Origin of the sequence: Amphritea atlantica, assembly GCF_900111095.1 — a bacterium.
GTDB classification, from domain to species: Bacteria; Pseudomonadota; Gammaproteobacteria; order Pseudomonadales; family Balneatricaceae; genus Amphritea; species Amphritea atlantica.
The window spans coordinates 251,645-307,834 of the sequence record NZ_FOGB01000003.1 but is presented as its reverse complement, the minus strand read 5'-3'; the positions used below and the strand labels follow the sequence as shown (position 1 = coordinate 307,834).

60 protein-coding genes, 1 tRNA gene and 1 pseudogene (1 of these 62 running past the window's edge) are annotated in these 56,190 nt (G+C 50.3%); 29 read left to right on the top strand and 33 right to left on the bottom strand.

All coding sequences use genetic code 11. The annotated features are described in order from the left end of the window. From BMY09_RS07395 to BMY09_RS07370, 6 genes are all read right to left on the bottom strand, one after another. Positions 1-391 carry the 5' portion of a hypothetical protein gene (locus BMY09_RS07395; RefSeq protein ID WP_245756522.1) on the bottom strand. Its footprint begins 176 nt before the window's first position, so only the first 391 of its 567 coding nucleotides appear in the window; its start codon is at positions 389-391; its stop codon lies off the left edge, out of view. Positions 392-471: 80 nt separating this feature from the next. Further along, positions 472-1,419 carry a tripartite tricarboxylate transporter substrate binding protein gene (locus BMY09_RS07390; protein ID WP_091356028.1) on the bottom strand — a complete coding sequence of 316 codons (948 nt, stop codon included), beginning with the start codon at positions 1,417-1,419 and terminating at the stop codon, positions 472-474. A gap of 22 nt (positions 1,420-1,441) precedes the next feature. Continuing rightward, a complete protein-coding gene (locus BMY09_RS07385) occupies positions 1,442-1,930 on the bottom strand; it encodes a universal stress protein (protein ID WP_091356026.1) in 489 nt (162 codons plus the stop codon). 511 nt (positions 1,931-2,441) lie between these two features. Further along, a complete protein-coding gene (tyrS, locus tag BMY09_RS07380; protein ID WP_091356023.1) occupies positions 2,442-3,722 on the bottom strand; it encodes a tyrosine--tRNA ligase in 1,281 nt (426 codons plus the stop codon). Positions 3,723-3,789: 67 nt separating this feature from the next. After that, on the bottom strand, positions 3,790-5,202 hold the full coding sequence (locus tag BMY09_RS07375; protein ID WP_091356020.1) for an aldehyde dehydrogenase family protein: 1,413 nt from the start codon (positions 5,200-5,202) through the stop codon (positions 3,790-3,792). A gap of 74 nt (positions 5,203-5,276) precedes the next feature. Next, positions 5,277-6,545: an alginate export family protein gene (locus BMY09_RS07370; RefSeq protein ID WP_091356259.1), complete on the bottom strand. Its 1,269-nt coding sequence runs from the start codon at positions 6,543-6,545 to the stop codon at positions 5,277-5,279. A gap of 395 nt (positions 6,546-6,940) precedes the next feature. On the opposite strand from BMY09_RS07370, the gene BMY09_RS07365 reads away from it, so the two are divergent. Then, entirely contained in the window at positions 6,941-8,404 is a 1,464-nt protein-coding gene (locus BMY09_RS07365; RefSeq protein WP_091356017.1) for a succinate-semialdehyde dehydrogenase, read from the top strand. A gap of 93 nt (positions 8,405-8,497) precedes the next feature. On the opposite strand, the gene hpaR is transcribed toward BMY09_RS07365, so the two are convergent. Both hpaR and BMY09_RS07355 read right to left on the bottom strand, forming a co-directional pair. Further along, positions 8,498-8,929 (bottom strand): homoprotocatechuate degradation operon regulator HpaR, encoded by a 432-nt coding sequence (gene hpaR, locus BMY09_RS07360; protein WP_091356014.1) that lies wholly within the window; start codon positions 8,927-8,929, stop codon positions 8,498-8,500. An 88-nt stretch (positions 8,930-9,017) separates the two neighbouring features. Next, positions 9,018-9,860, bottom strand: a complete 843-nt coding sequence (locus BMY09_RS07355; RefSeq protein WP_091356011.1) for a DMT family transporter — start codon at positions 9,858-9,860, stop codon at positions 9,018-9,020. Between the two features lie 177 nt (positions 9,861-10,037). Here BMY09_RS07355 and BMY09_RS07350 point away from each other — a divergent pair, with 177 nt between their 5' ends. After that, positions 10,038-10,601 (top strand): hypothetical protein, encoded by a 564-nt coding sequence (locus BMY09_RS07350; RefSeq protein ID WP_091356007.1) that lies wholly within the window; start codon positions 10,038-10,040, stop codon positions 10,599-10,601. A gap of 65 nt (positions 10,602-10,666) precedes the next feature. Beyond that, positions 10,667-11,635, top strand: coding sequence for a 23S rRNA (adenine(1618)-N(6))-methyltransferase RlmF (gene rlmF, locus BMY09_RS07345; RefSeq protein ID WP_091356004.1), 969 nt, complete (start codon positions 10,667-10,669; stop codon positions 11,633-11,635). 451 nt (positions 11,636-12,086) lie between these two features. On the opposite strand, the gene BMY09_RS07335 is transcribed toward rlmF, so the two are convergent. After that, on the bottom strand, positions 12,087-13,520 hold the full coding sequence (locus BMY09_RS07335) for an aminotransferase-like domain-containing protein (RefSeq protein WP_091355998.1): 1,434 nt from the start codon (positions 13,518-13,520) through the stop codon (positions 12,087-12,089). Between the two features lie 164 nt (positions 13,521-13,684). Here BMY09_RS07335 and BMY09_RS07330 point away from each other — a divergent pair, with 164 nt between their 5' ends. The 4 genes from BMY09_RS07330 (at position 13,685) to BMY09_RS07315 (ending at position 16,983) form a co-directional block, all read left to right on the top strand. Then, the gene (locus BMY09_RS07330) at positions 13,685-13,942 is read left to right on the top strand and encodes a DUF1127 domain-containing protein (protein ID WP_245756521.1); all 258 of its coding nucleotides are present in this window, start codon (positions 13,685-13,687) and stop codon (positions 13,940-13,942) included. Positions 13,943-14,027: 85 nt separating this feature from the next. Beyond that, positions 14,028-14,636 (top strand): CBS domain-containing protein, encoded by a 609-nt coding sequence (locus BMY09_RS07325; protein WP_091355993.1) that lies wholly within the window; start codon positions 14,028-14,030, stop codon positions 14,634-14,636. Positions 14,637-14,778: 142 nt separating this feature from the next. After that, entirely contained in the window at positions 14,779-15,936 is a 1,158-nt protein-coding gene (locus BMY09_RS07320; RefSeq protein WP_205210285.1) for a type III PLP-dependent enzyme, read from the top strand. A 141-nt stretch (positions 15,937-16,077) separates the two neighbouring features. Next, complete coding sequence (locus tag BMY09_RS07315) at positions 16,078-16,983, top strand: sensor domain-containing diguanylate cyclase (protein ID WP_175483464.1); 906 nt, start codon at positions 16,078-16,080, stop codon at positions 16,981-16,983. Between the two features lie 184 nt (positions 16,984-17,167). Here the strand turns inward: BMY09_RS07315 and BMY09_RS07310 are convergent, their stop codons facing one another. From BMY09_RS07310 to BMY09_RS07285, 6 genes are all read right to left on the bottom strand, one after another. Then, on the bottom strand, positions 17,168-18,607 hold the full coding sequence (locus BMY09_RS07310; protein WP_091355984.1) for an amidase: 1,440 nt from the start codon (positions 18,605-18,607) through the stop codon (positions 17,168-17,170). 178 nt (positions 18,608-18,785) lie between these two features. Then, positions 18,786-20,009 (bottom strand): MFS transporter, encoded by a 1,224-nt coding sequence (locus BMY09_RS07305; protein ID WP_091355982.1) that lies wholly within the window; start codon positions 20,007-20,009, stop codon positions 18,786-18,788. 11 nt (positions 20,010-20,020) lie between these two features. Beyond that, positions 20,021-20,956 (bottom strand): SphA family protein, encoded by a 936-nt coding sequence (locus tag BMY09_RS07300; protein ID WP_091355979.1) that lies wholly within the window; start codon positions 20,954-20,956, stop codon positions 20,021-20,023. Positions 20,957-21,049: 93 nt separating this feature from the next. Further along, positions 21,050-22,018: a helix-turn-helix domain-containing protein gene (locus BMY09_RS07295; RefSeq protein WP_091355976.1), complete on the bottom strand. Its 969-nt coding sequence runs from the start codon at positions 22,016-22,018 to the stop codon at positions 21,050-21,052. Positions 22,019-22,305: 287 nt separating this feature from the next. Then, positions 22,306-23,367 (bottom strand): histidinol-phosphate transaminase, encoded by a 1,062-nt coding sequence (gene hisC, locus BMY09_RS07290; protein ID WP_091355974.1) that lies wholly within the window; start codon positions 23,365-23,367, stop codon positions 22,306-22,308. Positions 23,368-23,937: 570 nt separating this feature from the next. After that, entirely contained in the window at positions 23,938-24,372 is a 435-nt protein-coding gene (locus BMY09_RS07285) for a bacteriohemerythrin (RefSeq protein ID WP_091355972.1), read from the bottom strand. 370 nt (positions 24,373-24,742) lie between these two features. Between BMY09_RS07285 and BMY09_RS07280 the strand changes: the two genes are divergently transcribed. The 14 genes from BMY09_RS07280 (at position 24,743) to BMY09_RS07215 (ending at position 36,158) form a co-directional block, all read left to right on the top strand. After that, positions 24,743-25,822 (top strand): hydrogenase small subunit, encoded by a 1,080-nt coding sequence (locus BMY09_RS07280; RefSeq protein ID WP_139203147.1) that lies wholly within the window; start codon positions 24,743-24,745, stop codon positions 25,820-25,822. Next, entirely contained in the window at positions 25,822-27,630 is a 1,809-nt protein-coding gene (locus tag BMY09_RS07275; protein ID WP_091355969.1) for a nickel-dependent hydrogenase large subunit, read from the top strand. Before BMY09_RS07280 ends, BMY09_RS07275 begins: the two co-directional genes overlap by 1 nt. Before the next feature lie 47 nt (positions 27,631-27,677). Then, positions 27,678-28,370 (top strand): Ni/Fe-hydrogenase, b-type cytochrome subunit, encoded by a 693-nt coding sequence (cybH, locus tag BMY09_RS07270; RefSeq protein ID WP_091355966.1) that lies wholly within the window; start codon positions 27,678-27,680, stop codon positions 28,368-28,370. Positions 28,371-28,452: 82 nt separating this feature from the next. Then, entirely contained in the window at positions 28,453-28,725 is a 273-nt protein-coding gene (locus tag BMY09_RS07265; RefSeq protein WP_091355964.1) for a HigA family addiction module antitoxin, read from the top strand. A 267-nt stretch (positions 28,726-28,992) separates the two neighbouring features. After that, positions 28,993-29,655 carry a HyaD/HybD family hydrogenase maturation endopeptidase gene (locus tag BMY09_RS07260; protein ID WP_091355961.1) on the top strand — a complete coding sequence of 221 codons (663 nt, stop codon included), beginning with the start codon at positions 28,993-28,995 and terminating at the stop codon, positions 29,653-29,655. Next, positions 29,655-29,981, top strand: coding sequence for a HypC/HybG/HupF family hydrogenase formation chaperone (locus tag BMY09_RS07255; protein ID WP_091355958.1), 327 nt, complete (start codon positions 29,655-29,657; stop codon positions 29,979-29,981). Before BMY09_RS07260 ends, BMY09_RS07255 begins: the two co-directional genes overlap by 1 nt. After that, entirely contained in the window at positions 29,974-30,402 is a 429-nt protein-coding gene (locus BMY09_RS07250) for a thioredoxin domain-containing protein (protein WP_091355956.1), read from the top strand. The genes BMY09_RS07255 and BMY09_RS07250 overlap by 8 nt, the downstream gene beginning before the upstream one ends. A gap of 31 nt (positions 30,403-30,433) precedes the next feature. After that, positions 30,434-31,309 carry a hydrogenase expression/formation protein gene (locus BMY09_RS07245; protein ID WP_091355953.1) on the top strand — a complete coding sequence of 292 codons (876 nt, stop codon included), beginning with the start codon at positions 30,434-30,436 and terminating at the stop codon, positions 31,307-31,309. Next, a complete protein-coding gene (locus BMY09_RS07240) occupies positions 31,309-31,539 on the top strand; it encodes a rubredoxin (protein WP_091355952.1) in 231 nt (76 codons plus the stop codon). Before BMY09_RS07245 ends, BMY09_RS07240 begins: the two co-directional genes overlap by 1 nt. Positions 31,540-31,551: 12 nt before the next feature. Then, positions 31,552-32,202, top strand: coding sequence for a [NiFe]-hydrogenase assembly chaperone HybE (gene hybE, locus BMY09_RS07235; protein ID WP_091355950.1), 651 nt, complete (start codon positions 31,552-31,554; stop codon positions 32,200-32,202). Beyond that, a complete protein-coding gene (locus tag BMY09_RS07230; protein WP_091355947.1) occupies positions 32,195-33,397 on the top strand; it encodes a nickel-dependent hydrogenase large subunit in 1,203 nt (400 codons plus the stop codon). The genes hybE and BMY09_RS07230 overlap by 8 nt, the downstream gene beginning before the upstream one ends. Then, positions 33,398-33,739, top strand: coding sequence for a hydrogenase maturation nickel metallochaperone HypA (gene hypA / locus BMY09_RS07225; protein ID WP_175483463.1), 342 nt, complete (start codon positions 33,398-33,400; stop codon positions 33,737-33,739). 2 nt (positions 33,740-33,741) lie between these two features. Continuing rightward, positions 33,742-34,677 (top strand): hydrogenase nickel incorporation protein HypB, encoded by a 936-nt coding sequence (hypB, locus tag BMY09_RS07220; protein WP_091355946.1) that lies wholly within the window; start codon positions 33,742-33,744, stop codon positions 34,675-34,677. Positions 34,678-34,679: 2 nt separating this feature from the next. Continuing rightward, a complete protein-coding gene (locus tag BMY09_RS07215) occupies positions 34,680-36,158 on the top strand; it encodes a sigma-54-dependent transcriptional regulator (RefSeq protein ID WP_091355944.1) in 1,479 nt (492 codons plus the stop codon). A 93-nt stretch (positions 36,159-36,251) separates the two neighbouring features. Here the strand turns inward: BMY09_RS07215 and rimK are convergent, their stop codons facing one another. The 6 genes and pseudogenes from rimK to BMY09_RS07190 all read right to left on the bottom strand — a co-directional run bounded on the left by rimK (position 36,252) and on the right by BMY09_RS07190 (position 40,262). Then, a complete protein-coding gene (rimK, locus tag BMY09_RS07210) occupies positions 36,252-37,157 on the bottom strand; it encodes a 30S ribosomal protein S6--L-glutamate ligase (RefSeq protein WP_217647406.1) in 906 nt (301 codons plus the stop codon). A 75-nt stretch (positions 37,158-37,232) separates the two neighbouring features. Then, a pseudogene (locus BMY09_RS22275) lies at positions 37,233-37,628 on the bottom strand (ATP-dependent zinc protease family protein); the annotation flags it as partial. 169 nt (positions 37,629-37,797) lie between these two features. Then, positions 37,798-38,103 (bottom strand): hypothetical protein, encoded by a 306-nt coding sequence (locus BMY09_RS07205; RefSeq protein ID WP_091355940.1) that lies wholly within the window; start codon positions 38,101-38,103, stop codon positions 37,798-37,800. A gap of 182 nt (positions 38,104-38,285) precedes the next feature. Further along, positions 38,286-38,594 (bottom strand): hypothetical protein, encoded by a 309-nt coding sequence (locus tag BMY09_RS07200; RefSeq protein WP_091355938.1) that lies wholly within the window; start codon positions 38,592-38,594, stop codon positions 38,286-38,288. A 242-nt stretch (positions 38,595-38,836) separates the two neighbouring features. Further along, positions 38,837-39,904 (bottom strand): nucleoid-associated protein, encoded by a 1,068-nt coding sequence (locus BMY09_RS07195; RefSeq protein WP_091355935.1) that lies wholly within the window; start codon positions 39,902-39,904, stop codon positions 38,837-38,839. A gap of 97 nt (positions 39,905-40,001) precedes the next feature. Beyond that, positions 40,002-40,262, bottom strand: a complete 261-nt coding sequence (locus BMY09_RS07190; protein ID WP_091355932.1) for a YkgJ family cysteine cluster protein — start codon at positions 40,260-40,262, stop codon at positions 40,002-40,004. A gap of 79 nt (positions 40,263-40,341) precedes the next feature. On the opposite strand from BMY09_RS07190, the gene BMY09_RS07185 reads away from it, so the two are divergent. Continuing rightward, positions 40,342-40,875 carry a YaeQ family protein gene (locus tag BMY09_RS07185; protein WP_091355929.1) on the top strand — a complete coding sequence of 178 codons (534 nt, stop codon included), beginning with the start codon at positions 40,342-40,344 and terminating at the stop codon, positions 40,873-40,875. A gap of 294 nt (positions 40,876-41,169) precedes the next feature. Here BMY09_RS07185 and BMY09_RS07180 read toward each other — a convergent pair whose 3' ends face one another. Further along, entirely contained in the window at positions 41,170-41,976 is an 807-nt protein-coding gene (locus tag BMY09_RS07180; RefSeq protein WP_091355927.1) for a ferritin-like domain-containing protein, read from the bottom strand. Between the two features lie 389 nt (positions 41,977-42,365). On the opposite strand from BMY09_RS07180, the gene BMY09_RS22125 reads away from it, so the two are divergent. Continuing rightward, positions 42,366-42,536, top strand: a complete 171-nt coding sequence (locus tag BMY09_RS22125) for a hypothetical protein (RefSeq protein ID WP_175483462.1) — start codon at positions 42,366-42,368, stop codon at positions 42,534-42,536. 245 nt (positions 42,537-42,781) lie between these two features. On the opposite strand, the gene BMY09_RS07170 is transcribed toward BMY09_RS22125, so the two are convergent. The 3 genes from BMY09_RS07170 to BMY09_RS07160 all read right to left on the bottom strand — a co-directional run bounded on the left by BMY09_RS07170 (position 42,782) and on the right by BMY09_RS07160 (position 44,552). Next, entirely contained in the window at positions 42,782-43,753 is a 972-nt protein-coding gene (locus tag BMY09_RS07170; protein WP_091355921.1) for a hypothetical protein, read from the bottom strand. A gap of 89 nt (positions 43,754-43,842) precedes the next feature. Then, on the bottom strand, positions 43,843-44,331 hold the full coding sequence (locus tag BMY09_RS07165; protein ID WP_091355918.1) for a thioesterase family protein: 489 nt from the start codon (positions 44,329-44,331) through the stop codon (positions 43,843-43,845). Between the two features lie 17 nt (positions 44,332-44,348). Then, complete coding sequence (locus tag BMY09_RS07160; protein ID WP_091355916.1) at positions 44,349-44,552, bottom strand: oxidoreductase-like domain-containing protein; 204 nt, start codon at positions 44,550-44,552, stop codon at positions 44,349-44,351. 179 nt (positions 44,553-44,731) lie between these two features. Between BMY09_RS07160 and BMY09_RS07155 the strand changes: the two genes are divergently transcribed. Next, entirely contained in the window at positions 44,732-46,987 is a 2,256-nt protein-coding gene (locus tag BMY09_RS07155) for a YgiQ family radical SAM protein (RefSeq protein WP_091355913.1), read from the top strand. A gap of 29 nt (positions 46,988-47,016) precedes the next feature. Here the strand turns inward: BMY09_RS07155 and BMY09_RS07150 are convergent, their stop codons facing one another. The 3 genes from BMY09_RS07150 to htpX all read right to left on the bottom strand — a co-directional run bounded on the left by BMY09_RS07150 (position 47,017) and on the right by htpX (position 48,820). Continuing rightward, a complete protein-coding gene (locus tag BMY09_RS07150; protein WP_091355911.1) occupies positions 47,017-47,211 on the bottom strand; it encodes a PA3496 family putative envelope integrity protein in 195 nt (64 codons plus the stop codon). A gap of 198 nt (positions 47,212-47,409) precedes the next feature. Further along, positions 47,410-47,595, bottom strand: coding sequence for a PA3496 family putative envelope integrity protein (locus tag BMY09_RS07145; RefSeq protein WP_091355909.1), 186 nt, complete (start codon positions 47,593-47,595; stop codon positions 47,410-47,412). Positions 47,596-47,935: 340 nt separating this feature from the next. Next, positions 47,936-48,820 (bottom strand): protease HtpX, encoded by an 885-nt coding sequence (gene htpX, locus BMY09_RS07140; protein ID WP_091355906.1) that lies wholly within the window; start codon positions 48,818-48,820, stop codon positions 47,936-47,938. Positions 48,821-48,982: 162 nt separating this feature from the next. Here htpX and BMY09_RS07135 point away from each other — a divergent pair, with 162 nt between their 5' ends. Both BMY09_RS07135 and BMY09_RS07130 read left to right on the top strand, forming a co-directional pair. After that, positions 48,983-49,903, top strand: a complete 921-nt coding sequence (locus BMY09_RS07135; RefSeq protein WP_091355903.1) for a class I SAM-dependent methyltransferase — start codon at positions 48,983-48,985, stop codon at positions 49,901-49,903. Between the two features lie 42 nt (positions 49,904-49,945). Beyond that, entirely contained in the window at positions 49,946-50,422 is a 477-nt protein-coding gene (locus tag BMY09_RS07130) for a 3'-5' exonuclease family protein (RefSeq protein ID WP_091355900.1), read from the top strand. A gap of 96 nt (positions 50,423-50,518) precedes the next feature. Here the strand turns inward: BMY09_RS07130 and BMY09_RS07125 are convergent, their stop codons facing one another. The 3 genes from BMY09_RS07125 to BMY09_RS07115 all read right to left on the bottom strand — a co-directional run bounded on the left by BMY09_RS07125 (position 50,519) and on the right by BMY09_RS07115 (position 53,323). Then, a complete protein-coding gene (locus BMY09_RS07125) occupies positions 50,519-51,343 on the bottom strand; it encodes an HDOD domain-containing protein (protein WP_091355898.1) in 825 nt (274 codons plus the stop codon). Between the two features lie 168 nt (positions 51,344-51,511). Next, positions 51,512-51,880, bottom strand: coding sequence for a hypothetical protein (locus BMY09_RS07120; protein ID WP_091355896.1), 369 nt, complete (start codon positions 51,878-51,880; stop codon positions 51,512-51,514). 225 nt (positions 51,881-52,105) lie between these two features. Next, a complete protein-coding gene (locus BMY09_RS07115; RefSeq protein WP_091355893.1) occupies positions 52,106-53,323 on the bottom strand; it encodes a pyridoxal phosphate-dependent aminotransferase in 1,218 nt (405 codons plus the stop codon). A gap of 163 nt (positions 53,324-53,486) precedes the next feature. Here BMY09_RS07115 and msrB point away from each other — a divergent pair, with 163 nt between their 5' ends. Both msrB and BMY09_RS07105 read left to right on the top strand, forming a co-directional pair. Further along, positions 53,487-53,897: a peptide-methionine (R)-S-oxide reductase MsrB gene (gene msrB / locus BMY09_RS07110; protein WP_091355891.1), complete on the top strand. Its 411-nt coding sequence runs from the start codon at positions 53,487-53,489 to the stop codon at positions 53,895-53,897. A gap of 3 nt (positions 53,898-53,900) precedes the next feature. Then, positions 53,901-54,569 (top strand): DNA-3-methyladenine glycosylase I, encoded by a 669-nt coding sequence (locus BMY09_RS07105; RefSeq protein ID WP_091355888.1) that lies wholly within the window; start codon positions 53,901-53,903, stop codon positions 54,567-54,569. 6 nt (positions 54,570-54,575) lie between these two features. Here the strand turns inward: BMY09_RS07105 and BMY09_RS07100 are convergent, their stop codons facing one another. Together BMY09_RS07100 and syd are read right to left on the bottom strand one after the other, a co-directional pair. After that, positions 54,576-55,148, bottom strand: coding sequence for a YajG family lipoprotein (locus BMY09_RS07100; protein WP_091355886.1), 573 nt, complete (start codon positions 55,146-55,148; stop codon positions 54,576-54,578). Positions 55,149-55,150: 2 nt separating this feature from the next. Then, entirely contained in the window at positions 55,151-55,738 is a 588-nt protein-coding gene (gene syd, locus BMY09_RS07095; protein ID WP_091355883.1) for a SecY-interacting protein, read from the bottom strand. Between the two features lie 211 nt (positions 55,739-55,949). Between syd and BMY09_RS07090 the strand changes: the two genes are divergently transcribed. Next, positions 55,950-56,025, top strand: a tRNA-Val gene (locus tag BMY09_RS07090). Positions 56,026-56,190 lie beyond the last annotated feature (165 nt).

Genomic DNA, 56,190 nt, shown 5'->3' with positions numbered 1-56,190 from the left:
TGGTGAATAAAAGAGTTGAGAGTACAAAGCCAAGCACTGACAGAGTGTTGATATAGAGAAAAAACAGAGCCGCCGAGATCAGCGCTGTACGGTAACTGCTCAGGGTGTCAAACAGTGATTCAGTAATATTCCACCGCTTGAGAAAACCGCTTTTTAATGACTCGATCACCCTGACGCTGGTGAATATCGCTAATAGCAAAAGCCCTACAGATGAACCGAACATCGGCTGTAAAAACCAGCCGCGACTTGTATGAATCAAGGGTGCCTGAAAAGGCAGTAAACCCAGCAATATCAGGGACAGAGCAAGGATACACCAGTAAATACCGTAGTGTTTTTCCGGAGTCAGCTCATCTGTGTCAATCTCTGTGGTATTTTTAACCTGACTGCTCATGAGTTTTACCATTATTATTATGGGTTAACAGGGAGAAATACGGCAGCAGGAAAACCTGCCTGCTGCCGTGACTGGTGGGATTACTCTTTCATGTAATCCAGCAAGGACTTAGACGCTTCGTAGTCTTTAGTAACAACCTCTTCTGCGAATTTACCGCCGATCCAGTAGATACCTGCACCGGTCGTCGCACTCAGCTCTTTAACCCGATCGCTGGAAAGAGCTTTCTCAGCAATCTCCGCGATACGCTGTTTAACCGCTTCAGGGGTGCCTTTCTTAACAAACAGACCGTTCCAGGTTGTCTGGCTGATACCGGTTTGTTCGTTTAGTGTTGGGACGTCAGGCGCAATGCTCAGTCGATTACGGGTCAGCGATGCCAGTAATTTAACGTCGCCTGATTTCAGACACGCCAGAATCTGCTGCGTCGTGGTGTTAATGACATCCGCATCGCCATTTGAAAGGGTAGAGCAGTCATTCGAATCAAACGCCGCATTAGAGGAGAATTTTATACCCTCCTGGGCCGCAACTTTAAAGGTGATCGCTGTTGGCAGTGCCTGATAGCCAAAGTGGCCCAGAGATACATCGTGAGTCTGGGAGTATTCGGCCAGCTCCTCAATGTTGTTGTACTTAGAGTCCGCCTTCGTGGCCAGCACAAATGGATAATCCAGGAAGATACCGACAGGCTCAAAGGTATCTTTGTCGTAGGGGGCATTACCTGACAGCAGATGAGTTGTCAGAATATCAATGACAAAAGAACCGATGGTGAGACCATCTGCACGGGCACGGGCGACGTCAGAAGCCCCCACAATACCAGCCCCCCCTGGCTTGTTAACGACGGTGGTTGGCTTGCCGGTTTCTTTTGCCATATCTTCCGCAATGATGCGGGTCAGGATGTCTTCAAGATCACCTGGAGGCCATGGCACTACGAACTTTACCGGACGGTTAGGATAGTCGGAGGCCTCTGCAACTGACCCCATAAATGGAGCGGTTGCAAGCGCAGCCAGAGCACATACCTTTATTATTTTCTTCATGGATATTCCTCGGGAGTTAATCTTAGTTTTGTTTAGTGTGTTTTTTTAATGGAACAATCAATACAGGTATTTCACTGTGATGAATGACTTTCTGAGCGGTTGAGCCCAGAAAAACTCTTGAGACTGAAGAGACTTCCCGATCACCCATGACGATCATGCTGGCATTCAGCCGTGCGGCCGCTTTCAGAATAACCTGGTCAGGTTTTCCGGGGGATACCTGAATCGTGGGCGGATAGGGGAGTTCGAAATCCTCTTCGAGCTCGCTTTTAAGAAACTCTTTAATACGCATGCCGATGCGTATTTTGAAACTCTCGATAAGTTGGTTCTTATGCTTGAGCGAGGCGTTTACCGGCAAGAAATCATCGATAAAATCATCCATTGGCTCAATGGCGTGTAGAAAGACTATCTGCGCGTTGTTATTGATCGCTTGTTTGACTGCCATGCGAAACGCAGGTCGGCTGCCCTCACTGATATCACTGGCGTACAGAATTGTGTTGATCTCAGGTAGCATGATTAATCTTCCCGCTGAATTCCTCTTCTGTCTCATTACAGAGGAAAACTCTGCGACTGAGTATCAACCATAAGGTTGACCGGTTTATTGAGGTGCTGTTTAAAAAAAAGCCTGCAGAGCAGGCTTGTAAAATGTGCTTCATGACGAAGCACTACCGCATTAACTCTGTAAACAGGAGGTTTCTCTGCCCGCCTGTATTCATCGAACTGTTGATAGATCTATTTAATCAGTATTCTGACCCGCACGGCCATCGACCAAAGGGTTGATCTCAGTGTTTGGATATGAGAAGCAAAAAAAAAGAGCTTACCGGGGTAAGCTCTGAAAAATCTTCAAGAAAGAAGAGGTGCTGCCAATACTGTTGACAAGGCTGGAGCCGCGAGCATCCGCCAGTATTGGCAAGCGTCTGCTAAGCCAGTACAACAGACACCGATATTAGGCCAGCATTACTCTCCGATCGATATCGACCAAAGGGTTGAGCCGGGCAGTGCTTCAGTGGTGAACAGAACGCTTTTTAGCTTTGCCTGAGACAGCCCATTGAGAACTGTTTTTTCCCCCGGCGCAGCAGCAGAAAACGGCCATGTAGCGCCAGCCTGGCAGTCATCGCCTGGTCCGCCTCATTGACCACTGAACCGTTCAGTTGAACTGCGCCGGATGAGACAAACTCCCGTGCCTGACGGCGAGATGTCGCCAGCCCTGAACTGACCAGCAGGTCGGTCAGGGTCATCGCCTCAGTGACTTCGCAGGTGGGCAGACCATCTTGTTCCAGCTGTTGCAGCTCTTCCCGCGTAAGTGTATCGACTGAACCGCTGAACAGTGCTTCAGAGATTCGCCGGGCCTGCTCAAGTGAGCGCTCGCCGTGCACCAGACGGGTCATCTGTTCTGCAAGAATGCGCTGAGCCTGCGGTTTTGATTCACTCAACTGGTCGGTTTGCTCTATCTGTTCAATCTCTGTGAGGGGTAAAAAGGTGTAATACCGCAGGAACCGATAGACATCCGCATCTGCGGTGTTGATCCAGAATTGGTAAAAACTGTAGGGTGAGGTTTTTTCCGGGGCCAGCCAGATAGCACCGGATTCTGTTTTACCAAATTTGGTACCATCGGCTTTGGTGATCAGTGGCAGGGTCATCCCGAACACCTGAGCACCATTGAGTCGCCGGGTCAGGTCAATACCGGCAGTGATGTTACCCCACTGATCATTACCGCCGATCTGCAGCGAGCACTCATAGCTGCGGTTAAGCTCGGCAAAATCGTAAGACTGCAGCAAACTGTAGGAAAACTCGGTAAAAGAGATCCCCTGATCCGGGCGTTCAATACGCTGACGCACCGATTCCTTGTTGATCATGGCATTCACCGAGAAATGTTTGCCGATATCACGCAGAAAACTCATGATATCCATGCTGCCCATCCAGTCACGATTATTTGCGATCATGGCTGATTCAGCGCCGCAGTCGAAGTCGATAAAGCGGGCGAGCTGATTACTGATGCTCTGAATCCACTGATCAACCGTTTCAACCGTATTCAGACTTCGTTCTGTGGCTTTAAAACTGGGATCGCCAATCATTCCGGTTGCCCCGCCAATCAGTGCGATAGGCCGGTGTCCTGCCTGTTGAAAACGTTTAAGCATTAACAACGGTACCAGGTGACCAATATGCAGGCTGTCTGCGGTTGGATCAAACCCACAATACAGGGTTCGTGTTTGTTGCAGATGTTCAGTCAGTTTTTCGGCATCGCCGCTTTGCTGGGCGATCAGTCCACGACCTTTAAGGTCGTCAATAAGGTTTATATCGGTCATCGTTTTTGTGTCATAGATATAGGAAAAAGCGGGGGAATCTGCCCCCGCAGAACCACTGGCTGAGGGACTATTTATTGATATTGAGTACCTGCATCTGGGTATATTCCAACATCCCCTCTTCACCAAACTCGACACCAAAGCCGGACATCTTACAGCCGCCAAAGGGCGCGTGGGGCAGTACTTCAGCGTGTCCGTTGATCCACGCGGTGCCACACTCAAGCTGACTGGCGATCTGCGTAGCTTTCTCAATATCTGCGGACCATACTGATCCACCCAGGCCAACAGTGGCAGAGTTCGCCCGGGCCAGAGCATCTTCCACGTCGGTAAAACGAATAACAGGCAGTACCGGGCCAAACTGCTCTTTATCAACGAGAGGGACACCATCGGTAATGTCCGCAACAATGGTTGGCGGATAGAAATAGCCATTGCCTTCCAGTGGTTCGCCGCCGCAGATAATGCGCGCACCGTTGGCTTTTGCATCGTCTACCAGCTCGCTGACGATTCTGAACTGGTTGGCGTTTTGTATCGGGCCGAATGTGGTTCCAGCTTCAAGACCGTTACCAACAATCTGTGCCTGAGCAATCTCAGCCAGCTTGTTACATAGTGCATCATAGATGTCGTCATGCACGTAAAGACGCTTGAGCGCCGCACAGGTCTGTCCCATATTCAGGAATGCGGTCTGGAAGATCCCCTCGGCAATCGCATCAACATCGACATCCGGCAGGACGATGGCGGCATCGTTGCCACCCAGCTCCAGCGTCAGACGTTTAAGGTTGGCTGCGGCACTGCTCATAATCCGCTGTCCGGTAGGGGTTGATCCGGTAAAGACGATTTTACTGATACCCGGATGGCTACTGATCGCGCCGCCAATTTCAGCCTGACCAGTTACCACGTTTACCACGCCTGCAGGCAGGACTTCGTTGATCAGCTCAACCAGTCGCAGGGTGTTCAGTGGCGTATATTCTGATGGTTTGCAGATGACGGTATTACCGGTGCGCAGTGCAGGCATGATGTGCCAGATAGCGATCATCAGTGGCCAGTTCCACGGCGTGATAGAGGCAACAACCCCCAGCGGCTTGTGGTGTGCTTCAATCCGTTTGTGCTCGCTGTCCTCGATAATTTTTACCGGAATAGTCAGGTCTGCATTGTAGCGGGTCCAGGCGACCGCTCCCCCGACTTCTGCCTGAGCCAGAAACATCGGCTTACCCTGCTCCAGAACAATGATCTCCGCCAGCTCATCAGCATTGGCTTCAATCAGATCAGCAATCTTATGCATCAGAGACTGGCGTTCTGCATCGGATGTGTGCTGCCAGGTTTTAAAGGCATGGGTGGCTGCGGCAACGGCCTGATCCAGTTGTTCGACCGACGCGAGAGGGGCAGACACAATAACCTCTTCGGTCGCCGGGTTGATTACGTCAAAGGTGCCTGCTGCGCCAGCAAGTTGTTTACCGTTAATGGTTAATGAAAAAGAGGTCAGCATCTCGGTTCTCCTGGAGATAAGTGAGCCCTGCAAGTGCAGGGCTCTGTTATAGTTATATAGAAATAGCCCGATATTTAGAAAGGAACGATAGCGATAACCTGAGCATAGAGGTTATCGTCGTTGGTGTTCTGAGTAGCATTATCGCTATCAGGGGTATAAACACCGATCAATGGGCTGATGATCAGATGATCATTCACTACCCACTCAGCGTACAGATCCACTTCCTGTCCATCGGAGTTCGCGCCAAAGGAGGTTGAGTTGCTGAAATCAAAGAACAGTGCGCCAACAGACAGCATCTCTGTAGGAGAGGCTTTCAGTGCAACATGCTGGATCTCGGCAGAAGTACCGAATGGACCGGCGTAGTTGGCCGCAACCTCACCCTGGAACCAGGTGCCGTAGCCGCGATTAAATCCGTAAAACAGAGAGTCGAAGTTATCCTCATACTTGGTATAACGGTAGGTCAGTTGTGGAGACCAGGCGACATCAGCAAAGGTCCAGCCAGCTTCGGCATACCAGGCGTTTGCATCGGCAGAGTTGTCGCCCTGAGACTGATCGGCGTATTCAGCTGACAAAAACAGGTTGTCAACGCCAGCATTACCCTGATAACGAACGCTCACTGTTTTCTGGCCGTCGCGTGCACTGTTGCCAACCGCTCCAAGCCCTTCTATGTAAGTCGCACCAAAAGTACCTTTCCCGGTGATGTACTCGACATTCGCGCCTGCCAGTTCCATCTCTGCCTGTGCGGTATTATCAGAGTGCAGATAGAACAGATCGCCACGCAGACCCTCTTCACCACCAATGCGTGCAATCGCAGTTTGATCAAACGCTTTCCGGGCTGCCAGCCAGTATGCGCCCCCACGGTTAGAGTCTGGGAAGACTCCTTCACCCAGGTTCAGGGCGTCGCCGTTGATCAGGAAACCATCACCGATTGAGAAGTTCTGGCGGCCGATTGAAAGGTCAACCATGCCTGCCCGAAACCCGATGTAAGCATCTTCAAGTGCCGTACGGCGTTCGCTACCATCGGTATTACCGCCAGCATCACCGTCACCCCATGTACCGGATGACACAAAGTTGATGCCGCCATAAAGAGAGTTCACATCATCGATAGTCTTGCTGCCGCTAAAGCCTGCTTTGAGGTAACCTTCCTGCCAGTCAGAGCCGTCACCCATTTTACCGAAATAGTTTTCCTGACTGCTAAACGTGCCCACAACTGCTTCGATATCCAGGTTCAGTTCAGAACCGTTGTCACTATACAGGTTATAAGCAGAGGCTGAGCCTGACGCCAGGGCAATCGCTGAGCCCAGGGCTACGGCAGAGAGCTTTTGTTTAAAGTGTTGTGTCATCGACATGATCCTCCGGGGGATTCCTGGTATTTTTTTTATGGCAGCGGAGGTTGCTGAAGGGGGTAGACAACCACATATGCTGCAGCTTTATTCGACCCCTTATTCGATTTAAAAGTAATCAACCGTATGGTTGATATCCCCTGTGGGATGTTATTCCTGTCTTCTGAGCAGGTTGTCTATATTTCAGGTCAGACACTCATGGTGAGTGATGGCTCAACATAAACGGTAAGCCCCATTCTTATGGCACCGCTTTATCGGGTAAAAGCATAGCCATAAAGGGCCTGATGGAATCAGCTATTATAAAACTTAACATGTTAAGTAATTATGTGTATTATGACAGACTAAATTGATTCTAACGGGACACAGCAGCCCGACAACGTTAAAAAGAGATAGCTATGAAATTAGATCTGAAAGATTCCTCGTTGCTGAAGACTCAGGCGTTTATTGGCGGGCAGTGGCTTGATGGCGATGCGGGTGAAACCTTCTCGGTTTTGAATCCGGCCACCGGTGATGTTGTTGCCGATGTGGCCAGTGTCGGGCAAGCTGAGACTGCCCGGGCGATTGCGCTGGCTGATGCTGCCATGCTGGAGTGGAAAGCCCGCCCGGCAGGGCAGCGCTCTGAGATACTGGAACGCTGGCATGCTCTGATTATCGACAATATCGATGATCTGGCCGCGATTATGACCATCGAGCAGGGCAAGCCGGTTTTCGAATCTAAAGGCGAGGTACTTTACGGAGCGTCCTACCTGAAATGGTTTGCCGAAGAGGGCAAGCGTGTTTATGGTGACGTTCTGCCTTCTGCCAGTGATCGTCGTAGCATCGTTATCAAGCAGCCTGTCGGTGTTGTGGCGGCGATTACGCCATGGAACTTTCCCAATGCGATGATCACCCGTAAAGCGGCTCCTGCACTGGCTGCTGGTTGTGCCATCGTCCTGAAACCGGCAGCAGAAACACCTCTGTCTGCACTGGCGCTGGCGGAACTGGCGAAGCGCGCGGGCCTGCCTGCGGGTCTGTTCAGCGTTCTGCCAAGCTCACGTTCTTCATCCGTGGGTGGTGAGATGACCTCTAACCCGACGGTTAAAAAGCTGACCTTTACCGGTTCTACTCCGGTGGGCAAACTGCTGATGAAGCAGTGTGCCGATACCGTTAAGCGCACCTCTATGGAGCTGGGTGGCAATGCACCGGTCATTATCTTCGATGATGCGGATCTGGATCTGGCGGTCCAGGGTGCTCTGGCATCCAAATACCGTAATTCCGGACAGACCTGTATCTGTGCCAACCGGCTGCTGGTGCAGGAGGGGATCTATGATGCCTTCGTGGAAAAGTTTGCCGCGGCGGTGAAAGAGTTCCGTCTGGGTTATGGTTTTGATGCGGATACAACTCACGGACCTGTTGTGTCTAAGAAAGCGTTGGGTGATATCGATGCGATTGTCAGGAATGCGGTGGAGCAGGGGGCTAATGTCGTTACCGGTGGTCAGCCTTCAGAACTGGGTAACTGCTTCTACGAGCCAACCGTACTGACCAACGTAAATGACGCGATGAGTATCTTCTCTGAAGAGATCTTTGGCCCGGTGGCGCCGGTGTTTAAGTTCAGCACCGAGGAGCAGGCGATTGCGATGGCCAACGATACTGAGTTTGGTCTGGCGGCCTATCTGTATACTGAAAATGTCGGTCGTATCTGGCGGGTGTCAGAGGGGATCGAGTATGGCATGGTGGGCGTCAATGAAACGGCGATCAGCTCCGAGGTGATCCCTTTCGGTGGGGTGAAGGAATCGGGTCAGGGTCGTGAAGGTTCTAAATATGGTCTGGATGACTATCTGGAAACCAAGTATATCTGTATCGGCGGTTTACAGCGTTAATACGGTCGTTTATTGATTCGGTTGAAAAGTGGCTATGTCGCCACTTTTTCAGCTGAATCAGTCTTCAGCTGAATCAGTTTATCCCCTGAGGTTTCAGTCAGCGTGGCCTTCGAGTTCAGTGAGCTCCCTGAGCAAGCGGGTGAGCTGTTCGAGTTTTTCCGCTCCGTACTGCTCGGTAAACGCCCGGTAGCGTGAATCAACATCAGGACTAAGACGCTCAAACAGATTCAGAGCCTTGTCTGTGAGGCTTAGCAGCGTACGTCGCTGATCCTCTTCTGATTTTTTCCGTTTGATATAGCCCTGTTGCTCAAGGCGTTTGATAATGCCTGTCAGGCTTGGGCTGAGAATACAGCAATGCTCGGCTAACTGTTTCGATTCAAGTTCCTCATAGGCTTTGAGTGCTCTGAGAACACGCCATTGCTGCTCAGTAATATTGTTTTCCTGAAGCAGTGGACGAAAATATGCCATTGTCGCTTCCCGGGCTTTGAGTAGTTGCAGTGGCAGAGAGTCTTCGAATTTACGCATATGAGATTCTTAATATCTAAAGTATTTGTCTTATTCTTACGATTCAGCAGTGCTGATGCAAATGTTTTTTTAGCCGCGTGACACTAGCCTATTTTTTCCAGCGTATATAACCATGAATCAGCAGGGTAATGATGACCAGTGCCCCCCCCTGAAGCGCTGCCAGACTGGGCTCTTCACCGATAAACAACCACACCAGCAGTGGTCCGGAAGCTGTTTCCAGCAACATCAGCATACCCACTTCTGCTGCAGAAATACGCGTAGGACCTAAGGTAATCAGGACAAAAGCGGTGGGTACAACGATAACACACAATAACAGCATCCAGCCCCAATCGGCACCGGTCAGTGCCAGCGGTGAGGCAAAGAAAAGACTGGTAAGGCTGACCAGCAGACCTGAAGTGATCAGTGCCGGGGTCATATTCCGATGTTTTACGGCGCGGTCGTTAACAAACTTAGCCGCGAGAGCGATACCACAAAAGAGTGCCATCAGGTCCCCTTCGAGGTTTGGACTGGACCAGGAGTCTTTCATGACCCAGCCGATGCCCAGCATGGAGATCACTATCGCGATCCAGGTAATGGGCGCAGAGCGCTCACCAATAAACAGCCGCGCGATAATCGCTGCAAACAGAGGCTGGGCACTGATGATAACCAGGACATTGGCCACCGAGGTGTGATGAACCGCGGTGACAAAGAGTATTGAACAGATACTGTAAAACAGTGCTGAACGGATGCTGGCCCAGTCGCGATAAAAGAGCGGTTTTCCCGGGTAACGGTAGCGACACCAGAGAGCGACCATCAGAGCCAGCAGCAGGCCGCGCCAGAACAGCAGACTAAATGGTTCAGCCTGAATCAGCCTGATCAGCAGGGCATCAAAGCTCAGTACCAGCACGCCCAGAGAGGTGAGCAGGAGTCCTTTCAGGTATTCAGTATTCATCAGAGTCCTTCACCAGGTGAGTGTTGTTTTGTTTATGTCTGGCACCGACAGGGTCAGGCATTGTAACGATATTATTGTTAAAGGTCAGCGTTACTGATGGAGAAAACAGTACGGAAGTACCATAGAGCTTCCGCTTCATCCTCCTACACTTGATAGAGAATAATCAGGAGCGTTGAGATGAAAAAAATAACTAGAGGGTTAGTACTGTTTATTGCCCTGTGCGTCCCCATGGCACCGACCGTCGCGGCGGGCTTGAGCGAGGGAACCAGGCAGATCTATCTGCTGCAGAAAGATGGTACTGAGCAGTCTATTGGCGAGCTGGTGTTCAGCGCCACCCCGGCGGGGGCGTTCAGTTATAAGATGACTCTGGACCATCATCTGTTTAAAGATTACTTTCTCTCCATGAAAGAGATGAAGTGCCTGGAAGGGCCAGAACTCTGGTGTTTTATCCCTTACCCATATGAACAGCCCAGAACCGTCACTGCGGATGATCTCAGATGGCTGGAGCATGACCTGCTATTTATGTTTAAGAAGCCGGAAGCCTTTGGTGCCAATTTCTGGAACGGCATCTACTACAAAATGAAGTTAACCGATGAAGGTATTCGCGGTACTGCAAAGGCACTGGATCTCAATCTCCTGGCTTCGCCTCCCGATGATCTCTCTCAGCCGCCAGTGGGTGAGTATGATATAGATACGGCTGATCTGGAGAAACGCTGGTTGCCTTTTATCGAGATACGCTGACCGCTCTTTTTTGATCTGATATTAAGATACAATGCCCGGAATTCAACGCAGAGTGATTTCGGGTCATGGTTAAAGCACAGCATCCAGAGGGCAAACAGACGGCCCGGTTCCATCCTGACAACCCCCATCAGGGCCGCTATGATTTTGACCGGCTTTGTCAGGTTTGCCAGGAGCTCAGTCCCTATGTCTCGGTTAACCGGTTTGGCAGTCAGACAATCGATTTTCATGACGCTGATGCGGTTAAGGCGCTGAATAAAGCGTTGCTGATGCAGTGTTATGGCATCAGCTTCTGGGATATTCCCGCAGGCTATCTGTGTCCGCCCATTCCCGGGCGCGCTGATTATATCCATCATCTGTCAGATCTGCTGGCGACCGATAATGGGGGGATTGTGCCAAAGGGCCGCAAAATAACCGGACTGGATATCGGTGTAGGTGCTAACGGTATCTATCCCATTATTGGTTGTCGCACCTTTGGCTGGCAGTTTGTTGGCACTGATATAGATCCGATAGCTGTGAATACTGTAAATCTGATGGTTCAGACAAATCCAACTCTGCGGGGGCAGATAGAGTGTCGCTTACAAACAGACTCCCGGAATATTTTCAGACAGGTGATCAAGCCAGCGGATCGTTTTGATTTTACCCTTTGCAACCCGCCCTTCCATAGCTCCCCTCAGGCGGCAGAAGCTGGCAACCGGCGCAAACTGCGCAACCTCGGTAAACCCGCCTCCAGTGCTAAACTCAATTTTGGCGGGCAGAGTAATGAGTTGTGGTGTGACGGAGGTGAACTGGCTTTTCTGAAGCGAATGATTACTCAGAGCCGGGAATATTCACAGCAGTGTTATCTATTCAGTGCCCTGGTCTCCAAACACGAAAACATTATCCAGCTTAAGCGGGTATTAAAGAATAGCGGTGCGCGACGGGTGAGGGTGGTCAATATGTCGCAGGGGATGAAGGTCAGTCGATTGTTGAGCTGGACCTTTCTGCCTGAAGCTGAGCAGCTTTACTGGCGCGAGTTACACTGGGGCGATAAATAGACTATCGCCCTCAGCGGTATGGTTATCGGTTGCAGCGATCAGATTCGCGGTTGAAATTTACAAGTTTCAGTTGCAGGTAATAACCCTAGTGCTGTTGTTGTTGAAGCAGTTTTGCCGTGTTTTCTAACTCCTCCATATAATTAAGCAGATCCTCCGTAAGAATATCCGGATGTGCGTTAAGAAGGTGTCTGAGAGTTTCTAAGGGCGCAGGTGAACCCTGTTGTAAATTGTTGGTTATTGCTAGTAGCAGAGAGGTGAGCACCTCGAGACTTTTTACGCGTGACTCCAGGTTATATCCATCCACATTCAATCCCCCTTGGATTGCCATAAAAAACGACAACCACCTTCCCGGTAAGCTGTCTCCTGACGTATGAGTAAAGTCTAGTCAAAAATCCCAGAGTTTGGAGCGTAAATCATGAGATGTTTTCACGTGCAATTTAACTGGAGTAGTCTACTCATGAGGCAGCAGCGTCTGCGCCATCAGCTCTCTACTGAGTTGCCCTAACGTTACGATCGCTTTTTCCAGTGCCGGATTGGAACTGTTAACGCAACAGATCCGCATAAAGTTGCGGTATTTACCTGAAGCGGAGAACAACGTTCCCGGGGCGATACTGATGCCCCGTGCCTTTGCCCGGGTGTTCAGTTCATTGGAGTCAACCTGCTCAGGCAGTTCAACCCAGAGGAGGTAACCTCCCTGAGGGTAACTGATACGGGTGCCTTCCGGCATCTCCCGCTTTAACCAGCCGATCACCGCATCGCGGTCACGTTGATAATCCCGGCGAACCCGGCGCAGATGTTTTTCGTAATACCCCTGCGCGATGAATTCGGCCACCGCCATCTGGGTCAGCTTAGGGGTAGACAGACTGGAGAGGTATTTAACCATCATTATATGTTCCCGATAGCGTCCGGGGGAGATCCAGCCGACCCGTATGCCGGGTGCGATAGACTTGGAAAACGAGGAACAGAGGATCACCCGCCCCTGGGTATCAAAGGATTTAATGGTTCTCGGCCGGGGCAGGGTGTAACTGAGATCACCGTACACATCATCCTCAATCAGCGGCACATCATAGCGGTTCAGCAGTTCCAGCAGGCGGATTTTATTCTGGTCCGGCATTGAATAGCCCAGTGGGTTATTGTTGGTCGGCGTCAGCAGGCAGGCTTTTATTGGCCATTGTTCAAACGCCATTTCCAGTGCTTCAAGGGAGATACCGGTTTCAGGATGTGTGGGAATTTCCAGCGCTTTTACGCCGTTGATTTTAATCGCCTGAACCGAACCAAAGAAGCTGGGTGAATCAACTACCACAATATCGCCCGGTTCTGTCACCGCTCTCAGACTGCAGGACAGCGCTTCCTGACATCCTGAGGTGATAATGATCTCATCCGGGTGGATCCGGCAACCGGAGTCCACCATCACCCGGGCGATCTGATGGCGCAGCAGGTCAGAGCCTGCGGCATGCTCATAATCAAGCACATTGCGGTTGGCACTGCGGCTGAGTTCCGCCATGAGTCTTGTTAAGGGTTTCAGGGTGGCGGCATGAGTGTCAGGTAGCGCCAGGCTCAGCTTAGTGGTTTCCTGGCTGCCGTACTCATTGATCATATGTTGGAGTTTCTGCCATTGGGCAACCACCAGGGGTTGCGATGCCGGACTGCTGGTGGCTGGCAGTTCGGGTGGAGCCTGACGTAGTAAAACGTAATAACCCGATTTGGGGCGGGACTCAATAACGCCGTCATCAATGAGCAGTCCATAGGCTTCCTGCACGGTAGAGATACTGACGCCATGTTCCTGACTTAATCCTCTGACAGAGGGCAGTTTGTCTCCCTCGTGGTAATAACCGAGATCGATACGATCTTTAAGGGTTGTGGCAACTTGTTCATACAGTTTCATCAGAATGGTCCCATACAGTGTAAAAAGCAGTACAGATTATTGCGTTTAAACCAATACAGATAAGGAGTTTTCGAATCTGTATTGTGTTTTTAAAATTATTATTGAATCTGTAATGGTATCAGATATGTCCATAAACTGAAGCTCTGAATATGGAGGGCTTTACAATGTTTAAGATTCTTCTCCGGTTAAAGCAATACCGGCAAACCTATTACAGCAGACGCCTGCTCAGGCAACTGGATGACCGGGCGCTCAGTGATATCGGCGTAACCCGCTCGGAAGCAATGAGGGAAGCGCGCAGACCTTTCTGGGATTGTAAAACCGATGAGCTGAAAGACGATAATCAGTCTGTGCTGGTCGCTTACAGCGTTGTATCACTGACGTTGGTCGCCGGGTTGGGGCTGACCTTTTATCTGAGTTTTTAATGGCTTAACGATTAATATACTGGCAGGGCAGGGTAAAACAGAACTATGCTGTAAGGACACCATAAAATAACAACCGGAGGTGCCCGTGTTCCAGGAATTTTATCCTTTACGTTTACAGGACAATTGTGAAGTTGAGCATCTGCTCAGCCCTGAAGTCAGTCAGGAACCGATCAGTCTTCGCAGTCCTGCCAGTGAAGTTATGACCGATTTTAGTCAGACCGAGCCGATCACCGTAACCGAGGGCGTCTCCGTAGATGATGCTCTTGAACGGATGAAAAGCCAGCATGTGCGAATGCTGTTTGTTATCACGCTGGCAGGTCGGTTTGTGGGGGTTATCAGTGCCCAGGATATTGCCGGCAGCAAAGTGATCGTTTATATGCAAAACCACGGTGTCGCCCGGAATGAGGTGGCCGTAGGCCATATTATGCTGCACAAACAATACCTGCGTTCACTGACCTTTGATCAGATTCGTCACTCCCGCATCGGCGATATCATGCTGACACTGAAAAACTCCGGGGATCAGCATCTGCTGGTGGTCGATGAAACCGAACTGGGAATCAGACGTGTCCGGGGTATCATCTCAGCCAGCGATATCTCCCGTAAACTCAAGGTTGGATTTGAGATTATGTATGAAGCAAAGTCCTTCGCGGAGATAGAAAAAATTATAACGCAGGGCGGAGAAATGGTGGTTTGATTATAAGTGTAAAATTTATTTTCAGAAGCCGCTAAATTCACTTTACAGCTGAGACGTTTTAACTATACTGCGCGTTTTCTAATGGAGCTAACCCTCCTCTTGTCCGCCGGAGACACCGGCAGGAGTACAGGTAAAAATAGTGATGAAACTTCCGGATCATATCTCTGCTGAAAAATGGGCTCGCCTGAAAGCAGCGGCCGATCAGTATCAGACTCCATTCCAGTTAATCGATCTGCAAACCGTTGCAGAGAAGTATCAGGAACTGAAGAACGGATTTGACTTTGCCTCGATCTACTATGCGGTAAAAGCTAATCCACATCCTCAGATAGTGGGTCTGTTGGCGGGACTGGGTTCAAGCTTTGATATCGCTTCTATTTATGAACTGGATCAGGTGTTGTCGCATGGTGTCACTCCTGACCGGATCAGTTACGGAAACACGATTAAAAAGCGTGAAGATATTCGCTATTTTTACGATAAAGGTGTGCGCCTGTTTGCCACAGACTCAGAAGCTGACCTTGAAAATATTGCCCAATACGCACCGGGTGCGCGGATCTATATCCGTATTCAGACCGAGGGTGCGGAAGGTGCTGACTGGCCGTTGTCCCGTAAGTTTGGCTGCAACCCGGATATGGCGCTGGACCTGGCTATTCTGGCGAAGAAACTGGGATTGGAGCCTTATGGCATCTCTTTCCATGTCGGCTCACAGCAGCGCCTGATCGATGTCTGGGATGCGGCTATCGCGAAGGTGAAGGTGATCTTCGAACGGCTGCGCAGTGAGTGTGATATTGAACTGCGTATGATCAATATGGGTGGTGGATTTCCGGCGCAATATCTGACCAAAGCGAACGATTTTTCTGTTTATTGTGAAGAGATCACCCGTTATCTGATGGAAGATTTCGGTGATAACCCGCCGCAGATTATTCTGGAACCGGGTCGTTCCCTGGTGGGTGACAGCGGCTTGCTGGTCAGCGAGGTTGTGCTGATCTCCCGTAAATCTCATACCGCACTGAACCGTTGGGTTTACACCGATGTAGGATTGTTTAATGGCCTTATCGAGACCCTGGGTGAAGCGATCAAGTTTCCTCTGGAAACTGAGCGCGACGGCGAGTGCGAAGAGGTAGTACTGGCGGGGCCAACCTGTGACAGTATGGATATCATGTATGAAAACTATAAGTATGAGCTGCCGCTTTCCTTAGAGATTGGTGACCGGCTCTACTGGTTTTCTACCGGGGCGTATACAACCAGTTACAGTTCGGTTGAATTCAACGGTTTTCCTCCACTGAAGTGCTACTGCATCTGATCTTTGAATTTTTAAACCCGCTTCGGCGGGTTTTTTTATGTTCAATTGATTTATCTACACAGAATGAGAACCGATCCTTCAGCTAGGTCTCCCGCTTGTGTTATAAGTGAGGCTTAACACCTATCTGTCATGGAGTTGCGAATGAAAAATGCCAACCTTCTTCAAACCCGAATTGACGCTCTGCTCAACGTCCTCTCTGAAGATGTGCTGATCCTGAGCCAGCAGGGTACGATCATTTTCTCTTCGCATAATGATTCAGCCATCCCCTGGGGAGGCGCGGATGAACTGACGGGTAAACAGCTGACGGACATCTTCCCCGGGGAGATCGCTTCGCAGCTTCAGGGAATGATTGATAAGTCTCTGGGGTTGAATCAACTGATGGTTAAAGAGGTGTTGTTTGACCCGACCGAGTTCATCTATCTGCAACAGCAGGGTATGGTGGAATCCTGTTGGGTTGAGATTCGTATGGCTCCTTCGTCCGGTGATGAGCCCAGTGTGGTCTGTCGGATAGAAGATATCAGTCGGCGAAAAATGGCTCAGCGGGAATCCTCTCAGATACAAAGAGATCTGCTTACCGGTATGTACAACCGTCGGGCGCTGATGCCGGTGCTGGCTCAGTCAATTGCTCAGGCGGTCCGTTATGACTGGGTCTGTAGCCTGATGCTGATTGATGTGGACAGCCTGCGGCTGATTAATGATCAGCGGGGCTGGGACGTGGGTGACCAGATTCTGAAACGCCTGGCAGAATCGCTCAACAGTCTCAAACGCACTGCCGACTTTCTCGCCCGGGTTGGTGAAGATGGCTTCGCTATACTGCTGCCAGAAACCAATGCGGAGCAGGGGATTCTGGCCGCCGAGCGGGTACGCAATATGGTGTCAGATCTGTCCGCACCCAATTCGGGAACTGATATCGCTTTTACTGTAAGCATTGGTGTCGCCACGCTGACGGGTGAGGACGATAGCGCTGAATCGATGTTTAACCGGGCTGAGAGTAGTCTGCAAATATGCAAGCAGCAGGGGGGAAACCAGATCAGTGGCAGTGAGTGATCCTGTTAGCATTCACAGGAGGGGCGACTGAGTCAGGAGAAGAAGGCAGTGTATCTGCCCTCTGTTGGTCATCAATGGCATGGGTATTCAGTGAATAGCCCTTCGGGCACCCGAGGGGCTATGATGATACATACTGATCGATGCTTAGTTACTTAGTTACTTAGTTACTTAGTTGCTTAGTTGCTTAGTGCATACAGGCATTTATCGGGGGGACTTTTTGATTCCAGGGTTGAAGCTGTTCCAGCTGTCGGGCGAGCTTAAAGAGAGTCGCCTCATCTCCAAAACGAGCAACAAAGTGTGAACCTATTGGCAGATCATTCTTACTCCAGTACAGGGGCACTGACATAGCAGGCTGCCCTGTGCCATTAAATACGGCAGTATAGGGCGAGTAACTATGGGACAGCTCGATAAACTGTTCTAGTGACATCGATTCATCCAGTACGTGCAACTCGCCTAGCTGAGGAGGTTCTCTGACCACTGTCGGCGTTAGCAGCAGGTCGAACTTTTGTAGGAAAGCAGCCATCTGACGGCCTAAGGCATGCATATGTTCAATGGATCTGACGTACTGCACCGCGCTGATCATTCCCTTTTCCCGAACTATAATGCGTGTCGCTGGTTCCAGCTCTTCATTCTGTACCGGCGAGCCGCGCATATCGCCAAGCATCTCAACATAACTTTTAGTGTTCGGCGCAATAATGTTGAATGCGGCTTCAAAAAAGTTCAGCAGATCGACTGGAAACTTAACCACTTCAACATGATGACCCAGATGACTGCAGAGCTTTGCTGTGTGTTGCACGCTTTCCAGGGCCGCTGGTGATACTGTCCATGGCCCCGCATCTTCGATTAGCGCTATCCGCAGAGGTTTAAGAGGATCATTCAATGAATCTGCAAACGGCTTATTGTCAGCAGGACTTGCGTAAGGCGCGCCCAGATCTTCACCTGAGACAATATCAAGCAGGGTAGCGCTGTCGCGAACCGAAAGAGTGATTGCGTGTGCGGTTCCCATGCCGCCCCAGCCTTCTCCCACCAGTGGACCGCTGGGCACTCTGCCGCGGGATGGTTTGAGGCCAAAAACACCACAACAGGATGCGGGCACCCGCAGTGAACCACCGCCATCGTTGCCATGGGCAAAGGGAACCACCCGCGATGCAACAATTGCCGCTGCACCACCACTGGATCCGCCTGCGCTGTGCTGAAGATTCCACGGATTATGGGTTGCGCCGAAGCGGATCGACTCTGTTGTGTAAGAGGTACCAAATTCGGGCGCCGTGCTGGTGCCGATAAAGCGAATCCCTGATGCTCTTAAGCGGGTTACAACTGAGTCATCAAGTTGCGGACGGGCTTCACCCAGAGCGAAAGAACCGTTTGTCATCCGTGCTTCTTTGACGGGGGCGAACAGGTCTTTGGTCAGTGTTGGGATACCTGCAAATATGCCGGATGCCGGTTCGGTATTTCGGGCACTCTGATATAGCTTTTCAGCAACGGCATTAAGCGCTGGGTTAACCTGCTCCAGGCGCTCAATACTGGCTTCTAATAACTCATCTTTTTTGACTTCACCTTGTTTAATCAGATCGGCTAACGCCGTTGCATCACACTCATCCATGAGTTTATGGATATCTTTCATACTGTTCACCTGTAATCTGGTTATTTAACGCTTGATCGATTTTGTTTGGCAACCTGTGAGATGTCAGCGCAGAAACGCGGCATACTGAATTCAATCCGACTCAGCGGAGTCATTGAGAGCAGTATGCCGGGCCCGGCTTATATGGGATTAAGCATCGCAAGCTGGCGTTACCGCTGTGCTACGCGGCGCGTTTAGCTGCCAGGTCTGCGCCTGAGTTTCTCCTGACGAGACTAAAGATGAGCCAGATGGCTGCAACGACAGCGCTGGCCATCGCCAGGCTTACAATGGCTCCTGGCAGATCGACTCCAAAAGAGATGACGATGCCAACAATGATTGGGCTGATGAACTGTCCCAGATAGAGGCATGACGTAAATCCGCCGATACCACGTCCACGCACCGACGCGGGTAACGCATTCATTATGGTGGCCATAATGTTGGGCACCATCATCCCGGCACCAATGCCGTGAATGGTTACCGCAATCATTACTTTGTTATAGGTGTTAGCGTGGGCGAGAAACCACAGACCGACTGCAATTAAAGCCATCAGTAGTGCATTACAGCCAGCAATACCAAATGAACTCCGGAAAACTGGCCACAGCAGAGAACCTGCCAGGGTGGCCAGCAGGCTAAGTCCTGCCGCAAGACCAATTTTGGTGGTTGATACCACACCGATGGAAACCAGCAGAGAGGGGGCCTGGATAGGTACAATAAAGTTGAGCACCATACCAAACATGATCATGCTATACCCCACGATCAGTGGTAGGGTGGCTACCCGTGAGGTAGTGTCTGTAATCTGTTGAACCTCATGGTGTTTTGGCTCCCAAAGTACCCGCATAAAGAATGGGATCAGCAACAATGGCAGCAAGTAGAGATAGAAGGGTAGCCGCCAGGATTGTTCGCCTAACACCCCGCCAATAACAAAGAAAGCGGATCCGACTAAGCCGATGCAGACCACCTGCATATTGACGAATTTGAGTCGTTCCTCAGCATGCCAGTAATCGGCAATCAGCGCAGTACAGCAGGTCATAATCGCCGCTTCAGCACAGCCAAACAGTAACCGGGAGATCACCACGCCATCCAGGCCGTTCAGGAACGCTGGCAGTACCCCCAGGATGGCATACAACAGCGTTGCAATAATCAGCATGTTTTTCCGGCCGGTGCGGTCTGAAAGCCAGCCAGCCAGGGGGGCACATATAGCAATTGCCAGCGCCGGGCCTGTGATTGCGAGTGGCAATAACATATCAGCCTGAGGGTGGGTAGGGCCGAATTCCATGCCCATTTTTGGTAGCATCGGGGCGACCATCACCGACCCCATAATGGTCAGGCTGCTGCCCAGCGCGATCAGAATGCCTTCGCGTCTTCCGGAGGCTGTACGGATAGTTTTTTGGTTTTGATTATCCATGTTTCTCACCCTCAGAAGCTCATTGCGATACGTAACGCCAGGTTGTAGCCTTCAGCGCGATTTTCTGCATCAAACTCTTTGTAAGCATGAAGCCAGACGGCAGGTTTTCCGGGTGAGAAATAGCTCAATGCCGGGCCCAGTGCGGTCACTGTGCCCTTATTACCATCGACCACACCAGGGCCTTCATCATCAGTTAACTGACGGTAGAAATAGCCGCCCATCCCAACGGTCCATGGTCCTGTATGTTTACCGATACCAAACTCATGCCGATATTCAACACCATTGGTATAGTGAGTGTCTGGGTTCTCCGAGCTGATATCCAGCTGGAAATTGGAAGATACCTCATAGCCGGAATCGGATATGTATGACACACCGTAGTTAGGGGAGATAACCCAGTGGTTCAGTCCGGGAGAGACCAGTCTGTCTTTATCGTAGTCACCGGTTGGCAACTGAATCTGAAGCTGGGTATTCATGGCCAGATTTGGCGCTAAATTCCATTGCAGAATCAATGGAATGATCTGCATATCTCCCTGCCTGAACAGATCTGCGTTATCTTCAAAGACAACGCCGACACCGGGAACTGAGACCGATAGGTCAGCATTCATATTGAGAAATGGCAGGATCGCGGAATAACCATATTTGGCACCCAGTATCTCCTCATCGGTCATGTTCAGATAGACGGCCGAGATTGAAAACACATCAAGAGAAAAGTCCTGTCCTGGTATTTTATCTCCGTGGCCGTCAACGACTTTATCTGTGCTGTAATAGGCTGCCCGGGTAGCGAACGTTCCGGTAGGGGTTGCGGGGGGCATAAAGCCAGTGCCGAATTCAAAAACCCCCATTGGTGTGGTTGGGGCTCCATTTTCACTGGCGTGACCGGGAAGTGATGCGATGGCGAAGGCTAAGCAGCTGCTATAGCATAACCCTGATAGAACTGAATTTTTCATAAGTCACTCTCATTATTATATGTGATTGTTATCGTTATTCACATATTCACAATACAGAGACTTAATATGATGGGTTATCCAGAATTGGCAAAGTTATATGTTTTTTTTAAGTGTTTCAGAAGGTAGCTCTTTAAAGAGTGTTTTATACTCCGAGGCAAAACGGCTCAGGTGTAAAAAACCCCATTTAGTCGCAACATCCTGTACACAGCTATTACTGTTACTATTTAAAAGGTCTCTATGGGCTGCATTAAGGCGGACAAGTCTTAAAAATGTCACGGGATTAATGCCCAGCGTATTTTGAAAACAGTATTGTAATTTACGTCTGCTGGTGCCGATAACATTGCATAATTCAATGATTGAAGGAGGCGTATCAAGATTGGAAAGTACGTAATCCCGGGCTTTATCCACGACTTTTTTACGTGCAACCGGGCCTAAATACTGAGCCTGTTCACTGTCGATAATATCAATAAGATGCTGAAACAGCGTATCTTTCACCCGGTTCTGGATGGTCTTTTGCTGAATCAGAGTATTAATGTGGCTTTCAGAAATAATTATTCTTAAGTCATTTAGAAGATCAGTGTTGGATTTTAATTTAGTAATATAATGACCGTCAGAATTGTTATCAAGATAAAATTCTATGTTCTGTTTTTTGGCAATACTTAAGATAGATTCTTTGTTTACAGTTATACTGATAACATCCAGATTTTCAGGGGTTAATAGTTCTGGTAAACAGTTTCCCTTGGCGATTAATATGCTGTCAGAGGATGATACATTACCATCACAATAGAAATTATCCGGTAGGGGGTTATAGGGCATATTGAAGCTTAACGAGCCATCCCACGCTTTACCTGTCTTGACGAGAGCTCTGTTTGAACGATCACGTACCAGTTGTATCTCTTTTAAGTTTAATTCTGTAATGTGGCCATTGAACTGCCCAGCTGATACCTGATCGTAGCAGACCTGCCAGCCACTCATGCCGTTGGCATGCTGTTCAATGTTGAATGTTTCAAAACTACGATACAGCGTTTCATCAGAATAGACTGGCGAACTCTCTATTTGCATACACCCTCCTACATCTACAGCTAATTGATTAACAATCCACCAATTTCATCACTATGTAAAGGCGTTAGCCCGATTATTGCCAAAATTGGATAGTCAGAAATGTTCTATAGAAGACACTTTTATTGCATATTCAATGCAAAGGGATGGATCTTTGGGCCAGCCTGGAGGGGAGCTATCAGGCTCTGAGCTGTCGTGATCTGTGGCGGGTTGAATAAAAAAACAGCCGATGCCGGCTGTTCTTTCTACGATCTGAACTCAACGATTTTCCGGTCGGGAATATTGCTGAATCAGATTTGCGGATGTTGCTTCAGGGTTTCAATCAGGGTCTGCATCTCTGCTGCGGTGCCGATAGTGATACGCAGAAAGTTCTCAATGCCCGGCTTACTGAAGTGCCTCACCAGCAGGTTATTGCTGCGCAGGTACTGCATCAGTTCAGCCCCACTGATCGATTGATGGCAGGTAAACACAAAGTTGGTTTTAGACGGGATAACCCTGAACCCCAGCTGCTCCAACTGAGCGGTTGTCCAGTCCCGGCAATCGATGATCTTCTGGTTGGTTTCATTGAAGTAGTCAACATCTTCAAGGGCCGCTACCGCTCCGACGATCGCCAGACTATCCAGTGGGTAGGAGTTAAAGGAGTTCTTAACCCGCTCCAGTCCGGCAATCAGATCCTCATGTCCCAGGGCAAAACCGATACGCAAGCCTGCCAGACTGCGTGACTTTGAGAAGGTTTGAATAACCAGGACGTTGTCATAGTTGTGGATCAGCTCGACGGCTGAGCTACCACCGAAATCAATATAGGCTTCATCAACGATCACCAGAGATTCGCGGTTTTTTAGCAGCAGTGTTTCGATCTCGTGCAGTGCTGTCTGCCGTCCGGTGGGCGCATTTGGATTGGCGAAGATGATCCCGCCATTGGGCTGATCGTAATCAGTAAAGTTAATTTCAAAATCATCAGTCAGTGGAATCTGGCGATACTCGATATCGTACAGCTTGCAGTAAACATCATAGAAACTGTAAGTTGTTTCCGGTAACAGCAACGGCTTTTCCTGTCGAAAAAAAGCCATAAATGCCAGTGCCAGAACCTCATCAGAGCCGTTGCCCACAAATACATTGTTGTAGTGCAGCTGAAAATGATTCGCCAGTGATTGTTTCAGCGCCGTGGCATCCGGGTCGCAGTAGAGACGCAGGCGATCTTTGGGATAGTTGTTAATCGCCTCAACCACCCTGGGCGAGGGGGGATAAGGGTTTTCATTGGTATTCAGCTTAATCAGGTTATCAACCTTTGGTTGCTCACCCGGAACATAGGGGGTCAGCTGGCGGATAGCCGGGCTCCAGTATTTACTCATGATGGATCGCGTGTCGCTATATAAGGAGTTTGCAGAAAGTGCGCTGCAGGGATGGAACTGTTATTCCCGGGCGTCACTGTTGGGCTTAGCATATCAAATAGCGACGCATTCTCGCTATACCGTTTCAGTCTGCTGCAAAAAATAGGGTATAAAAAAACTGCCCGGAGGGAAGGGGGCCTTCGGGCAGTTTCAGTTTAGCTTCGCACGTTGATGTAATTATATAGAGGGTGATGAGCCGATAAAGTTCAGCCAAAAAATTATTTTTTTAACAGGGTTGTTTCGGCTAACGCTGAAGGGGGGGATTGCGAACCTGGATGGTAGCGGATAAAAAACTGCCCGGAGGGAAGGGGATCCCCCGGGCAGTTCCGGTCTTGCGTATTACGTTGATGTATAAATTTAGAGACGTCTGTTCAGGTAAAGTTCATAAAAAAATGAAAATTTTTTTATTTTTTTTAAATAGTTGTTAATGTTTTGATTTTAAATGAATTTTATTGTTTTATCAGCCCCGTCAATTACCCAGAAGTGAGCTTTTTTCCGGGCTCCTTTAATGCTGAAGCGTACCATGAAGGGTTAAGCGACAGAGTGATTGTAACGGCCGACAAACATCGCGGTTACCGTGTCCATGGTTGATATATGGTTGATCAGCCAGTCACACAGGGTTGTGTTGAGATAGTCTTCCAGCTGTTCGATATGCTGATCTTTCTGCCACTGTGACAGTACCTGAGTCAGCTCTTCCAGTACCCGCTCATGCTCATCCTTATGGCAACCATAAGCAGGAAAGCCTGCCCGAATCATCTCCGCTTCTTCCCGGGCAAAATGGCTCTGACTGTGCGCATAAATCTCTGCTAACAGGGGTTCTATCAGCTCTTCTGATGCTTTATCGCCTGCCCGGGCCTGTCGAAGAAGCTGGTACAGCGTATTTATCTGCTCAGCTGCTGCTGCGTGGTCGTGGTTCATGAAGTCGAGTCCCACTGTGGGGATCTGCTCAGGTTTTAACAGTGTCATCGGGTTATCCCTCCATTATGGTGGGTTTCGATCATACGCGAAGCGGGTGGTGGCTCCTTGTCCAATATCAAGAATCACTCTATCCGGAGAGGGTTAGCTTTTCAGCTTTGTCGTCTCAGGAAGAGTGGTAAGTAATTAACCGCTTTGCTGAGTTGTTGGATAGATAGTTGTCCAGAGGAGGCTGGCCGATGGACTATAACCCCGATACAACAAGGTTTTGGGAAGTTGGAACATAATTTGCTGAAAGCTGGAGGATAAATAATAACTAGAGAAGGTACGAACGGTCTCCTGCTACCAGATAAATACTCTGAGTACAGTTTGAACCGGACCGGACCTTCCTTAAGCGAGCCTGCTGACGGAGAGAACCGCAATGCCCCAATCAATTGAAACCTTCTATGAAGTGATGCGACGCCAGGGGATTACGCGTCGTAGTTTTCTGAAGTACTGCAGTCTGACTGCAGCGGCACTGGGTCTGGGGCCAGCGTTTGCGCCCAGAATTGCCCATGCGATGGAAACGAAGGAGCGAACCCCGGTTATCTGGGTGCATGGTCTGGAGTGTACCTGTTGTTCTGAGTCTTTTATCCGTTCAGCGCACCCGTTAGTTAAAGATGTCGTGTTGTCGATGATCTCGCTGGATTACGATGACACCCTGATGGCTGCAGCAGGCCATCACGCAGAAGCCGCGCTGGAAGAAACCATTCAGAAGTACAAAGGTAAATATATCCTGGCGGTGGAGGGTAATCCGCCTCTCAACGAGGATGGTATGTTCTGTATTGTTGGCGGCAAGCCATTTCTCGACCAGCTCAAACATGCCGCTAAAGATGCCGCCGCCGTGATCGCCTGGGGATCCTGCGCGTCCTGGGGCTGTGTTCAGGCGGCCCGGCCGAATCCGACTCAGGCCGTTCCGATTCATAAAGTGATTACCGATAAACCCATTATTAAAGTACCGGGCTGTCCGCCTATTGCTGAGGTTATGACCGGTGTGATCACCTATATGCTGACCTTTGGCCGGTTACCGGAACTGGATCGTCAGGGGCGTCCGAAGATGTTCTACAGTCAGCGGATTCATGATAAATGCTATCGTCGTCCTCATTTTGATGCTGGCCAGTTTGTTGAACACTGGGACGATGAAAGCGCCCGCAAAGGTTACTGTCTTTACAAGGTTGGCTGTAAAGGACCGACCACCTATAACGCCTGTTCTACAGTTCGGTGGAACGAAGGCACCTCATTCCCGATTCAGGCAGGTCACGGCTGTATCGGTTGTTCCGAAGATGGTTTCTGGGATAAAGGCTCATTCTATGATCGTCTCACCAATATTCCGCAGTTTGGTATTGAGAAAAATGCCGATGAGATCGGTATGGCGGTAGCGGGAGGCGTAGGTGCTGCGGTGGCGGCCCATGCAGCAGTCAGTGCGATTAAACGGGCTCAGCACAAAGGAGATCAGGAATAATGAACACCCCGATGAATGCAAGCGATCTTGATAACTCTGGCCGTCGTATCGTGGTTGATCCGGTAACCCGGATCGAAGGGCATATGCGCTGTGAAGTTAACGTTGATGACAACAATGTTATTCGTAATGCGGTCTCCACCGGCACCATGTGGCGTGGTCTGGAAGTGATATTGAAAGGGCGTGATCCCCGTGATGCCTGGGCCTTTGTTGAACGTATCTGCGGCGTGTGTACCGGTACCCATGCACTGACTTCGGTGCGGGCGGTGGAAGATGCGCTGGGGATTCAGATCCCTCTGAATGCCCATCTGATCCGTCATCTGATGGATAAGACTCTGCAGGTGCATGACCATATCGTCCATTTCTATCATCTGCATGCCCTCGACTGGGTGAACCCGGTGAATGCGCTAAAAGCGGATCCTGTGGGTACCTCTGATCTGCAGAAAATGGTGTCGCCGCATCACCCTAAATCCAGCCCAGGTTATTTTAAAGATGTGCAGACCCGGCTGAAAAAGTTTGTCGAAACCGGCCAGTTGGGTCTGTTTTCTAACGGTTACTGGGATAATCCGGCCTATAAATTGCCGCCGGAAGCGGATCTGATGGCGGTGGCTCACTACCTTGAAGCCCTAGATCTGCAGAAAGATATTGTCAAGATTCACACCATCTTCGGCGGTAAAAACCCACATCCTAACTTTATGGTGGGCGGTGTTGCCTGTGCGATCAATATCGATGGTGTGGGGGCGTCCGGGGCACCGGTAAATATGACCTCACTTAACTTTGTGTTGCAGCGGATTCAGGAGGCGCAGGCGTTCACCAAGAATGTCTATCTGCCGGATGTGCTGGCGGTTGCGGGCATCTATAAAGACTGGCTGCATGGCGGAGGTCTGGCGTCTCAGAATGTTCTCTCATACGGTACCTATCAGAAAGTGCCGTACGATAAATCCTCTGAACTGCTTCCGGCAGGCGCCATTGTTAATGGTAACTGGAACGAAGTTCACGAAGTGGATGTGCGGGATCCGGAACAGATTAAAGAGTTTGTCGACCACTCCTGGTACACCTATGAGGGTGATAAGCAGGGGCTGCATCCATGGGATGGTGAAACCGCTCCTAAATTTGAGCTGGGGCCCAACACCGTGGGCAGCCGCACTGATATTAAAGAGATCGATGAGTCGGCGAAGTACTCCTGGATCAAAGCGCCACGCTGGAAAGGTCATGCGATGGAGGTGGGGCCACTGGCTCGCTACATCGTCGCTTATGTGTCGGGTAAAGAGTATGTCCAGGAACAGGTGGATCGCTCACTGTCAGCATTTAATCAGAATACCGGTCTCGGTCTGGGGTTGAAGCAGTTCCTGCCATCAACGCTGGGCCGAACTCTGGCGCGGGCGCTGGAGTGCGAACTCTGTGTCGATACCATGCTGGATGACTGGCATCAGCTGGTGGGTAATATCAAAAACGGTGACAGCTCTACTGCCAATGTCGAGAAGTGGGATCCTGCCAGCTGGCCAAAAGAGGCGATGGGGGTGGGAACCAATGAAGCTCCCCGTGGTGCCTTAGGTCACTGGATTAAGATCAAAGATGGCAAGATCGAAAACTATCAGGCGATTGTGCCGACCACCTGGAACGGATCCCCCCGGGATGCAGAGGGCAATATCGGTGCCTTTGAGGCGGCACTGATGAATACGCCGATGGAGCGTCCCGATGAGCCGGTCGAGATACTGCGCACACTGCACAGTTTCGATCCCTGTCTGGCCTGTTCTACCCATGTGATGTCTGCAGATGGGCAGGAACTGACTAAGGTAAAAATCCGCTAAGAACCCGATGCCCGTAGTGAAACCTGCGGGCATGCTGGAGGTATGCTATGGAAACAATAAAACAGAGAAAGCAGACGGCGGTCTATGTGTATGAGGCACCGTTGCGCTTATGGCATTGGGTCACCGTGTTTTCGATTATCACACTCTGTATTACCGGGTATTTTATCGGTTCACCATTGCCGACGATGCCGGGGGAGGCCAGTGATCATTTTCTGATGGGTTATATCCGCTTTGCGCACTTCACTGCGGGCTATATCGTTGCCGTTGGATTTCTGGGACGAATCTACTGGGCCTTTGTGGGTAACAGCCACGCCCGGGAACTGTTCCTGGTACCCATCTTCAGCGGTAAGTGGTGGAAAGAGGTGGGTCATGAGATCCGCTGGTATCTGTTTCTGGAGAAAACTCCGAAGAAATATATTGGCCATAACCCGTTAGGGCAGCTGTCGATGTTCTGCTTCTTCGTCGTGGGGATCACCTTTATGATCATCACCGGCTTTGCGCTTTATGCTGAAGGATTAGGTCGCGGTAGCTGGGCTGATACGCTGTTTGGCTGGGTGGTGCCGTTGATGGGGCAAAGCCAGGATCTGCATACCTGGCATCATCTGGGGATGTGGTATCTGATTATCTTCGTCATGATGCATGTTTATGTCGCCATTCGAGAAGATATTATGTCCCGACAAAGCCTGATATCTACCATGATTGGTGGTTGGCGGATGTTTAAGGATGACAAGCCCGACTGAACTTGTCAGATCATTTAGTTGGTGAGTTTGCCGGGGCTATGCTCCGGCATTTTTATCCTGGGTCGTGATTTTGGAGGCTTTGATGCAACGTTTACGCTTTCATGGGCGTCGTCCCGAGCATCCGGGTGGCTTTCTTGAACGCTGTTACCTCAACCCGTTAAAAATCAGTCAGTCTCAACTGGCAAAAGAGCTGGGGATCTCCCGACGCAGAGTTAACGAGATTGTAAACGGTCAGAGAGCGATTACCGCAGATACCGCGTTACGTCTGGCGCATTTTTTTCATACCTCACCCATGTTCTGGCTGGAGAAACAGCAGCTTTGGGAGCTGTATCAGGTGGGACGAGAACCGATCTGACAGGTTTAACCATCTGGTTCAATAACTGGAAACTTACTTTCCACTTTGCTCTCTGCTTATAACTGTAACCCCCTCTGTAACACCCCTGCCATGGCGCTTCGTCGCATTACACAGAGTTGGCATAAAGCTTGTAGTTCTAAATTCAGTCCTGCTTAAGCACTTATTTAGGTTCTTATTTAAGTTCTTATTTGAGTTCTTATTTGAGTTCTTTTTTAAGTCCTTATTTAAGTATGGCAACTTCTGAAACAACAGTGATGTGAGGGGCAGATGTCTGAATCGTTATCCCGGACGGAGTCTGAACTGCGCGTAATGATCCTCGGTATCGGTAACCTGCTGTGGGCCGATGAGGGGTTTGGTATCCGTGTGGTTGAGACCCTGCATGAACGTTATCGCTTTCCGGCCAATGTAGAACTGATGGATGGCGGCACCCAGGGGATCTATCTGGTGCAGCATGTGCAGCGCTGTGATCTGCTGCTGGTGTTTGATGCGATCGATTATGGCCTGGAACCGGGAGCCATGAAGGTGATTCATGGCGACGATGTGCCCAAATTTATGGGGGCAAAGAAGATGAGCCTGCATCAGACCGGTTTTCAGGAAGTGCTGGCGATGGCCGAGTTTACCGGCGACTACCCGCAGCATCTGATGCTGATCGGCGTGCAGCCCGTTGAACTGGAGGATTTCGGTGGTAGTTTGCGGCCCGCGGTTCAGGCGCAGGTCGACCCTGCCATCCGTATCGCACTCGATTATCTTGACTCATTTGGTATCCATCCTCAGAAGCGTGATCAGCCGCTGCCACCGCAGGAGCAGTTAGCGCCCTCCGAGTTACAGCAACGCCGCTATGAGGAGGGGCGTCCCTCAGAAGATCAGGCCTGCCGGCGGGGTGATGAGCGCTTTCTGAATCAGACAGCCGTTAAAGAGAGTAGTAACTGATGTGCATCGGTATTCCTATGAAGGTTGTTCACTGTGACGGATTAGTGGCGGTGTGCGAGTCTGAGGGGCAGCAACAACAGGTTGATATGAGCCTGGTAGGGGCGTTGGACTCAGGCAGTTGGGTGCTGGTATTTCTCGGTGCCGCCCGTGAACAGATCACAGAACAGCGTGCCAGAGAAACCGCTGATGCGATCACTGCACTACGCAGTGTGATGCGGGGTGAAACCGTTGATATGGACTCGCTGTTTGCTGACCTGATTCAGAGCGAGCCTCAACTACCGGAACACCTGCAGATAAAGACAGAGGAGCAAGAGAAACATGGCTGAACTGATAGACCGTTTAACTGAACAGCTGGGATATCCGTTACTGGATCAGTCCAGCTTCGATGAATTCATTCAGGATCAGCCATTTTCGGTGCTGTTTTTTACCGAAGACCCGGCGCGCTTTCCTGAATCACTGGATGTTGCGGTGATTCTGCCTGAACTGCTGAAACAGTTTCCCCAGCTTACTCCGGCGGTGATCAGTCGTGAGGCCGAGAGGTCATTACAGGGACGCTATAACTTTACCGTCTGGCCGACGCTGGTGTTGTTAAAACAGGGACGCTATCTGGGGGCAATCAGTAAGGTGCAGGACTGGGATCTCTATCTCAGGGATATTGAGTCTCTGCTACAGCGGGAACCCACCCGTAATCCCGGCATCGGTATTCCCGTTGTGGTGAATCCGCAACAGACCCAGCCGTGCGGCTGAAAAGACAGATTTAAAAGACAGGACAGAGCGTATGAACCAGGGCGATATTCCACTGATCAATATGCCGGTTGGCCCCGGCAGTCAGTCAAACGGTGAAGACAGCTTAGTGCTGGACTATATGCCGATGCCAAAAGAGATGCATACCTATGATATTCCGATGTTGCCGGAAGCTGAGCAGTTAGAGAGCTGCCCGGAGACACTGGATCTGCTGGACCGGCTTCAGCAACAGCTGGATGATTACACCCCGGAGCGACCGGTGATCAGTCTTGGACTGGAAAAACTGTCTGCCGCGGGGCTTGATCTGATTAACCAGATTCTCGGTGAAGGTGAAGTTGGCCTGATCTGCAAAACTCAGGATGAGATAAGTTACGAAGTCCATGCGCAGGAAACTGTTCTGGCGGGTGTATGGCGGCTTCGCTATCTGGATGCCGCTGCCAACCTGATACGGGAAACACTGGAGATCGCGGATGTGCCTTCGGTGGCGCGTCATTACGCGTTCTCTCAGCCACGTGCTCTGTCGGTCGCCGGGACAGAATGGCCTGCGGGTATTTTAAACGCGCCTCCGGTGTTGATTGAGCTGCAACATAAAAGCGAATGCTATCAACCGGGTGATGAGCCCCATGTGATCAATCTGTCTCTGTTGCCCTTTTCTCCGGCGGATCATCAACTGCTGGAAGATCACCTCGGCTCGGGTGCACTGGTGATCTTATCCCGGGGGTATGGGAACTGCCGCATCAGCAGTACTGGAATCTCTCCTATATGGCGGGTGCAGTATTTCAACTCAACGGATCATCTGATTCTCGATACGTTGGAGGTGGTCGATATGCCCGCCGTTGCCTGTGCTGCACCAGAGGACCTGCAGGATAGTGCTCTGCGTCTGAAAGAGATAAGAGAGGTATTAATCTGATGAGTGTTGATTCGGGTCAGAAGTTTGAAGGCAGCTATCTGGGGCAGAACGATCTGCTCAGTGATGCCACCTGTCTGGAGTGCAAAATCTGCTGGTATGTTTACGATCCCGGCAAAGGGGATGATATCTGGCAGATTGAGGCCGGAACGCCGTTCAGTCAGTTGCCAGAGCACTGGCGCTGTCCAGTATGTGATGGCGACAAAGACCAGTTTATGGTGCTGGATAGCTGAGGTGTTAAACAGATGGTGGATATCGGTTTAATTGAGTCCCGCTATGTCGAAATTCTTCACACCCGTATGGAAGGGGTGGCCGTGGTTAACCAGAAACTCCAGGTAAAGGCTCTGGGGTTTCAGTCGCTGGGAAATGAGCAACTGGGTGTTTTAATCACTCCCTGGTTTATGAACCTGATGCTGCTGCCTGAAACTGTGTTGCCAGAGACAATGCTGTTGGAAACCGAACTGTCGGAAACTGAACTGTTGGAAACCGAACTGCCGGAATCAGAGCCGCAATGGACTGAGCAGCAGGTGGGCAGCAGATGTATTCGTCATCTTCCTTCCGGGCCCTATGAGTTTATTCTGGGCTGGGATGAGATTTTAGGAGGCTATGGCATGTGTGCACTGTTCTCTCCCATGTTTGAGTTTAACGATCAGGCTGCTGCTGTTGCCACCGCAGAGGAGGTGATAAAGGCGCTGTTTGAGTCTGATAACTTCGCTCCCACCGACCGACAGCGGCAATTAAGCCGTTCTGATTCGTTGCTGGAAGCCACTGAAAGCAAAGCTGAGCCAGATACTTCAACGGTAACTTCAGACGAAGGGGAAGCCGTAAAGCTGAGTCGCCGTCAGTTCCTGACCGGAGGGGGGAAACCAACCGCCCGGTGTTCTGGTCATGGCTGATGTGGCGGGACAAATTACTGCCTTACTGGACTGGCGTGAGGGCAGAATCGCAGCACTACAGCTGACCTCAAGTCGCCCGGCACAGATGGGACGGTTATTTGAGGGACGAACGGTCATCGAGGTTTCGCGGATGATCCCGCTGCTGTTTACGGCCTGCAGTGTGGCCCAGCGGCTGGCCTTTTTACAGGCAGTGGAACAGAGTCGTGGCGCTGTCGTTGCCAGAGAGATCAGCAGGGGGCGTCAGCTTTTGCTGCAGGTAGAAAACTGCCGGGAGCTGTTGTTCCGCTTGCTGAAGGACTGGATAACGACTGATTCCACTAAGATGGCGATATTGCAGCAGATTCAGGGATTGCTAACCAGGCTGTTACGCCGCTGGAATTACCTGTTGCAGCCTCAGCGGAATAAAGACCGCTTGAATAGCGATCAGAATCGGGAGCTGACAGCGCTGTTGGGCCCGGAGCGACAACAGATTGCCGGGCAGTTAAATGAGATGCTCACACCGTTGCTGGGGATTCCTGCAGAGCGTGTTCATGGCTGGCTGGATAAGATATCACCTGAGCATCAGTTCAGCGCTCCGTTGCTAGATCCGGTCATGCAGCTTCACCGTGATTTTTCTGGTGTGACGCTGGGAGCGGATCTGCAACCACTGCCTGACTTGCAACAGAGGCAACAGCAGCAGATACTTAAAACGGCGTCTTCGGAAGTGCAGCAAAGATTGTTTTGCGCGACACCACGCTGGCAGGGCGAGTGTTGTGAAACCGGTAGTTACAGCACTTACCGAGGTGAGTTACAGCACTTTAAACAGCGGGGCTGGCATGAACTGAGTTGTCGTTATGCTGCTATGTTGTTACAGCTGAGTCAGATCCCCGGGGCGATCAGTGCTGATTGTAGCGCTGGCGTCACAGAGTCTGCTGAGAGAACCGCTGAGGATATTGGCGTTGGTCTGGGAATAGTAGCAACATCCCGCGGACAGCTGTTACACCGGGTAGAGATGATGGGGGAAAGGGTTTTGAGTTATCACATTCTCGCACCGACCGAGTGGAATCTTCATCCCCGGGGGCTGGTCGCGACAAAGTTGCAGGGCGTCAGAACGGAAACCGATTCGCAGGCGCTGTCATTGGGTCGAACAATGCTATTGCTGGCGGACCCCTGTGTTGCTTTTGATATCACACTGAATCAATGGGAATCTGTCTGAATGCATGAGATGTCGATCTGCGAAGGGATCATTCAGGTATTGGAAGAGCAAGCGGCCAGTCAACACTATCAGCGTGTGAAAACGGTCTGGCTTGAGATCGGCCCACTGGCAATGGTTGAGAACGATGCCTTACGGTTTTGCTTTGATGCCGTCACCCGTAACAGTCTTGCTGAGGGTGCGCGGTTAGAAATAATCGAGTTACCCGGGCTGGCATGGTGTCTGGAGTGTGCCAGGTCCGTGACGATAACAAAGCGCTATGATGCCTGTAGTGAGTGTGGCAGTTACCAGCTGCAGGTCACTCAGGGTGAAGAGCTAAGAATAAAAGAGTTAGAGGTGGAATAACCATGTGTACAGTTTGCGGCTGCAGTGAAGGCGAGGTTTCAATCGAGGGACACCAGCATCATCATGGGCATTCTCATTCACACAACCATCAGGAAGGGCATCATCAACATAGCCATGCTGAGGAGGGCCATCATCACAGCCATGCTGAAACAGAGGTTGTAGCTGAGGGTAATAACCTGCATTTCGGTCAGGGCGCTGCCCATGCCCACGCGCCAGGCATGAGCCAGAGCCGTATGGTGCAGATCGAGCAGGATATTCTTGGTAAAAATGATCGCTATGCCGGACAAAACCGGCAGCGTTTTGAAGCGCTGAATCTGTTTGCGCTGAATCTGGTTTCCAGCCCCGGATCAGGAAAAACATCGCTGTTGACCGCGAGTATCGAGAAAATAAAAGGTCGCTGCCCGGTGGCGGTGATTGAGGGGGATCAGCAAACCGCTAACGACGCTGACCGGATACGCGAAACCGGTGTTGCAGCGGTACAGGTGAACACTGGTAAAGGCTGCCATCTGGATGCGCATATGGTGGGTCATGCGCTGGAACGTTTCGATGATCTGGCCGGGGGCATACTGTTTATTGAGAATGTCGGTAATCTTGTCTGTCCCGCTGCATTCGATCTGGGTGAGGCGCATAAAGTGGCGATTCTGTCAGTCACCGAAGGCGAGGATAAACCCCTTAAATACCCTGATATGTTTTATGCAGCCGATCTGATGTTGTTGAATAAAACCGATCTGCTGCCCTATCTGGATTTCGATGTCGGGCAGTGCATTGCAGCGGCAAAGCAGGTGAACCCTGATATCGAAGTTATTCAGATATCTGCCCGCTCCGGCGAGGGGATGGACGACTGGCTAAACTGGATCGAGCAACACCGGGTTGCCCGAATCCAAAAGCGAATTGAGCAACTGAACAACCAGATCTCGCTGCTGCAGGAGATGGTGTAACGATGCAGACTCAAAAACGGCCGACAGTACTCTGTGTTGATGATGAGATCCGCTCGCTGGAAACCCTTGAGCGGACGCTGGATGAGGAGTTTGATGTTCTGACGGCCAGCAGCGCAGAGGATGCACTGAAAATCCTGGAGGATAGTCGTGTTGAAGCGATTCTCTGCGATCAGCGTATGCCTGGTGTTACGGGCGTTGAGTTTCTGACCGAGGTGCGGCGGCGCTGGCCGGAACCGGCGCGCTTGATTCTCTCTGGTTATACCGATTCGGAAGATATTATCCGCGGTCTGAACGACGCGGGGATCTATCAGTACATTACCAAGCCCTGGCACCCGGATAATCTGCTGATGGTGGTGCGCAACGCCTGCAAACTGTGTCAGTTACAGAATGAAAACGAGCTGCTGACCATGGAGATGCGTCTGACGTCAGAGCAGGTGGAACGCAATATCAACCATAAGAAAGCGCTGCTTAAATCCGGTTTTAAGATGGACGAGATCCGGCGTAGTGAGAACAGTCCGCTGAATAAGCTATGTGAGCAGGCTGCCCGTTTTTCTCCCTTTGATGTTTCCGTGCTGATCACCGGTCCCTCCGGTACCGGTAAAGAGTTATTTGCCAGGGCGTTGCATTACAACAGCCTGAGAGCCGATAAACCCTTTGTGGTTGAGAACTGTGGCGCGATGCCGGATGAGCTGCTGGCTTCTGAGTTGTTTGGTCATAAGAAGGGCTCTTTCACCGGGGCGATCTCAGATCATATGGGAATGTTTGAACAGGCGGATGGTGGCACTATTTTTCTCGATGAGATCGGCGAGATCACTCCGGCTTTTCAGGTAAAACTATTGCGGGTGCTGCAGGAGCGTGAGGTCCGGCCACTGGGTGATTTTCAGCGCCGCAAGGTCGATGTCAGGGTGATCGCCTCTACCAACCGGGATCTGGAAGAGGAGGTGCGTGCCGGACGCTTTCGTCAGGATCTCTATTTCCGGCTCGCCGAGGTCACCCTGACGCTGCCAGAGTTAGCGCAACGAAAAGTGGATATTCCAATGCTGGCGCAGGGGTTTCTGGATAAAGCGATGGCAGAGTTCGATAAGCCGGTAAAAGGGTTTACCGGTGAAGCACTGGCCTGCATGCAATCGTACTGCTGGCCGGGTAATGTCCGGGAATTACAGAATGAAGTTCGGCGCATGCTGGTACTGTCCGATGGCGACTATCTTGGTGCCGATCTGCTGTCCCCCCGGGTGTTGAGGGCTGCACCGCAGGAGGAGGGGGGCGAACTGGAACTGCTGGCGGGGTTGGATGGCAGCCTGAAGGATCGTATCGAAACGCTGGAAAAACGTATTCTCAGAGAAACCCTGATCCGTAACCGCTGGAATAAAAGCCAGGCGTCCAGAGAGTTGGGGCTTTCCCGGGTGGGCTTAAGAGCCAAGCTTGAGCGTTATCAACTGGAGCGCACAACGGTAGCTCAAAGCCCGGACAAACATCAATAGCAAAACCCTCTATCGAGGGTTTTGCTATCAGTCGTAACCGCTTCGTTTCAGCGTTTTTTAGCCCAATTCAGCAGCAACGGGTCAGGCGAGTGGTTATAAATCCACCCCTTTTGGCTTTTTCCAGTGAAGCTTCTTCTCTATAGCATCTATCATTGCACCAGCGACATCAATATTGGTGGCGCTCTCTATCCCCTCAAGTCCGGGTGAGGAGTTCACCTCCAGCAGCAGAGGCCCTTTTCTGGAGCGGATGATATCGACTCCCGCCACTCTCAGCCCCAGCGTTTTAGCCGCCAGGAGCGCCAGTTTCTTCTCCTCGGGGGTTATCTTAACCAGGCGGGCGCTGCCGCCCTGATGGATATTGGCGCGAAACTCTCCCGGCGCTGCCACCCGTTCGATGGACGCTACAATCTTTCCGTCGATAACAAAACAACGCAGATCCTTACCATCGGCTTCCTTTATAAACTCCTGAACCAGCAAGTTAGCCCGCAGGGATTTTATCGCATTGATTACTGATTCAGCCGCTTTACGGGTTTCTGCCAGCACCACGCCACGCCCCTGAGTCCCTTCTAATAGCTTCACGATCAGCGGCGCACCACCCACCATCTCTATAAGGTCCGTAGTATCGATTGGCGAGTTAGCAAAGCCGGTAGTGGGGATATCAAGTCCATTTTTTTGCAATAACTGCAGTGAGAACAGTTTATCGCGAGACTGAGTAATGGCGATTGAGCCGTTGAGAGTTGCCACCCCAAGGCTTTCAAAGTGGCGTGTCAGGGCGCAGCCATAAAATGTCATGCTCGGGCGTATGCGGGGGATGATTGCATCCAGATCATTTAATACCGTGCCACCCCGATAGTGAACCTCCGGTTGCTCCCTGTCCATTTTCATATAGCACTGCTTGATGTTAAGAAACATCATCTCATGGCCACGGGCTTCGCCAGCCTCAATAATCCGCTGGTTACTATACAGATCAGGATTACTGGCCAGCAGACCGATCTTCAGGCCGCTGGATTTGGTTTCTGTGACATCGTAGATTCTTTTCGCTTCTTCAATGGTCAGATTACCCTGACAGAAACTGGAAGAGGGGTTAACGAGAATACCCTCCATTGCCTCCCTGCCAAGCAACATCCGGTAACCCATACTGTCCCGGTTGGTCAGTGTCAGCTCAATTTCCCAGATATCGCCACCGAGTTTCAGAGGAACGCGAATGACATAACGCTTCTCCGCATCTCCGCTTGAGCTTTTCACTGTTCGACGGTCAATCACCTTCGCTTCACATCTGACAGTGACCTTCAGATTTTTTTGCAAAGGGTGCATATCAAAGGAAACCCAGGGATTGCCGTCCCGTTTAAATGGCTGGATGTTGACCGCATGTACCGAAGAGGTTTTAGCACCTGAGTCAACACGGGCTTTAATTGCCGGGATGCTAAGGCTGGGGAACGCACACCACTCTTCACTGCCGACAACAATCATTTCGTTAAGGTTCATCTGCAAAGCCTGATAGGGGAAGGGGTCACCTTCCATTACTGAATTGGCCCGCAAATGTACTACTTTTATATGACTGGGTGAAGTCAGAAATAGGAATTTCAGAAGCAAAAAAAAGCCCTGCATCAGCAGGGCTTTAAAGGGAACTAAGTGAAATTTACTTAGCTAATTTAGATACTTCAGCCATCGCTTCTTCACTTGCTGATTTAGCCAGCTCAGTGAATGCTTCGCCTTGTGCTTTCAGCAGTTCGAACAGAGTAGTGTTAGCTTCAACGTTGAACTTAACAACGTCTTCAGGTGTTTTCAGTTCTTTAGCTTTTTCAGCTTCAGTCTTGAAGAAAGCAGCCAGGTCTTCGCCAGCTTTTTTCTGCAGCTCAACAGACTTAGTGATAGTTGCAGCCTGCATCTCCATCAGAGATTTTACAGATTCGAATGATTTGGTGAAGTCGATTGTGTTAGTCATGGTAGTTCTCCAGTAAATTTATGTTGCGGTGCACAATGAAGTCTATTGTAGGGATCTCAACAGGGAAGTCAAATCTTTTTTTGTGCAGTGCACAAAAGTGTGAGATGGCAGGTCTCTGTCTTGCCCGGATATAAAAAAACCCGGTAGTTTTCACTACCGGGTTTCTCAGAAGCGGTTCGCTATTAGCTAGCCAGTTTCTTGATTTCAGCCATTGTCTCTTCGCCAGACTCTTTAGCCAGAGCGCTGAATGCTTCGCCCTGAGTCTTCAGCAGCTCGTACAGAGCTTTGTTAGATTCAACGTTGAACTTCAAGAACTCTTCTGGAGTCTTGAGTTCTTTAGCTTTGTCAGCTTCACCTTTGAAGAAAGCAGCCAGCTCTTCAGCGGACTTCTTCTGCAGTTCAACGGTTTTAGTCAGTGTAGAGGTTTGCAGACCCATCAGAGTCTGAGCAGATTCTAAAGGCTTTTTGAAATCAAAAGTTGTGTTAATCATCGTAGTCTCCGTTAGGTTATGATGCGGTGCACAATGAAAACTATTTTAGTTGAAAAAGTAACACCGTCAAGTATTTTGTGCGGCGCACAAAAAAATATTTATCGGGTGCAGATTAGCAGCCTGAGATGACTATTTGGTGACAGGGAGAATAAAGCGGCGTGACCGTTTCAGGGACTGCCGCTTTTATTGATGGGGAGAATAACGGCAGAGAGAATGATTTGCTTACAGAGCAGTGCCCAGGGCTAGTCATCCAGATCGAGGGCCTGTTTCAGTTGCTCTATCACCTTGGTTGACAGCCGGTTGATTCGTATCGAGTTGCTGTTTGGGTCAAACTCAATTTCACTGTTACTGTTCAGCGTACCAAGAGAGCGTCGGGAGAAATCCAGTTGCCAGTTGTCCATCTTTGCTTTTACCTGAGTATAGGCATTGATGGTGCTGGTATGGGGCTGAAACTCCTGACTGACCTGATAGTTTTCGGAGTTAGCGAATTTGCTGAAACTACCGCTGGCCTGTTGTGCCTGTTCAGGTGGCATGTGGCTGTCAAAGATTTTTTCAACATCAGGCAGGTAGGCGGACTGTTTATCATCGCGTTGACGGGAAAGGTAGCTGACGACGTCCTCAACAATCTCTTCCTGTTTTTCCTGCAGTTGATAATGGCGGCAGAAATCTTCGCTTGCCTTGATCAGGTCAGAAGTGGACTTCTTAGAGGGCACGACATCGGTGCACCCCAGGGCGTTGGAAAAATAGTGAGTAATATCGCCTTTTCGCCGCGTGCCAATAAAACTCAGATAGCTGTCGCTGCCCTCCTTATAGGTAGTGATGTTGATCTTGGCGGCCTGATGCAATTTTTCCAGATCAACTTCGATTACCTTGGTTGGGTTAAGCTCCTGATCAAAGGCAACGCCGGTTTTATCGCCAACCAAACCGATCAGCAGATAATCAAATACATCCGATGAATAGTAGATGAAGATCACATAGCCACCTGTCGCCGCACGGGCGGAGGGCTGCTGCAGTGACGCTGCCAACTGGGCCAGGGCCTGATCGCAGAGGTTCAGAAAACTGGTTTCATCCGGAGTACTGTCGATAAATTTTTTGAATCCTGAGATAAAGGGGTAACCCTCACTGTTCTCATCATTAAAGGAACCATGGGTCAGTGCTGCACGACGTCCATAGGCTGATACCAGCGCATTAAACAGCTGCTGTGCCATCGGATCATTAACGTTTATAGCACCACCCTTGTCACTGATGGTCGCAACGCTGTCGTCGACTTCTTTTATCAGTTCACGGATAGCGAGAAATTTAAGATCCATTGCGGCAGTTTCCGATGATATTAATGTAACAGTAAACTCAGGAGTCAATCCGGGCTTATCCCAGAGGTGGGCTAGTGTAGCGTATTGGCCGTTGTGGTCAAATATCCGGTGCGGTTTCCCTCTCCATTTGGATGAGCGTGATCAGCGCCTCCTGTCTGTTGTCACCGCAGTGCTCTTCAGCCGCCTGAAATGCCCGGCACAGCGATGGGTAGTCAGTGCTGTTCCAGATAGTGCAGTTAAAAGATTTATCCAGATTGACGCAGGGAACTCCCGCTGGTTTGCCATTGGGCATATTCGGAATCGGAGTGCTGATCTGGGGGGCGATACAGCAGGCGCCACAGCCTGAACGACATTTCATATAGCGATATTATCCTGAGAGTAAACCGCTATAATAGCGCATCAGAGCCAATAAATGCCCCACGAAAAGGTTAAATCCTATGGCGCTTAAGCCAACCATCTATAAAGTTGAACTCCAGTTAAGTGATACGGACCGCCACTGCTATGAAACCTGCCATCTGACCCTGGCGCAGCATCCCTCCGAAACATTACAACGGATGATGGTGCGCCTGCTGGTCTATGGCATTAATTATCACCCGGACCTGAGTTTTACCCGGGGGTTGTCCAGCACTGATGAGCCGGAACTCTGGCAGGTGGGTCCTGACGGAATGGTTGAGCACTGGATAGAGTTGGGGCAGGCGTCACCCGAACGGTTACGCAAGGCGGTAAGCCGTGCACCTAAAATCTCGCTGTATGCCTACGGCAGGGAGGTGGATATCTGGTGGGACAAACAGGGGCGGCAGATTAATGAGTTGCCCAAGGTTCAGGCCTGGCGTTTTCATGATAGTGACGTTACCCGGCTTGATGATTTTGTTAGCCGGAGTATGCAGCTTTCGCTGACCATCAGCGATGGGGAGTTGTTTCTCAGTGATAATATCAATCACCTGAGTCTGAGGGTCAGTTCTTTAAGCTAACGGTTTGAATTTAAATATGTTTTCGGTGACAGTTTTGATCTGAAAGAGGGGAGGATCCGGGCCCACCTGCAAGGGTCAGGCTCTGCTGGAAAGAACCTAGCGTCGGTATATAGAGGGGCCCGGATATAATTCAGTGTATACTGTTTTAGTCGTGGTGCAATTTATCCAGATCAAAGGAGTTTGAGAAAATACTCAAATTGGGTAATGGTTGAAGGGTTAAATAATCACTAAATTGATTGTGATTTTTAGGGTGTTTTACCATGATTAAATTGAAATCAGGCAAACCGATCTGTTTTAGTCGGTTTTGCCCATGCTTTCAATCATCTTCATCTCCTGCGCTGAGAAGCCTGCTTTTATTCTTACTTCGTGATTGAAAGGACCTTTTAACGGGCCTTTCATATATTTCCACAGCAGATCGATAAAGGTTTTATCCGGATCCAACTGGCGTTGTTGGCACTGGTGGTGATACCAGCGGGTGCCGGAACTCACATGGCCGACCTCTTCGTTGGCAATCATGGTGAGGATATCAACCATTTTTTTATCGCCTAGCTGGTCAAACTTCTGAATGGTTTTTGGCACTACATCCAGAGCGCGGGCTTCAAATACCCGGTGAACGATCCCCATCCTTTCGAGCATATCATCGGCGGTGTCGACCGCCATGCTCCAGAGCTCACCATGGGCCTTAAAACTGCCGTAGTCATAACCCATCTCTCTCAGACGCCCGCGCAGTGCGATAAAATGGTTGGCTTCCTCGCCAGCACACTGCATCCAGTCTGCGTAAAACGCTTCGGGCATTCCCCGGTAACGGTAGACCGAATCCAGCGCCAGATTAACCGCAGTCAGCTCAATGTGGGCGAGGGCATGGATCAGCGCTGCGCGCCCCTCCTCTTTACCAAACTTACGCTTGTTGACTTCAGAAGGAGCGACTATCTCCGGTTTTTCTGGCTGACCGGGCTGATTCAGTTGTTCTGGTTCTTCGCCGTCGCGCCACTCCAGTTTACCGGCATTCCAGCGGCTGACGGTTTGTCGCGTCAGTTCGATCTTCAGATCAGGATCTGCTGTGAGGAAGGCTTGTTTTGTGTGGCTGTATAGGTTTTGCACTTAAGTTACCGCCGGGCTGATGAAAAACGGCAGTCATTGTACCTTTTGCAGGCCCGGCAGTGGAGGGCAAAGCGTTTTTTTATGATCTGTATCCTGAACGGAACCGGTTGCCCGGGTTTACAAACTGAGTTGCGATAGCTGAGTTGTCCTGTTTACCAGCCTCCATATGATCGTCGATGGTGAAATCTGCGGTTGTCATGATGACGGTAGATTTTTCTGTGCTGGTGTGAACGTCTGTCTGAATGATATCTGTGACTGGGTTCAACAACATAAGAGTGAGGGTAGCGTCCCGGATACACAATGGTTGAATAAGATCTCAAATGTGATCCTGAACCGAACCGTTCAGATCTGTTATAGCCCGGCCGGTGATAGCCAGACCGGTAATCCGAATGTCTGTGGTGGCGGTCATTATATCGATAATTGCTGAGATGCCGGTCACCGATATAGAGTCGCAGATTGCCGCTGTCGATTGTGATCCCACTATGGATAGTGACCCGGCTATCAGCAGAGCTGCTGAGGGGCAGACCAATGAGGGCCAGAAAGAGTATCAATGCGGGTAACGTTTTTAAATTGCTCATAATATCACCTCTTTTACGGTTAGATATTAGTGCAATAAACCCTTACCTAAGCTGAACAGGGAGGTGGTGTCAGTGGATGATTTTTCAGCATAAATGTCAGCCTGATTCAGCTGTGATACATATTGCAGATGTTTAAGGCCCCCGTCATCTGACTACTCAGATACCATCGAAGGTATCTGAGCTAACTATAATGACTGAGCTCAGCTCTCTGTTTCCTGTTTCATATTTCATATTTCGGGTACAAAGCGGGCAGGCCAGCTACCCCGAAGTGGGCCGAATATCAGGCGTCTCAGCTTGTACCAGTAGGTGCCGAACAGGACAATAAACACACCAAAGCCAATAAAGATCACCAGTGGCAGGTTGTTGCTGTCGAGAATATTACTGCTGACAACCTTGAAGATTGCATAGATCGCATAAGAAAGGCTGGAGACAAGCATTGCCCGGCGGTCAACAAACAGGGCGGTCAACAGAAACAGAATGAAAAATAGTAATAGTGCAATTTCGCGGTTGCTGCCTGCATCAAGCACCCCTGCATGGCTGAATAACAGGGTGGTCATCATACCATGGACAATCAGTGGTGAGGCCAGCAGGTGAAGCCAGAATCCACAATCACCGGCGCTCCGTTGTCGTTTGCGATCCTGCGCATCAAAACTCATTGCCACCAGGAAAACGATCAGGCCCATCGCCGTGAAGAGTAACTGGTGTCTGAACATATCGATGCCGACACTGCTGACCGTGGCAGCCACCAGGCCCGCCGCCACAGGTAACAGGCTGAACGGCATACGGTAACGCAGGTAGAATAGCAGCGAGCAAACGCTGAGCGTCAGAAACTGCAGGGTTGCTGTTTCAAACTGGGAGACTCCAAGTGCTTTGCTCAAAAAGTAGAGTGTCGATATGAGAATAGCGATACCTGGCAACGCCAGCCTGCGAACCCGTACCAGCCACTCTGCAGCACCCAGAAACAGCGCTGCGGGAAGCAGCCACTGGAGCTGACTGAGATGCATTGCAGCGATAGAAAAGGCGACAAACAGAACGCCTAAGGTGATGAAAATATCGCCGAAGTTACGGATAAAGCGCAGTTGTTCTTCGCTTGTGGGTTCGTCGTTATCCTGCGCGGTACTGAACGCGATCAGTTCCTGCAGTTGTTTGTGGGAGATAATGCCGCGTTGAGCGGCTCTCTCCAGGGTTTCAATATCCACGCTGCCTCCATTCCAAAATGGCATAGCTTAGCGCTATTTTGTCAGCGGGGTAAGAGGAGGCTGGCCCGGCGGATGGTTGTGACTGGCGGTTAGCGGCGCCGGATTCCAATTTTACGGCCGATATTGGCAGGTTTGGGCAGATCCGCCTGCAGCTGTGCCATTGCATCTATCTGTTCGGTCACCCCCGCAGGAAACTCACAGCTACTACGGCTGTTCAGATCAACACACATGGCCATCTGCTCCAGAGTTGCTGCAAGGTATTCAACTCCCTGATCGGTATGGGCGTACATCTCAAAGTAGAGGTGCAGGCGTTTGCTGTCGTGATCGATCAGTTGGCAGCGGATCTCAACAGGCTGATCCAGTATAACTTCGTTGTTGTAGGTAATGTGGTTTTCCAGCACCATCCAGGATATTCCGGTTTGTTCAGTGACGGCTTCACTTAACCCCAACTGACTTACCAACTCTACGCCCGCCAGATCGAAAATCAGAACGTAATAGGCAACATTCATATGATTGTTGTAATCAAGCCATTCTGGTTTGATCCGGGTGCGGTAGATAATCGGTGCTTTTGGCGTCATCAGTTCAGCTTCCTGTGTTATTGGCTCTGTTCTGTTTCACTGTGTTGTTGGGTCGCCTCTCTGAGAGCTTTCTGTTCGATATTCCAGATATTCAGCTCCTCATAATAAGTATCCCAGACACAGGGGGAGCATCCGCTTTCACAACATTCGAAGTCGGCAGGTGGCGTTGGTTTCTCCCGGGTCATGACGGTAACGGGCTGGGAGGCGTTGTCTCGCTTCATATCGGTCAATGCTTTTCTGATCGCTTTCGTTTATTCCTGACTATTTTACTATGATTATCCCTCTACGCCCATCCGATATGGGTGGGCTTAATAGGGAGAGCACAACTTTTATACTATATGTTAGTGGAGCTTTCTGCGACAATATCTCCCCGATTTTAAGTTGTCTCGCTGATATCTCCATGAAAAAAAACGCGCCTGACCTGTTTTCCTACCCCCGCTACTGGGCTGAATGCTTCGGCGTCGCGCCCTTTTTGCCGACTAGTCGGCAGGAGATGGAGCAACTCGGCTGGGATAGCTGTGACATTATTATCGTCACCGGTGATGCCTATGTTGACCACCCCAGTTTCGGTATGGCGGTTATGGGGCGTCTGCTTGAGGCGCAGGGATTCAGAGTAGGCATTATCGCTCAGCCAGACTGGCGCAGCGCGGATGATTTTATGGCGCTGGGTAAGCCTAATCTCTATTTTGGTGTGACTGCCGGCAATATGGATTCGATGATCAATCGCTACACCGCCGATCTGCGGCTACGCCATGATGACGCGTATACCGCAGGGGGGAAAGGCGGCAGCCGGCCAGATCGGGCGGTTATTGTCTATAGCCAGCGCTGTAAAGAGGCCTGGAGTGATGTGCCGGTGGTGCTGGGCGGGATTGAAGCCAGTTTACGCCGCATTGCACAGTATGATTACTGGAGCAATAAAGTGCGTCGCTCGGTGTTGCTGGATGCGACCGCCGATATTCTGCTCTACGGCAATGCGGAGCGGGCAATTGTTGAACTCAGTCATGGGCTTGCTGCGGGCAAAAGTGTTGATGATCTTTGGGATCTTCGCGGCACAGTACATATCCGCCAGCAGCCACCGGCGGGCTTTGTTGAACTGGATTCAACCCGCATAGACTGGCCCGGAAATATCGACAAACTGCCAAACCCGTACGATTTTGGAAACGATCAGAGTGGCGTCGATAAGTTGCTCGACCCCACGACAAAACGGTGTGGGGCGGACAGTTCTGTAGCTGCTAACAGTGATCAGACGCGTGATGAGGTGACCCCCATTCGCATCATCCCTATGCCCCTTAAACGTAAAGAGAAGCTGACGCCGGAAACAACCTATATCCGTCTGCCATCGTTTGATAAGGTTGCTAAGGACTCTGCATTGTACGCGCATGCATCACGGGTGTTACATCAGGAATCCAATCCGCATAATGCCCGGGCGCTGATTCAGAAGCATGGTAATCGAGAGGTCTGGGTGAATCCTCCACCGATCCCTCTTGAAACACCGGAGATGGATGGGGTATTCGGTTTGCCCTATCAGCGGGTGCCGCATCCGCGCTATGGTAAACAGAAGATCCCTGCCTACGATATGATCCGCTTCTCAATCAATATTATGCGCGGCTGTTTTGGCGGCTGTACCTTCTGTTCGATTACCGAGCATGAAGGGCGGATTATCCAGAGCCGATCCCATGAATCGATTTTGAATGAGATTGCAGAGATACGGGATAAAGTACCAGGCTTTACCGGGTCTATATCCGACCTGGGGGGGCCGACCTCCAATATGTATTTCCTCAACTGCAACGATGATGAAATTCAGTCGAACTGCAGAAAGCTTTCCTGTGTCTATCCGACCATCTGTAAGAACCTGGATACCGACCATAGCCGGACCACCGAGCTGTATCGTAAAGCCCGGAAAATGGAGGGGATCCACAATGTCGCGATCGCTTCCGGTCTGCGCTATGACCTGGCGGTTAAAGACCCGGAATATGTGCGTGAGCTGGTGACCTACCACGTCGGGGGGTATCTGAAAATTGCTCCGGAACACAGTGAGCAAAATACCCTCAGTAAGATGATGAAGCCGGGTATGGATACCTACTACGACTTTAAAAAGATGTTTGACCGCTTCTCTCAGGAAGCGGGCAAGAAGCAATATCTGATCCCCTATTTTATCGCCGCTCACCCGGGCTGTGAGGATGAAGATATGCTCAATCTGTCTCTGTGGCTGAAACAGAATGACGTTAAGGTGGATCAGGTACAGAATTTTTATCCGTCACCTATGTCGCTGGCGACAGCGATGTACCACTCAGAGAAAAACCCTCTGAAACAGGTGACTTATAAAAGCGAACCCCTTTATATCCCCCGGGATAAAGATCAGCGTAAGGCTCATAAAACGCTGTTGCGCTACCATGATCCTGAGAACTGGCCTGCACTGCGGGTTAAACTGAAGGAGATGGGACGGGAGGATCTCATCGGAACCCGGCCTGGACAGCTGGTAGCGCCCGCTGAGGAGCCTAAGCGTCGTGAGAATAGCAGAGGGGCGGTCAAATCTGGTGACCGCCCACGGGCAGCTGTAAGAGCCGCAGTGAAAGGTAAAAAAAGCGCTGCTTCACGTCCGGCTAAAAAACGTAAAGGGGCAGGGCAAAGCAGCGTTAAAAAGCAGCAACACTGATTGTTGCTGCGGGCTGGGTGGAACTTAGTTCAGAACAGTTCGTAAGACTCCGTGATGCGGCGCTTCAGTGAACGTTCCTCCATATAGTCTTCTATCATCTGACGTTTACGGTTTCGACGTCCGCCCTTTTTTTGTCGTTCTGGTTCAGGGCTTTTAAAAAAATCGTTGTCCATCTCATCAAGAGCTTCGGTTGACAGGTCGTCCAGACGGATTTTGCTACTCATCGATAGTTACCCGGGTTGCGTTTTTTATGATGGGTAAATAAAAACCTTTAAGGGTGACGATAGCGTGACGTCCCTATTAAGCTTTGTTAACAGGGATATTACATGCGGAGATGTGTTTGCCGCTGGCGAGTATCGAGGCGATGTGAATGGGGGATGGTGGGGCAACAGAGAAACTGAAAAGGGCAGCGGATGCTGCCCTTAGTCGTCGTAGAATTCACGTAGTTCGCGTTCGAGTCTGCGTTGTTCCATGAGTAGCTCTATACGTCTTCTTTTCTCAGCATCACAGCAATACTTTTTCTCTTTAGCATCGATCTCAATCTCATCATCTTCCCAGTCATCTGCTAGATCGAGAAGTTCTGTGTCTTGTTTTTCTTTCTCTGTCATGGCTCCGCTCTTCACATGCAAGTTGGCTTTAGATAGTGCTTATCAGAATTAGCCAATACTGATTAATTACATGATCAAACCCGCCTGCCCTGCAGGTTCGCGTCTAACCAGATTATGGGACAAGATTCGCAGGCGTAAAATGAATTTTTATATATCAAACGATTGTTTATATGAATATTTTTGAAGAAAGAAAAGATGGTAAAAGGCATAAAGAATGCTAAAGAATCATTTAAGCTGGCAGGATGCCAGGGGCGCAGCAAGGGGGTGATGGTGGTGGTTGTGTTATGACAAAAAAACGCCCCATGTGGGGCGTATGGCAGGTGGTTTTTAGCTGAACGGGTTAGCGCTTTTGCAGGGCGGCAATACGGTCATCCAGGGGAGGGTGGGTTGCCAGTAACGCCATCAGCCCCCCTTTAAGATGGCTGCTGATACCAAATGCAGTGAGCGTTTCCGGCATCTGATCAGGCACATTATATTCGGCTTTCAGACGTTGCAGGGCTCCGATCATGGCATGCGGGCTGGCCAGCTGCGCTCCCATCTCATCCGCCCGGTACTCTCTTCGACGGCTGAACCAGGCAACAATGGTTGAGGCCAGGATGCCCAGCACTATTTCAGCGACAATTGTTGTAATGAAATAGCCAATGCCGTGACCCTGTTCATTTTTCAGGATTGCCCGGTCGACAAAATGACCGATGATGCGCGCAAAGAACATTACGAAAGTATTGACGACGCCCTGAATCAGGGTGAGGGTAACCATATCGCCATTGGCAACATGGCCTATCTCGTGTGCCAGAACGGCTCTGATCTCCTCCCGGCGAAAGCGCTGCAGCAATCCCAGACTGACGGCAACCAGAGCATCGTTTTTATTCCAGCCGGTGGCGAAAGCGTTGGCCTGTTGGGCTGGGAAGATACCCACTTCCGGCATGCCAATACCGGCCTGATCGGCCAGCTCTTTAACGGTGTCCAGCAGCCACTGTTCATCAGCACTGCGTGCCTGAGTGATCACTTCAGTTCCGGTGCTGTTTTTTGCCATGAACTTAGATAAAAACAGCGATACAAAAGAGCCCGCAAAACCAAACACGGCACAGAAGATCAGCAGATTACCCAGATCAAGATTGACACCGTTTGCCTGTAGCATTGATCCCACACCAAAGAAACTGAGGGTCACACTGGCAAGTGCTATGACTGCAATGTTGGTTAACAGGAAAAGACCGATTCGCATCATGATTCAGTTAGCTCTTATTAATTAAGTTGATGATATAGATATAGGCGAAGGGAAATAGTTTCAACCACTTTGCTGATTGGGAGGATAAATAACTGGCCCTGTCGTCTGTGCGTCTCTATAATCGCGACTTTTTTACGTAAAATGTACCTCGGCGGATCTCGGATGCAGGAAATTTTTGATTCTATCTCCACGCAGCTCGATCTGTCTGCGGGGGAGGTCAGGCGGTTGTTTCACGGCCGGGGTCGCTGTTACCCCGGATATGAGCAACTGGTCATCGATCTGTTGCCTCCGGTCGCGATAATCCGCTTATTCAGCGAGCATCCGGCTGAGTTGATTGAGACGCTGAATTGCTATTTTCAACAGTTGCAAAGTCCCTTTAAACCCGATGCGCTGGTGGTCCAGCACCGCTATCGACGGGAAAATAGTATCGAGGTACTGTGGAATACCGGGGATGAGGCGCTGGATCAGGGGTTGACGGTGACTGAGCTGGGGCTGAAGTATGTTGTGCAGCCATTAAAAAACCAGAACAGTGGTCTGTTTCTGGATATGCGTGAGGGGCGTCGCTGGGTTAAGCAAAACAGCCTGGGCAAGCGGGTTCTGAATCTGTTCTCCTATACCTGTGGTTTCTCGGTTGCGGCTATGGCCGGTGGAGCCGATGGCGTTATTAACCTGGATATGAGTCGTGGCGCACTCAGTAGCGGACGACAAAATCATTGTCTTAATCAGTTGTCTGTGGAGCGGGTGAAGTTTTTAGGCCATGACCTGTTTCGTTCCTGGGGTAAACTCAGGCGAGAGGGACCATACGATCTGGTGATTATTGATCCCCCAAGTTTTCAGCGAGGCAGTTTTGTTGCCACCGATGATTATCGAAAAGTACTGAGGCGTCTGCCTGATCTGACCGCTGATAAAGGTGAAGTGTTGTTGTGTCTTAACTACCCTCAATTGGGTAGTGACTTCCTTATGCAGCTGGTTAAGGATTGTTGTCCTGAGTTTAGTTTTTGTGAACGTATTGCAAATCCGGATGACTTTCCGGATCAGGATCCAGAGCAATCGCTGAAGGTTTTGTTATTTAAAAAAGACTGACTGAACAGTCTGAAAGTAAAGTGTGTTTAAAGCGGGAATGTTATGAATCTGATCTGCCTGGATCTGGAGGCGAGTGGTCTGGGGCCGGACTCCTATCCTATTGAAGTTGCCTGGAAAAGTACTGCTGATGAGAGCGATAGTTTTTTGATCAACCCGGATTCAGTTCCTGGCTGGACCTTCTGGGATGAGTTTGCCGAAGAGATACATAGTCTGTGTCGTACTGAGCTGCGTCAGCAAGGGGTGAGTGCTGAAACTGCCTGCAATCGACTGAATGCAGCATTGCAGGGGTGTGACGTTATTAGTGATGCCTGGGAATTTGATTATTTCTGGCTTAAGCGTCTGTTTGTTGCTGCGGGACAGAAAATGGCGTTTCGCTTAGTGGGATTGCGAGAATTGCTCAGCCCTGAAGAGATGATTCAGTATCAGTTTATCAGTAAGGCGCAGTTGCGCCAGCACCGGGCGATGAGTGATGTCGATCATATATTACAAGCGGTTCACAGTGTGCGGTTTCAGGAATAACGCTTCTGTCCTCAGCTGAGTCGCTTGTCAAAAGGCAACCATCGGGTTGCCTTTTTTGTGTGCCTGAAACACTGGCTACCGTTTTATCCCTGTTCCTTATATCAGCACCTCAAGGCCTGATTGCAACTGCATCGCGTCTTCTGAGATTGATGCGCTATGCGGGGGTAATCCCGCCAGCTCGGCTTCTGCGGCAGGGAACATCGCAATCACCTCTTCGGTGGTTAGCTTTTTACGCATGCAGGTGTTGATATAGCAGGCGATATTCACAATCGCACTCAAAGGAGTAGGGGGATCGGCGTCGAAAGGCTGTTTGTGGTAACGCACCGCTTCGCTCAGGCTGGCGGGGAACTGCCAGTAGCGCAACAGTGCTTCGCCGGCTTCTGCTGTGGTGAAGTTCAGCCTCACTCTCTCTGCTTCAGAGCGATCGCAGTCGGTTTCATCAACCAGTTTCTGTATTGCTTCGGCGAGTTTTGGTTTGGTCAGATGCAGCAGCAACCGGCCAATATTATGGATCAGACCCACAGTAAACGCAGTATCGGGATCCACAGCAGTGCTCTTTTCTGCCAGCCATTTAGCCAGTGCCGCCACCTGAAAGGATTCAGCCCAGAACTGCTTGATATCAAGACCTTCAACCTGTTTCACCGAGCCGGCAAAACCAGAGGCGATCACCATCGTTTTCAGCTGCGCCATGCCCAGCATGATGATAGCTTCATTGATTGACGTTACTTTTCGACTCAGGCCAAAGTGTGCCGAGTTAACCAGGCGCAGAAGCTTCAGCGACAGCGTCTGATCATGGATCACTTTTTCCGCGATAACGCCGTAATCGGCTTTGGGGTTGTTAAGTTGCAGAATTAGTTCGCGTACGACGTCGGGAACATTTGGCAGTTTATGGGTTTGTTGCAATAGCTCACTGACTTCCATAGCCTCATCCTCTTGAGTTCGGAATAACAGCAATTCTGTTATCTGACGAACTGAGTAACAATGCTTTCAGAATCAGGTGGAAGTTGTCATTTTGCAATAACAATGGATCTCACTATGGGAGGTGCCGATCCGGTAGAACTATTCCTGCTACCGAATCGGTTGGTGGGATCAGAGGTTGAGTACGTGTTTTTCGATATGGGAGCGAAGCTCTTCGTACTGTCCCATCTCTTCAGGCTTGAAGTAGAACTTGTAAAAGTTGCGTTCAACAACGCTGCCTTTGGCATCACCGATCTTCTCTTTTGTGCTGGAATAGCGATAAGCCATCTGTAGATGGATAACTCGGGTGTGTGGTGGCACGGTGATCTGGTGGTTTTCAAGATCGAAGCGGGTCTTGGTCTCTTTGATGGTGTAGAAAGAGATTTCTGCTGCATGACCCAGATTGATCAGAAAGTTACTGGTGACTGGCATGATATGGTTTTTTTCCATGCCGTTGTGTTCCATGTAGATACCGCAATTTTTCTTGATCTTAATAAACATACTGATTCCGCGAGAGTGAGTTATTGTTAAGGAGGATGCGACCAGTTCGTGCCTCTGGCTGTTCATTAACAACACAGAATCAATTAAACCTATTCAGATCTTCCTTCGCACTGGAAAGCTGTAACGCCGCCAGATTATATGTCTGTTTTATAACAGAAAGGTGACTAAGTATAGAGCCTGATTCAGAAATAAAAAAAGCGATCATCTGATCGCTTTTGAAAAGGGTTATTCCTGTGAGTAGTTTTTCAGAAACACCGCAATACGATCGATGGCTTCGCAGAGCTCATCTTCCCGTGGCAGGAATACCAGACGGAAGTGCTGGGTGTCCGGGACATTAAAACCACTGCCCTGAACAATCAGTACCTTCTGCTGCTGCAGCAGATCCAGCGCCAGCTTTTCATCGTTTTTAATCGGATAGATCTCCGGGTCAAGTCTGGCAAACAGGTAGAGGGCCCCCTGAGGTTTAACGCAGGAGACGCCGGGAATGTCGTTGAGCTTCTGCCAGGCAAGCTGACACTGATCGTGCAGGCGTCCACCGGGCACTGTCAGTTCGTTAATGCTCTGGTATCCCCCCAGCGCTGTCTGGATCGCATGCTGGGCTGGCACGTTAGCGCAGAGGCGCATACTGGCGAGCATCTCCAGACCTTCAATATAATCGCGGGCGTGATGCTTAGGGCCGGTCAGTACCATCCAGCCGGAGCGGAAGCCAGCGGCCCGGTAGGCCTTGGATAATCCGTTAAAGGTGATGCAGAGAACATCATCGCTCAGCGAGGCCATCGGGATATGCCGGGCGCCGTTGTAAGTTATCTTATCGTAGATCTCGTCCGCAAAAATGATCAGACCAAACTCTTCTGCCAGCGCAATAATCTGGCGTAAAACCGCTTCCGGGTAGACTGCCCCGGTGGGGTTGTTCGGGTTGATAACCACAATCCCTTTGGTGCGTTCGGTGATTTTGCTGCGGATATCATCAATGTCCGGAGTCCAGCCTTTCTCTTCATTGCAGAGGTAATGAACCGGATTACCGCCAGCGAGGCTGGCTGCGGCGGTCCAGAGTGGATAGTCGGGGGCTGGGATTAATAGCTCATCGTTATCGTTCAGCAGGCCCTGCGTCGCCATAACAATCAGTTCGCTGACGCCGTTGCCCAGATAAATATCTTCAATGGCGACATTACGGATACCGTTTTTCTGGCACTCCTGCATCACCGCTTTGCGGGCGGAAAACAGCCCTTTGGAATCACAATAGCCCTGTGCTGAAGGCAGGTTGTAAATAACGTCCTGAACAATCTCTTCCGGCGCATCAAAACCAAACGGGGCAGGGTTGCCGATATTCAGTTTTATAATGCGTTGGCCCTCTTCCTCAAGACGTTTGGCTTCCTGAAGGACGGGACCACGGATGTCATAGCAGACGTTGATCAGTTTATTTGATTTTCTGATAACGGACATGGATTAATCCTGTAGTGGTGTCCTGTAATATTCTATTATCAGTACGGGGCATATTGTTACTGTGTAACCGCTTACTGAAGGCCCGGAATAATACGCTGTTTCACAGAAGTTGCACAGTAACAGATCGATCTTTTTGTTTTACCTTTCTGTATCGGAGTTTCTTATGGCTGGTGATGATTTTAAAGTGAAAAAGACTGAATCTGAGTGGCGTGATCAACTGACGCCAGAGCAATATTATGTCTGTCGGCAGAAAGGTACTGAGCGGCCAGGCACTGGCGAGTATGATCAGTTTTTCAGGGATGGAAAGTATCATTGTATCGCCTGTGGGGAGCAGTTATTCAACAGTGATAATAAGTTTGATGCCGGATGTGGCTGGCCCAGTTTTGATGCCCCTGCCGTGGCTGAGAATATTACCGAAAACCAGGATACCTCGCACGGGATGATCCGCACCGAGGTGGTGTGTAGCAACTGTGGTGCGCATCTTGGGCATCTGTTTCCCGATGGGCCAACCGCCACCGGTATGCGTTACTGTATCAATTCAGTTGCTATCGATTTTCACTCAGAGGAGGACTGACTGGTGAAGTCTTTTAAATGGCTCTATGAGCATGTGGAGGCCCATAAAGCCGGCCAGGATGTTGAAGCGCTGCTGCCACAGGTCAAATCTGCCGAAGAGCTCAGGGCGATGGGGGATGACCGGTTGTTATCGCAAATCTGCCTGCGGGTCTTTCGTGCAGGGATCAAGCATTCGGTAGTTGATGCAAAGTGGCCAGCGTTTGAGCAGGCTTTCTATGGTTTTGATCCCGATAAGATTGTTTTGATGAGCGATGATCAGTTGGAGAACCTGATGCAGAATGATCAGATTATCCGACACTGGGGAAAGATTAAATCGGTGCGTACAAATGCGATGATGGTGACTGAGCTGGCGGCGCAACATGGCAGCTTTGCTAATTTTATTGCGGACTGGCCAGTGACCAATATTATCGGGTTATGGCAATTGCTGAAGAAGCAGGGGCAGCAGTTGGGAGGGAAGTCAGGCGCTTATTTTTTGCGTCAGATTGGAAAAGATACCTTTATTCTGACCGATGATGTTGTTGCGGCGCTTAAGGCTCAGGATATTATTGATAAAGCGCCCACAGCACAGCGGGATCTGCAAAAAGTGCAGGACTGTTTCAATCAGTGGCAGCAGGAGTCGGGCCGGCCGATGGCGCAGATCAGCCGGCTGTTGTCCTATACGGTAGGCTGGTGAGCGGTCTTACCGGGCCAGGAAATTGACTAGTTTGGTGTCATTAAATGCCCGGCTGATAGTCATCAGCAGGATTTCGTTGACCATTTTCTGATTATCCGCCAGAGAGGGAGTGGTTGCATACTGATACTCTTTCTCCGTGCTGTAATTTCCGCTCAGAAACTCACTGTTTTTCTCGGCAGTTACTTTAATGGTGGCGTTCAGTTTCACGGACTGTAGCGCGCTCTGAGTCGCATTGTATTCCAGGTGAGTCAGTTCCACTGTGAGTTTGGTATCGGCCGATGGTGCAGGTATGGCACCCAGCTTGACGATCGCCACCCGGGCTCCCTGCTTCAGCGCTTCAGAGGCCGGGACGGGGAGAGTCACCTCAGCCCGGTCGCTGAAGCGACTGATGCGGTAACCAATGACATCCGAGTTGCGCATATCTTTGCTCTGGACTTCGATCTGAAGGTTAGCAGGCAGAGTCGATTGGGCGGTTACCGTTGGGTGTAGGGGTTCAACTGATACCTGATGGGGCTTGAATGTACTGCACCCTGACAGCAGGAATATGCTGGTAAAGATCGTAATTATTACTTTGCGCATGGTTATTGCTCCATATCGGGGATCGGTTTGGGCGTTAGTTTTTCCAGAAAAGCTTCCAGCGAGTCAGCTAGTTTCATAATGGGTTGTTTGCCCGGTTGTTCCAGCCAGATCTCGCCGGTCTGGTTGTTGATAGATAAAAATTTTTCGCCATCAGGTTCGGTGCAGGCAAAAAACAGGGTAGCAGGTTGTTTCTGCTTCTGCTTAGTCAGCAAGTGGCCTATCAGGTTCCCGCGAAGACGCTCACAATCTTTTTCACTCCAGAGAAACAGCAGGCTCAGCTCGCCCCACTCAGAGGTTGCCGGGAGGGGATCAGACCAATAACGGCTATACCAGAGGCGAAGATCTTCATGGATGCTGTAGCCCAATGCCTGCTCCAGCCGGTCTAACATATCATGGCAGCTGTTGTCGCTCTGTGACTGAAGAACTGGCTTCCAGGGTGTTTGCTGGCCCGGCTCTGAGGGCTGCTGATGGCACTCAGAGGGCCATTCGGGGTCATAAATTGTTAATGGTAGCCGTCCAGTCTGACGGAGTTGCAGATTAATCGCTGCTGCTACAAATGAATCGATTTTTTCAATCAGAGGCTGGGGCATCTTGGTTTGGTCCGTTACAGCAATATTAGGCCTGTTACGCGGTAAGGCTTTTTATAGGTGTCGAGTGTAGCAGAGTCAGTGCGGGTTGGTGAAAAACATCAGGGTATATGGTTTCTGCCTTGCAGGGGGGAAGCAAATAGATGATGAAAATATTTTAAGATAAACGTTTGACATGCCAAGCAAAATCCTTACAATTCGGCTCTCGATTTGAGGGCGTGTAGCTCAGTTGGGAGAGCGTCGCCCTTACAAGGCGAATGTCGGGAGTTCGAGCCTCTCCACGCCCACCAGATCGAAGACGTGATGCGGGTTAATCCCGTCATGCGGAGTGGTAGTTCAGTTGGTTCGATTGCTGTCTTGCACATATGTGGGGATTGGTGGTCGCGGGTTCGAGTCCCGTACAATGCGGAGTGGTAGTTCAGTTGGTTAGAATACCTGCCTGTCACGCAGGGGGT

Coding starts and splice junctions, on each gene's coding strand:
- BMY09_RS07390 (WP_091356028.1), bottom strand. CDS start 1,419: ATGAAGAAAATAATAAAGGTATGTGCTCTGGCTGCGCTTGCAACCGCT.
- BMY09_RS07385 (WP_091356026.1), bottom strand. CDS start 1,930: ATGCTACCTGAGATCAACACAATTCTGTACGCCAGTGATATCAGTGAG.
- tyrS (WP_091356023.1), bottom strand. CDS start 3,722: ATGACCGATATAAACCTTATTGACGACCTTAAAGGTCGTGGACTGATC.
- BMY09_RS07375 (WP_091356020.1), bottom strand. CDS start 5,202: ATGCTGACCTCTTTTTCATTAACCATTAACGGTAAACAACTTGCTGGC.
- BMY09_RS07370 (WP_091356259.1), bottom strand. CDS start 6,545: ATGACACAACACTTTAAACAAAAGCTCTCTGCCGTAGCCCTGGGCTCA.
- BMY09_RS07365 (WP_091356017.1), top strand. CDS start 6,941: ATGAAATTAGATCTGAAAGATTCCTCGTTGCTGAAGACTCAGGCGTTT.
- hpaR (WP_091356014.1), bottom strand. CDS start 8,929: ATGCGTAAATTCGAAGACTCTCTGCCACTGCAACTACTCAAAGCCCGG.
- BMY09_RS07355 (WP_091356011.1), bottom strand. CDS start 9,860: ATGAATACTGAATACCTGAAAGGACTCCTGCTCACCTCTCTGGGCGTG.
- BMY09_RS07350 (WP_091356007.1), top strand. CDS start 10,038: ATGAAAAAAATAACTAGAGGGTTAGTACTGTTTATTGCCCTGTGCGTC.
- rlmF (WP_091356004.1), top strand. CDS start 10,667: ATGGTTAAAGCACAGCATCCAGAGGGCAAACAGACGGCCCGGTTCCAT.
- BMY09_RS07335 (WP_091355998.1), bottom strand. CDS start 13,520: ATGAAACTGTATGAACAAGTTGCCACAACCCTTAAAGATCGTATCGAT.
- BMY09_RS07330 (WP_245756521.1), top strand. CDS start 13,685: ATGTTTAAGATTCTTCTCCGGTTAAAGCAATACCGGCAAACCTATTAC.
- BMY09_RS07320 (WP_205210285.1), top strand. CDS start 14,779: ATGAAACTTCCGGATCATATCTCTGCTGAAAAATGGGCTCGCCTGAAA.
- BMY09_RS07315 (WP_175483464.1), top strand. CDS start 16,078: ATGAAAAATGCCAACCTTCTTCAAACCCGAATTGACGCTCTGCTCAAC.
- BMY09_RS07310 (WP_091355984.1), bottom strand. CDS start 18,607: ATGAAAGATATCCATAAACTCATGGATGAGTGTGATGCAACGGCGTTA.
- BMY09_RS07305 (WP_091355982.1), bottom strand. CDS start 20,009: ATGGATAATCAAAACCAAAAAACTATCCGTACAGCCTCCGGAAGACGC.
- BMY09_RS07300 (WP_091355979.1), bottom strand. CDS start 20,956: ATGAAAAATTCAGTTCTATCAGGGTTATGCTATAGCAGCTGCTTAGCC.
- BMY09_RS07295 (WP_091355976.1), bottom strand. CDS start 22,018: ATGCAAATAGAGAGTTCGCCAGTCTATTCTGATGAAACGCTGTATCGT.
- hisC (WP_091355974.1), bottom strand. CDS start 23,367: ATGAGTAAATACTGGAGCCCGGCTATCCGCCAGCTGACCCCCTATGTT.
- BMY09_RS07285 (WP_091355972.1), bottom strand. CDS start 24,372: ATGACACTGTTAAAACCTGAGCAGATCCCCACAGTGGGACTCGACTTC.
- BMY09_RS07280 (WP_139203147.1), top strand. CDS start 24,743: ATGCCCCAATCAATTGAAACCTTCTATGAAGTGATGCGACGCCAGGGG.
- BMY09_RS07275 (WP_091355969.1), top strand. CDS start 25,822: ATGAACACCCCGATGAATGCAAGCGATCTTGATAACTCTGGCCGTCGT.
- cybH (WP_091355966.1), top strand. CDS start 27,678: ATGGAAACAATAAAACAGAGAAAGCAGACGGCGGTCTATGTGTATGAG.
- BMY09_RS07265 (WP_091355964.1), top strand. CDS start 28,453: ATGCAACGTTTACGCTTTCATGGGCGTCGTCCCGAGCATCCGGGTGGC.
- BMY09_RS07260 (WP_091355961.1), top strand. CDS start 28,993: ATGTCTGAATCGTTATCCCGGACGGAGTCTGAACTGCGCGTAATGATC.
- BMY09_RS07255 (WP_091355958.1), top strand. CDS start 29,655: ATGTGCATCGGTATTCCTATGAAGGTTGTTCACTGTGACGGATTAGTG.
- BMY09_RS07250 (WP_091355956.1), top strand. CDS start 29,974: ATGGCTGAACTGATAGACCGTTTAACTGAACAGCTGGGATATCCGTTA.
- BMY09_RS07245 (WP_091355953.1), top strand. CDS start 30,434: ATGAACCAGGGCGATATTCCACTGATCAATATGCCGGTTGGCCCCGGC.
- BMY09_RS07240 (WP_091355952.1), top strand. CDS start 31,309: ATGAGTGTTGATTCGGGTCAGAAGTTTGAAGGCAGCTATCTGGGGCAG.
- hybE (WP_091355950.1), top strand. CDS start 31,552: ATGGTGGATATCGGTTTAATTGAGTCCCGCTATGTCGAAATTCTTCAC.
- BMY09_RS07230 (WP_091355947.1), top strand. CDS start 32,195: ATGGCTGATGTGGCGGGACAAATTACTGCCTTACTGGACTGGCGTGAG.
- hypA (WP_175483463.1), top strand. CDS start 33,398: ATGCATGAGATGTCGATCTGCGAAGGGATCATTCAGGTATTGGAAGAG.
- hypB (WP_091355946.1), top strand. CDS start 33,742: ATGTGTACAGTTTGCGGCTGCAGTGAAGGCGAGGTTTCAATCGAGGGA.
- BMY09_RS07215 (WP_091355944.1), top strand. CDS start 34,680: ATGCAGACTCAAAAACGGCCGACAGTACTCTGTGTTGATGATGAGATC.
- BMY09_RS07205 (WP_091355940.1), bottom strand. CDS start 38,103: ATGACTAACACAATCGACTTCACCAAATCATTCGAATCTGTAAAATCT.
- BMY09_RS07200 (WP_091355938.1), bottom strand. CDS start 38,594: ATGATTAACACAACTTTTGATTTCAAAAAGCCTTTAGAATCTGCTCAG.
- BMY09_RS07195 (WP_091355935.1), bottom strand. CDS start 39,904: ATGGATCTTAAATTTCTCGCTATCCGTGAACTGATAAAAGAAGTCGAC.
- BMY09_RS07190 (WP_091355932.1), bottom strand. CDS start 40,262: ATGAAATGTCGTTCAGGCTGTGGCGCCTGCTGTATCGCCCCCCAGATC.
- BMY09_RS07185 (WP_091355929.1), top strand. CDS start 40,342: ATGGCGCTTAAGCCAACCATCTATAAAGTTGAACTCCAGTTAAGTGAT.
- BMY09_RS22125 (WP_175483462.1), top strand. CDS start 42,366: ATGTCTGTGGTGGCGGTCATTATATCGATAATTGCTGAGATGCCGGTC.
- BMY09_RS07165 (WP_091355918.1), bottom strand. CDS start 44,331: ATGACGCCAAAAGCACCGATTATCTACCGCACCCGGATCAAACCAGAA.
- BMY09_RS07160 (WP_091355916.1), bottom strand. CDS start 44,552: ATGAAGCGAGACAACGCCTCCCAGCCCGTTACCGTCATGACCCGGGAG.
- BMY09_RS07155 (WP_091355913.1), top strand. CDS start 44,732: ATGAAAAAAAACGCGCCTGACCTGTTTTCCTACCCCCGCTACTGGGCT.
- BMY09_RS07150 (WP_091355911.1), bottom strand. CDS start 47,211: ATGAGTAGCAAAATCCGTCTGGACGACCTGTCAACCGAAGCTCTTGAT.
- BMY09_RS07145 (WP_091355909.1), bottom strand. CDS start 47,595: ATGACAGAGAAAGAAAAACAAGACACAGAACTTCTCGATCTAGCAGAT.
- htpX (WP_091355906.1), bottom strand. CDS start 48,820: ATGATGCGAATCGGTCTTTTCCTGTTAACCAACATTGCAGTCATAGCA.
- BMY09_RS07135 (WP_091355903.1), top strand. CDS start 48,983: ATGCAGGAAATTTTTGATTCTATCTCCACGCAGCTCGATCTGTCTGCG.
- BMY09_RS07130 (WP_091355900.1), top strand. CDS start 49,946: ATGAATCTGATCTGCCTGGATCTGGAGGCGAGTGGTCTGGGGCCGGAC.
- BMY09_RS07125 (WP_091355898.1), bottom strand. CDS start 51,343: ATGGAAGTCAGTGAGCTATTGCAACAAACCCATAAACTGCCAAATGTT.
- BMY09_RS07120 (WP_091355896.1), bottom strand. CDS start 51,880: ATGTTTATTAAGATCAAGAAAAATTGCGGTATCTACATGGAACACAAC.
- BMY09_RS07115 (WP_091355893.1), bottom strand. CDS start 53,323: ATGTCCGTTATCAGAAAATCAAATAAACTGATCAACGTCTGCTATGAC.
- msrB (WP_091355891.1), top strand. CDS start 53,487: ATGGCTGGTGATGATTTTAAAGTGAAAAAGACTGAATCTGAGTGGCGT.
- BMY09_RS07100 (WP_091355886.1), bottom strand. CDS start 55,148: ATGCGCAAAGTAATAATTACGATCTTTACCAGCATATTCCTGCTGTCA.
- syd (WP_091355883.1), bottom strand. CDS start 55,738: ATGCCCCAGCCTCTGATTGAAAAAATCGATTCATTTGTAGCAGCAGCG.